Source organism: Pantoea piersonii, from assembly GCF_003612015.1.
Taxonomy (GTDB): Bacteria; Pseudomonadota; Gammaproteobacteria; order Enterobacterales; family Enterobacteriaceae; genus Pantoea; species Pantoea piersonii.
Map to the genome: position 1 here is coordinate 1 of NZ_RARB01000007.1, position 56,627 is coordinate 56,627.

Sequence of the window (56,627 nt, forward strand, 5' to 3'; positions counted from 1 at the left end):
TCCTGAAGGGACGTTGAAGACGACGACGTTGATAGGCCGGGTGTGTAAGCGCAGCGATGCGTTGAGCTAACCGGTACTAATGACCCGTGAGGCTTAACCTTACAACGCCAGAGGCGTTTTGTGAGACGCGAGATTTTCAGCTTGTGACGGATAAACTCTGCGCGGCCCGGTGAGGCGGCGCGGAGACAGAATTTGCCTGGCGGCCTTAGCGCGGCGGTCCCACCTGACCCCATGCCGAACTCAGAAGTGAAACGCCGTAGCGCCGATGGTAGTGTGGGGTCTCCCCATGCGAGAGTAGGGAACTGCCAGGCATCNCCACCTGACCCCATGCCGAACTCAGAAGTGAAACGCCGTAGCGCCGATGGTAGTGTGGGGTCTCCCCATGCGAGAGTAGGGAACTGCCAGGCATCCATATTGGTATCTGCCCGAAAGGGTGACACCGGTTATCAGCGAGACCCCGCTGGTAGCAGCAGTATTCGGTGGTGCGGTAGTTCAGTCGGTTAGAATACCGGCCTGTCACGCCGGGGGTCGCGGGTTCGAGTCCCGTCCGCACCGCCACCNTGGTAGCAGCAGTATTCGGTGGTGCGGTAGTTCAGTCGGTTAGAATACCGGCCTGTCACGCCGGGGGTCGCGGGTTCGAGTCCCGTCCGCACCGCCACCCTCTTTAGGGGCGTAGTTCAATTGGTAGAGCACCGGTCTCCAAAACCGGGTGTTGGGGGTTCGAGTCCCTCCGCCCCTGCCAGAAAAAAGAATCCTTTGCTTCGGCAAAGGATTTTTTTTGCTTTTTATTCAGCCGAAAGATCAAAAAGGCCGAAAATATCAGCCTCTTCTCCATTTTTTCCTGAAACCTTAGCGCGCCAGTACCGGAAACTTAAGCAGCTGTCGAATATGCGCCTGCTGGTCGCTGTTCTGCAGCCATACCGCGTACAAAGGACGCACCGCAACGGGCGTATCAGGGATCACCACCAGATCGCTATACAGGCTATGCCAGTAGTCAGGCAAAAATGCGCAGGCGCCAGTGGTGTAAAGCAGTTCTCGCGTAACGTGCGCAGAGGTCGTCGTTAACACCGGTACGTCGTCGCCACCTGACAGGTAGCTTTCATGCTGATGAAAGTCCGCGCCCCATTCCAGCTTGATGTAATCATACTTTTCTCGCTTCTCTGTTTTGCGCGCACGAAACAGCGCCAGCGAAATATGGCCGATCTGCTGGCTGGTAAGCTCATCCATTTTAGGCGCTTCTGTCGTGACCAGCAGATCCAGCTGTCGTTCGTGTAGCTGCTTGACCAGCAGGTGCCGCTGCGCCACGCGCGCCTCAAGGTGCAGGCTCTCACGGTTCTCATAAAGGGTCTGCAGCCACGGCGTCAGATAGGCCTCCCATAGCGACGCGCTGGCGCCTATCGACAGCTCATGATGCTGCTGCGTATGCGAGACCTCTTTCTTGGCCATCATCCATGTGCTCATCAGGCTTTCCGCATAGGGCAGCAGACGTTCTCCTGCCGACGTCAGCCGTATGTTATTGCGATGACGAGTAAAAAGGTTAACGCCCAGCTGATTTTCCAGCTGACGAATGCGAAAGCTGACGGCGGACTGTGTGAGATAAAGTGCTTCTGCAGCACGCCCGAAATGGCGAGTTCTGCTCACTTCCAGGAAAGTTTTAAGTAATTCCGTATCCACAGCTTTCTCCCAAAAAATGTTTGTCGTATAGATTTAAATGTTTTGTTTTACACTCTGTCAAGCCTATCTAATACTCCGCGCCATTAATAGCTCGGCCATAAGAGAATCAGGAGCGTGTAAGATGGCGGAAAGCTTCTCAACCACAAATCGTTTCTTTGATAACAAACATTATCCGCGCGGTTTCTCGCGGCATGGTGATTTCACCATTAAAGAAGCCCAACTGCTGGAACGTCATGGTTTTGCTTTTAATGAACTCGATTTAGCAAAGCGTGAGCCGATTACTGAAGAAGAGCGTCTTTTCTTAGAAGTATGTCGTGGTCTGCGTGAGCCGCAAACCGAAGCTGAGCGAGTATGGTCTAAATATACTGCCCGCATTAAGCGTCCTAAGCGTTTTCATACGCTCTCTGGCGGCAAGCCGCAGATGGATACGGTTGAAGATTACAGCGACAGCGATGACTAAGCGGAATGGGGCAATCAGCCCCATTTTTATTCCAGACTACGGTGCAAATGGATCAGTAACCGATCAATAGTGCGATAACCTAGCGCTTCCTGAAGATGAATACGTAAAATCCTCTCTTCACCCGCCAGATCGGCAATCGTACGCGACACCTTTAAAATACGCTGCCACGCCCGCACGGATAAGCCTAACTGATTAAGCACCTCCTCCAGCCACTCAGCATCTTCCCTGGCTATATCACACCACAACCTGATATCGACATTATTCATACGCGCATTGATCTTGCCTGCCCGCGCTATTTGCAATCTCCGCGCCTTTAACACGCGTTCGGCGACGCTTGCTGAGCTTTCACCAGCGTCAGGGCGTTTGCTCAGCATCCCATTCGGTAGCAGCGGTACCTCAATCGACAGATCGAAGCGATCGAGAAAAGGGCCGGAGAGCTTACTCAGGTAACGCAGCACCTGTTGCGGCGAGCAGCGGTTATGCTGCCCCTGATAATGTCCGGTCGGACTGGGGTTCATTGCAGCGATGAGCTGAAAGCGTGCCGGATAAGTCACTTTCGCACGGGCGCGGGAAATAGCGATTTCGCCCGACTCAAGGGGTTCCCGCAGCGCGTCCAGCACTCGCCGGTCAAACTCCGGCAGCTCGTCCAGAAACAGCACGCCGTTGTGCGCCAGCGAAATCTCGCCAGGGCGAGGTAACGACCCGCCACCAGTCAGCGCATAGATCGACGCGCTGTGGTGAGGCGAGCGGAAAGGCCGCTTACGCCACTCTCTCTGTAGCGTAACCTTATTCACCAGACTGGCGATAGCGGCGCACTCCAGCGCTTCTGTGTCGCTGAGTGGCGGCATGATGCCGGGCAGGCGTGTCGCCAGCATGGTTTTGCCGGTGCCGGGAGGACCAATCAACAGCAGGTTGTGTCCGCCAGCCGCCGTAATCTCCAGCGCGCGACGGCCTTGCTCCTGACCAATGATATCGCTCAGGTCTTCAGCCGGCTGTTGAGCGTCATCTTGTTGAGCCTGCGCGCATGCGAGTTCAGCCTGATTTTGCAGATACGCACAGATCTCCAGCAGATGAGCGGCAACCAGCGTATCGCCATGCTCTATCAGACCGACATCCTGCTGATTCTCTGTAGAGAGGATAAGGCGCCGTCCGGCGCGCATCGCTGCCAGCGCGGCCGGAATCGCGCCCTGAACGCCGCAGAGCGCGCCGTTGAGGGCAAGTTCGCCCACGAACTCATGTTGCGACAGTTTCGCTTCAGGAAGCTGTTCAGACGCCACGAGAATAGCGAGCGCCATTGGCAGATCGTAACGTCCGCCCTCTTTAGGCAGATCGGCAGGTGCCAGATTGATGGTGATACGCCTGGCGGGAAAACTGAATCCGCTGTTAATAATGGCGCTGCGTACCCGCTCGCGCGCCTCCTTCACCGTTGTTTCCGGCAACCCGACCAGCGTCAGCGCGGGTAATCCGTTGCTGATATGCGCTTCGATAGTAACCTGCGGCGCTTCTACACCTATCGCCGCTCGGGTAAGAATTCTGGACAATGTCATAACCGCTCCTTAACGCGGCGATTATGGCGCGGCAGAGACAAGGTCACGAGCCGGAATAGTTAACCTGTCGAAAGAGGCCGCAATAAAGCAGAGAGATTCTTGGCCCGCTGCATTTTTTCTGAAGCCGCTTAGCAAATATCACGCTTAACTGTTGCGACACGGTCGTGATGAATATTTATCAATGAAAAAATAACGATTTAATTACAGTGTGATACCTCATGCCCGTGTCGAGGGGCATAAAAAAAGCTGATGGAAAAAGTTGTCATCTCACCCGTAACTGTGATAACTCTGTAGGCATTACTTCGAACAAACGAAAAAACAGACAACAGATGAAAGCCCTTCTACAAGTGATTAGCCTAGTCGTGATTAGCGTGGTGGTGATTATTAACCCACCGTGCGGGGCTGCGCTTGCAGGAAGAAAGGCTTAGAAATCAAGGCCGGAATTCGAAAAACCCCCGCACCGAAAGGTCCGGGGGTTTTTTTTTGACCGGAGTAAATATCAGCTAATTACCGAGGAGCAAACAATGAGTAGTAGCATAAAATTCTGTTGTTCCCCTAAGGATACAGGAGAATAACCATGACAGGTGCACAGTGGGTAGTTCAGGCTTTACGCGCGCAGGGTGTCGACACAGTATTTGGCTATCCTGGCGGTGCCATCATGCCAGTGTACGATGCGCTCTACGATGGCGGCGTGGAACACCTACTGTGTCGTCATGAGCAAGGCGCGGTGATCGCGGCGATTGGCTATGCCCGCGCAACCGGCAAAACCGGCGTCTGCATTGCAACATCCGGCCCTGGTGCGACTAATTTAATCACTGGCCTGGCCGATGCGATGATGGATTCAGTGCCGGTAGTCGCGATCACCGGACAGGTCTCTTCGGCGTTTATCGGTACCGACGCCTTTCAGGAGATCGACGTATTAGGTTTGTCACTGGCCTGCACCAAACACAGCTTTCTGGTTGAGTCGCTGGATGATTTGCCTTCCGTCATGGCGGAAGCGTTCGCCATCGCCCAGTCAGGCCGCCCGGGTCCGGTGCTGGTTGATATTCCTAAAGATATTCAAATCGCCAGCGGCGAACTGACGCCGCATCTGCTGCAGGTTGAAGAGCCGGTCTCGCATTCACCGCAGCATATCGAAGAGGCGCGCGTGCTGATGGCGCAGTCGCGCAAGCCAATGCTCTATATCGGCGGCGGCGTTGGGATGGCGCAGGCCGTTCCCGCACTGCGCGCCATGGCGCAGGAGACCGGCATTCCCATGGTCGCCACGCTGAAAGGTCTCGGCAGCGCCGACAGCGAAAGCGAAGTCTACCTCGGCATGCTGGGTATGCACGGCACCAAGGCCGCGAACCTCGCGGTGCAGTCCTGCGATTTGCTGATTGCCGTCGGCGCGCGTTTTGACGATCGCGTAACCGGCAAGCTCGATACCTTCGCGCCGTACGCCAGCGTCATCCATATCGATATCGACCCGGCTGAGCTGAATAAACTGCGCCGTGCGCACGTCTCGCTGCAGGGCGATCTGAATCAGGTGCTGCCCGCGCTGAGCATGCCGTTGCAGATCGAGGCCTGGCGCGAAGAGGTGAAGGCGATGAAAGCGGCGTTCAGCTGGCCCTACGACCATCCCGGCGAGGCGATCTACGCACCGCTGCTGCTGAAGCAGCTCTCCGATCGCAAGCCGGAAAGTGCCGTTATCACCACTGACGTTGGCCAGCATCAGATGTGGACCGCGCAGCATATGAACTTCAGCGCGCCGGAGAATTTCATCACCTCGAGCGGCCTCGGCACTATGGGTTTCGGCCTGCCGGCTGCGGTAGGTGCCCAGGTCGCCCGCCCCGATGACACCGTGATCTGCGTAACCGGCGACGGCTCCATCATGATGAATATTCAGGAGCTGGGCACCATTAAGCGTAAAAAACTGCCGGTGAAAATCCTGCTGCTGGATAACCAGCGTCTCGGCATGGTGCGCCAGTGGCAACAGCTCTTTTTCGACGGTCGCTATAGCGAAACTATTCTCACCGACAACCCCGATTTTCTGACGCTGGCCAGCGCGTTTGATATCCCAGGCCGGCGTATCAGCCGTAAAGATGAGGTCGACGCCGCACTTGATGCTCTGCTGAACAGCGAAGGTTCTTACTTCCTGCATGTTGCGATTGATGAGCATGAAAACGTCTGGCCACTGGTGCCGCCTGGTGCCAGCAATGCAAACATGATGGAGAAAACCGTATGAACCAGCACCAATTGTCTATCGAAGCTCGCTTCCGCCCTGAAATATTGGAGCGCATTTTACGCGTCGTCCGCCATCGCGGTTTTCAGGTCTGCGCCATGAACATGGGCGCAGTGGCTAACAGCGAGAACATCAATATCGAAATGACCGTTGCCAGTCAGCGCTCCGTCGATTTACTGTCTTCGCAGTTAAGCAAACTGATGGATGTCGCTTGCGTCCAGATCCAACAACATGCAACACAACAAATCCACGCCTGTTCGTGAAAGGAAAATAAGAATGAGTACGAAGAAAGCAGACTTTATTTGGTTCAATGGGGAGATGGTTAAGTGGGAAGACGCTAAGGTCAGCGTTATGTCTCACGCGCTGCACTATGGTACCTCTGTGTTTGAAGGCGTGCGCTGCTACGACTCGCACAAAGGCCCGGTGGTGTTCCGTCACCGTGAACATATGCAGCGTCTGCACGACTCAGCCAAAATTTACCGTTTCCCGCTGAAGTACAGCGTAGAAGAGCTGATGGAAGCGACCCGTAAAGTCCTGCGCGACAATAATCTGAAAAGCGCCTATATCCGTCCGCTGGCCTTTGTCGGCGACGTCGGCCTGGGCGTGAACCCGCCAGACGGCTATACCACCGACGTGATCATCGCCGCCTTCCCGTGGGGCGCATATCTGGGTGCCGAAGCGCTGGAGAACGGCATCAACGCGATGGTCTCCTCGTGGAACCGCGTTGCGCCGAACACCCTGCCGACCGCAGCGAAAGCGGGCGGCAACTATCTCTCTTCTCTGCTGGTGGGCAGCGAAGCGCGTCGTCATGGTTATCAGGAAGGCATCGCGCTGGACACCAACGGCTACATCTCTGAAGGCGCGGGCGAAAACCTGTTTGAAGTGAAAGACGGCATTCTGTTTACCCCGCCGTTTACCTCATCCGCACTGCCGGGCATCACGCGCGACGCCATTATTAAGCTGGCGCAGGATCTGGGTATCGAAGTGCGCGAGCAGGTGCTGTCCCGCGAGTCGCTCTACCTGGCAGACGAGATCTTTATGTCCGGCACCGCCGCGGAGATCACGCCGGTGCGCAGCGTTGACGGTATCCAGGTGGGCGAGGGCAAACGCGGTCCGGTGACCACCCAAATCCAGAAAGCCTTCTTCGGCCTGTTTACTGGCGAAACCGAAGATAAATACGGCTGGCTGGATCAGGTTAACGCATAACAAGACAGTAACGCGGGCGCAGCAGTGCCCGCGTCATTTTTCAGACTGGAGTAAACAGAGCATGCCTAAGTACCGTTCCGCCACTACCACTCACGGCCGCAATATGGCGGGTGCCCGCGCCTTATGGCGCGCGACAGGAATGACCGACGCCGACTTCGGCAAACCGATTATCGCCGTGGTCAACTCATTCACCCAGTTCGTGCCGGGCCATGTCCATCTGCGCGATCTCGGCAAGCTGGTCGCCGAGCAGATCGAAGCGGCGGGCGGCGTGGCTAAAGAGTTCAACACCATTGCGGTGGATGACGGTATCGCCATGGGCCATGGCGGCATGCTCTATTCGCTGCCGTCGCGCGAGCTGATCGCCGACTCAGTGGAATACATGGTTAACGCGCACTGCGCCGACGCCATGGTCTGCATCTCAAACTGCGACAAGATCACGCCGGGAATGCTGATGGCGTCGCTGCGCCTCAATATTCCGGTCATCTTCGTTTCCGGCGGGCCAATGGAAGCGGGGAAAACCAAACTTTCCGATAAAATCATCAAGCTCGATCTGGTCGATGCGATGATTCAGGGCGCGAATCCGAACGTCAGCGATGCCGACAGCGAGCAGATTGAACGTTCCGCCTGCCCAACCTGCGGCTCCTGTTCCGGCATGTTCACCGCCAACTCCATGAACTGCCTGACCGAAGCGCTGGGCCTGTCGCAGCCGGGCAATGGCTCGCTGCTGGCGACCCACGCCGACCGCAAAGATCTCTTTATCAATGCTGGCAAGCGCATCGTTAACCTGACCAAACAGTATTACGAGCAGGACGATGCGCGCGTACTGCCGCGTAATATCGCTAACAAAGCCGCATTCGAAAACGCCATGACGCTTGATATCGCCATGGGGGGTTCTACCAATACCGTTCTGCACCTGCTGGCTGCCGCGCAGGAAGGCGACATCGACTTCAATATCTCCGACATCGATCGTCTGTCGCGCAAAGTGCCGCATCTGTGCAAAGTCGCACCGAGCACGCAGAAATACCATATGGAAGATGTGCACCGCGCCGGCGGCGTGATCGGCATTCTCGGTGAGCTGGATCGCGCCGGTCTGCTGCATACCGACGTGCGCAACGTGCTGGGCCTGAATCTGCGCGAAACGCTGGATCAGTACGACATCATGCTGACTCAGGACGAGGCGGTGAAAAAAATGTTCCGCGCCGGTCCGGCGGGCATTCGCACAACGCAGGCTTTCTCGCAGGATTGCCGCTGGGATACGCTGGATAACGATCGCCAGGAGGGCTGTATCCGCACGCGCGAACACGCTTTCTCGCAGGATGGTGGCCTGGCGGTGCTCTACGGCAATCTGGCTGAAGATGGCTGCATTGTAAAAACGGCTGGCGTGGACAAAGAGATCCTCACCTTTAAAGGCCCGGCTAAAGTCTACGAAAGCCAGGATGACGCGGTCGAGGCGATCCTCGGCGGCAAAGTGGTCGCGGGCGACGTCGTGGTGATCCGCTACGAGGGGCCGAAAGGCGGGCCGGGCATGCAGGAGATGCTCTATCCGACCACCTATCTGAAATCGATGGGCCTTGGCAAAAGCTGCGCGCTGATCACCGACGGACGCTTCTCCGGCGGCACCTCTGGCCTGTCGATCGGCCACGCCTCGCCGGAAGCAGCCAGCGGCGGCACGATCGCGCTGGTTAAAGATGGCGACATCATCGAAATCGATATCCCGAACCGCGGTATTAAGCTGGCGGTGCCGGATAACGAACTGCATGCGCGTCGCGAAGAGGAAGAAGCGCGTGGCGATGCGGCCTACACGCCGCACGGTCGCGAGCGTCAGGTTTCATTCGCGCTGCGCGCCTACGCATCCCTCGCCACCAGCGCCGACAAGGGCGCGGTGCGAGACAAGAGTAAGCTGGGAGGCTAACCGATGGCTGAGGCTCAACCGCTACCTGCGTCGCCCGGCGGCGCGGAATATTTGCGCGCAGTGCTGCGCTCGCCCGTGTATGAAGTCGCACAGGTGACGCCGCTGCAAAAAATGGAAAAAATTTCATCGCGTCTCGGCAACACCATTCTGGTGAAGCGCGAGGATCGTCAGCCGGTGCACAGCTTCAAGCTGCGCGGCGCCTACGCGATGATCGCCGGACTGAACGAAGAGCAGAAAGCGCGCGGCGTGGTGACGGCATCGGCCGGCAACCATGCGCAGGGCGTGGCGCTCTCCGCCAGCCGACTCGGCATTAAATCGCTGATTGTGATGCCGGTGACCACGGCGGACATCAAGGTTGATGCGGTGCGCGCATTTGGCGGTGAGGCTTATCTCTACGGCGCTAACTTCGACGAGGCGAAAGCCAAAGCGATCGAGCTGGCGGAGCAGCAGGGCTACACCTTCGTGCCGCCGTTTGACCATCCGGCGGTGATCGCCGGTCAGGGCACGCTGGCGATGGAGCTGCTGCAGCAGGATGCGCATCTCGATCGCGTTTTCGTGCCGGTGGGCGGCGGCGGACTGGCGGCGGGCGTGGCGGTGCTGATCAAACAGCTGATGCCGCAAATCAAGGTTATCGCGGTGGAATCGCAGGACTCCGCCTGCCTGAAAGCGGCGCTGGAGGCTGGCGAGCCGGTGGATCTGCCGCGCGTCGGGCTGTTTGCCGAAGGCGTGGCGGTTAAGCGCATCGGTGACGAAACCTTCCGCCTGTGTCAGGAGTATCTCGACGACATTATCACCGTCGACAGCGACGCTATCTGCGCGGCGATGAAAGATCTGTTTGAAGATGTGCGCGCGGTCGCGGAGCCTTCAGGCGCGCTGGCGCTGGCGGGCATGAAGAAATATATCCAGCAGCACGGCATCAAAGGTGAACGTCTGGCCCATATTCTTTCGGGCGCCAACGTTAACTTCCACGGCCTGCGCTACGTTTCCGAGCGCTGCGAGCTGGGCGAGCAGCGTGAAGCGCTGCTGGCGGTCACCATCCCCGAACAACAGGGCAGCTTCCTGAAGTTCTGCCAGACGCTGGGCGGTCGTGCGGTCACCGAGTTCAACTACCGCTACGCCGATGCCGATAACGCCTGCATCTTCGTTGGCGTGCGCTTAACGCGCGGGTTAGAGGAGCGCAGCGAGATTATCAGCCAGCTGACGCAGGGCGGTTATCAGGTAATGGATCTCTCTGACGACGAGATGGCGAAGCTGCATGTGCGTTATATGGTGGGCGGACGTCCGTCGAAGCCGCTGCGCGAACGCCTCTACAGCTTTGAATTCCCGGAAGCGCCCGGCGCGCTGCTGAAGTTCCTGCAAACGCTCGGCACGCACTGGAATATTTCGCTGTTCCACTATCGCAGCCACGGCACCGATTATGGCCGCGTGCTGGCGGCCTTTGAAATCGGCGACAATGAACCGCGCTTTGAATCGCATCTGACCGAGCTGGGTTACGAATGCCACGATGAGGCCAATAACCCGGCGTTCCGCTTCTTCCTCGCCGGTCAGTAATTACAGCAGGTGCCAGAAGGCATGAATCAGCGGCTCCCCGAGCCGCTTTTTTTGTACGCATACGCCCAGCTCCAGCGGCGCCACCGACTCCACATTCTCCAGCGTCAGCACGCGATTGCGCACCGGCTCCGGGCTGTTCTCCAGCACCACGTCCGGCAGCAGCGCGATGCCGCAGCCGAGCGCCACCATCGAGACAATCGCTTCATGCCCGGAGACCGTGGCGTAAATCTGGGGATTCGGGATGCGGCGGCGGCGAAACCAGAGATCGATGCCGCGCCGCGCAGGCCCTTGATCGGGCAGGATAAAAGGGATTTTCGCCCAGTCGGGCGATTCCTGCGTCGCCTGACTGCGCACCGGACAGGGCAGCGCCGGGGCGATTAAGACCAGCGGGATCAGGCCCAGCGGCGTAAAATCGATGCTGGCGGGCAGTGACTCAGGACGCCCGGCGATCGCCAGATCCGCCTCACCGGACTGCACCATTTCAATGGCGTCCGCGGCGTCGCCGGTTGTCAGCTTGATCTCCACCTGCGGATGCTCGGCGCGAAAGCGATCCAGAATCGGCGGCAGATGACTGTAGGCGGCCGTTACCGAACAGAACAGGCGGAGTTCGCCGCTCAGCGACGGACCGTTGAGATCCATCACGTGGCGCAGCTGCTGATACTGCAGCAGGGTCTGCTGCGCGAACTGGCGCAGACGATCGCCCGCTTCGGTCAGGGTAACGGTGCGGTTATCGCGCAGAAACAGCGCATGTCCTACATCCTCTTCGAGACGCTGGATCTGACGCGACAGCGTTGACGGACTGACATGCATAGCGCGCGCAGTACGGCCAAAGTGGCAGCTTTCGGCCAGATGAAGAAACAGCTTCAGATCGCGTAAATCCATACGGCTTAACCTCTCGCGTAGCGTTGCAAATCCTGCAATGTGGCCTTGCTAATATATCAATTTAAGCAACAGATTTCCTGTCATATGATGGGGTCATTCGCGGCGCTGCAGTCAGCAGCCGCTACCAGACAAAAACAAACACAACATCTGACCGGAGTGCCCATGGCTAACTACTTCAACACACTGAATCTGCGCAACCAGTTAGCGCAGTTAGGCAAATGTCGCTTTATGGCGCGCGATGAATTCGCCGACGGCGCCAGCTTCCTGAAAGGGAAAAAAGTGGTCATCGTGGGCTGTGGCGCACAGGGCCTTAACCAGGGCCTGAACATGCGCGATTCCGGTCTGGACGTCTCCTATGCGCTGCGTGCCGAAGCGATCGCCGAGAAGCGTGCTTCCTGGCGCAAGGCTACCGAGAACGGTTTTAAAGTGGGCACCTATGAAGAGCTGATCCCGCAGGCCGATCTGGTGGTTAACCTGACGCCAGACAAACAGCACTCAGCTGTAGTGCAGGCCGTACAGCCGCTGATGAAAGAGGGCGCGGCGCTGGGCTACTCGCACGGCTTTAATATCGTTGAAGTGGGCGAAACCATTCGTAAAGACATTACCGTCGTGATGGTCGCGCCGAAATGTCCGGGCACCGAAGTGCGTGAAGAGTACAAGCGCGGTTTCGGCGTACCGACCCTGATCGCCGTACATCCGGAAAACGATCCGAAAGGCGAAGGCATGGCGATTGCCAAAGCCTGGGCGGCAGCAACCGGCGGCGACCGCGCGGGCGTGCTGGAATCCTCTTTCGTCGCGGAAGTGAAGTCTGACCTGATGGGCGAACAGACTATTCTGTGTGGCATGCTGCAGGCCGGTTCGCTGCTCTGCTTCGACAAGCTGGTGGCGGAAGGAAACGACCCGGCTTACACCGAAAAACTGATTCAGTTCGGCTGGGAAACCATCACCGAATCGCTGAAGTTCGGCGGCATTACGCTGATGATGGATCGCCTTTCTAACCCGGCGAAACTGCGCGCTTACGCGCTGTCAGAGCAGCTGAAAGAGATTATGGCACCGCTGTTCCAGAAGCATATGGACGATATCATCTCCGGCGAGTTCTCATCCGGCATGATGGCTGACTGGGCCAACGACGACAAAAACCTGCTGACCTGGCGCGAAGAGACCGGCAAAACCGCGTTTGAAACCGCGCCGCAGTTCGAAGGCAAAATCGAAGAGCAGGAGTACTACGATAAAGGCGTTCTGATGGTGGCGATGGTCAAAGCGGGCGTTGAGCTGGCGTTTGAAACCATGGTCGACGCGGGCATTATCGAAGAGTCTGCTTACTATGAATCGCTGCATGAGCTGCCGCTGATCGCCAACACCATTGCGCGTAAGCGTCTGTATGAAATGAACGTGGTTATCTCCGATACCGCAGAGTACGGCAACTATCTCTTCTCTTTCGCTGCGGTGCCGCTGCTGAAAGAGTTTATGACTACGCTGCAGCCGGGCGATCTGGGCAAAGCGATCGAAGGCACGCAGGTTGATAACGCGCAGCTGCGTGACGTTAACGAAGCGATTCGTCAACATCCGATCGAAGCGGTGGGCCGTAAACTGCGTGGCTACATGACCGACATGAAGCGTATCGCGGTTGCGGGTTAATTCACGCCTCCCACACTTTTCAGCACAGAAAAACCCCGGCTTGCCGGGGTTTTTCACATCAGGCGTTTATGCCTTTCATGCCCTCTTCTGAATAGCGCTCGCCTTGCACCTGAATGTGCTGGCGGAGATCATTCAGCAGCCTGACGTCTGCCTCGTCCAGCACCACCTCCGCCGCCATGGCATTTTCGACCAGGTACTGGATGTGTTTAGTACCCGGGATCGGCACCAGTTTGTCGTACTGCGCCAGCAGCCAGGCGAGCGCAATCTGGCCTGGCGTGCAGCGGTACTTCTCCGCCAGCGGGCGCACGGCGTTCAGCAAGGCGGCATTGTGATCGAGACTGGCCTGCTGGAAGCGCGCACTGTTTTTGCGGAAGTCTCCCTCCGCGAAATCGCTGTTGCGGAGATATTTGCCGGTCAGGAAACCGCGGCCCAGCGGCGAATAGGCGACCAGCCCGATATCAAGCGCTTTAACCGCTGGCAGGATCTCCTCCTCAATATCGCGCGTCCACAGCGAATACTCCGTCTGCAGGGCGGTGACGGGATGAACGGCGTGCGCGCGGCGTAAGGTTGCGGCTGAGACTTCACACAGCCCGATATGCTCTATTTTTCCCTCTTTTACCAGGCGGCTCAGGCAGGCCATGCTCTCTTCGATGGGCGTATCCTGACTTATACGGTGAAGATAAAAGAGATCGATACGCTCAACGCCAAGCCGCTTAAGGGAGTCGTGGCAGCAGCGCGTGATATAATCGGGCCGATTGTTGATGGTGCGGCTATAAGCCTCATCGGGCGCGCGTTCAATGCCGCATTTGGTGGCGATCTTAAACCTGTTTCGCGTGGCGCTATCCAGCCCGGCCAGAAAACGCCCTGTGAGCTTTTCATTGTGTCCGCGACCATACTGGTCCGCCGTATCAATAAAGGTCTGATCCAGTTCAACGAGTTTATGCAAAAGCTGCAGCGACTGCGTGTCATCCGTAGTGCCATAGAATTCACTGAGCCCCATCGCGCCATAGCCGATAGCGCTGACCTCAAAATCTTTTGCTAAATAACGTCTTTTCATAATCCCTCCTGTTGTCCTGACCTGATTCTTTCACCAGGCGCAGCAGCAGGGAATTGCCCTTTTTGTGATGCGGAAAAGGTATCAGCAAGGCGGGGAGGGATCGCAGGCGCCCAGGATGTCCAGCGCCTGCAGAAGCGGTAAACGCTCGTCAGAACGGCGCGTCGCGGCATAGATATCGATATTCAACTGCTGCGCCTGATCCTCGGACAGCGTCCGGTAGCACAACCCTTCCTGGCTAAAAGCGCATTTTGACTGAGGCAGCAGGGCGAATCCCTTACCACGGGCGATATGCGCCAGCATCGTCAGCGAATCCTCCGGCTCTTTGACCTTTTTTAGCGGCGTTTTCAGCGTAGCGAAAACTTTTTCACACTTATCGTAGAAGGCGGGGTTAGCGCTTCTGGAAAACCAGAACAGCGGCAGGTCGCTGACGTCATTCAGCGAGACGTTTTCCAGCTGGCTGGCGGGATGCGTTGCTGGCAGGGCGATAGACAGCGGCTCGCGGCAGAGCCAGCGATAGCGCACGCTTTCCTGCTGATTTGCGCCTTTTTCTCCGGTCAGTACAATATCCAGCGTATTTTGCGTCAGGCACTGCAGCAGCTGGGCTGAGGAGAGATCGGGAGAGTCGATCTCATCGTCGATATCCAGCTGCGTCAGCCGCGCTCCGACAGGCTGTATGCGCGTAAAGTCCAGCGTTCGGGTGAGCCCGATACGCAGACGATCCTGATGGAAAAGGGGGTCGGCATTAAGAGCGTTAAGCGCCTCAAGAATCTTCTCCGCTCTGACAACCAGCGCGCGTCCAGCTTCAGTCAGGCTGACCGCATGGGTGCTGCGGCTGAACAGCTGCTGGTGGAGCAGAGACTCCAGGCTCTTAATCTGGCGCGTCAGTGGCGGCTGGGTCATGCTGAGGCGTTCGGCGGCCCGGCGAAAGTTAAGCTCATGCGCGACGGCCAAAAAACACTGAAGTTGTTTAACGCTGGGAAGGTTGTTGCTGATCAGGTGAGCTGTCGTCGCCATGGTTCGTGTCCTGCATACCGAAGTCACAGGCACTATAACATGACGATAAACCCGGCCTGAGCCGGGTTTATCTGTTTGTCTTACACCGCTTCGTAGAGCGTCTGATGGCGCGTCTCTTTACAGGCGATCAGCGCAATCAGCGTCAGCGCCGCCATCGCCGCCAGGTAATAGCCTACCGCCTGCAAACCGTAGCTGGCGTTCAGCCAGGTGGCGATATAGGGCGCAACGGAGGCGCCGAGAATCGACGACAGGTTATAGGAGAAAGAGGCGCCGGTATAACGCACCTCGGTCGGAAACAGCTCCGGCAGCAGCGCGCCCATCGGGCCAAAGGTCAGCCCCATCACGCTCAGGCCGAGCAGCAGGAAGGCCATCACCAGCGCCTGCGATCCGGAACCCAGCATCGACGGGAAAAGGAAGGCGAAGGCGATAATCATCAGCGTAATGGTGATCATGGTTTTACGGCGGCCAAAGCGATCCGCCAGCAGACCGGCGATAGGCACCATCACGCCGAAGCCGATAACCGCCACCATCAGCATCCACAGGAAGCTGTTGCGCGAGAAGCCGAGACCCGCAGGCGCAGGCGCAGTGCCGTAGCTCATCGAGTAGACCGTCATAATGTAGAACAGCGTATAGGTCGCCAGCATGATAAAGGTGCCGAGGATGGTCGCCTTCATATGCTGGCCAAGCAGCGTGCCGATTGGGATGCGCACCTGTTTTTTCTCTTTCTGCACCTTCGCAAATACCGGGCTTTCATGCAGCGAGACGCGCACATAGAGACCGATAATGACCAGCACCGCCGAGAGGATAAAGGGTACGCGCCAGCCCCACTGCATAAACTGCTCGTCGGTCAGCAGCCAGGAGAGCAGCAGAAAGGTGCCGTTGGCGAAGAAGAAGCCGATCGGCGCGCCAAGCTGCGGGAAGGAGCCATAGAGCGCGCGCTTTTTCGCCGGCGCGTTTTCCGTCGCCAGCAGCGCCGCGCCGCCCCATTCACCGCCAAGGCCGAGACCCTGACCAAAACGCGCCAGCGCCAGCAGCAGCGGCGCCGCGACGCCAATCGACTGGTAGCCCGGCAACAGGCCGATGATCACAGTGGAGACGCCCATGGTCAGCAGCGAAGCTACCAGCGTCGCCTTACGGCCTACGCGATCGCCGAAGTGGCCGAAAAGGGCGGAGCCGATCGGGCGCGCCACAAAGGCGATGGCAAAGGTCGCCAGCGACTGTAGCGTCGCCACGGTGTTATCACCCTGCGGGAAGAAAATATGTGGGAAAACAATTACCGCCGCCGTGGCGTAGATATAAAAATCGAAGAATTCAATGGCCGTACCGACCAGCGAGGCCACCACGACTTTGCCGCGCGAATTCACTGGCGTATCGTCTTGTGACTTTTTCAGAGGTTCTGTGATGGAGGCTTGCATAACTGTTTCTTAATTGTAAATAGAGACCAGGAATATTACGCACCTGTCATGCTGCATTCAACGATGATAAACCGCGCCAGAACGGGCTTTTTCGGCGAAAAAGTGAATAATTTGTGTCGAAATGGAATGCGTGGATTAAGGCAGGGAGAAGCTCGCCTTTTGCAGCGGGAATCTCTATAAAACGGGTAAATAAAAGTGACCCTTCAGCTATTCATCCTGCTGGTTGCATAATAAATAGCCGAAGGGGAAAATTTTCCGCTGATGTTAACGTTTTGTCACACCTGGCGATGCGAGCCGCGACCCGCTTCCGGCAGTTGCGGATCATCCTTATATTTAGCAGTGGCGATCCAGGCGGCGCAGAAGAGCGTCAAACGGGCAAAAAAGTAGAAAAACGCCATCAGACCGAGCACGGAACCAAAGGCCGCGCCGGAGGGCGACGAGGCCAGCTTCGGCAGCGTCATCGTCATAATAAACTTGATTAACTCAAAGCCGATCGCTGCCAGCAGCGTGCCGCGAAACAGCGCTTTTTTACGCGGCTTATGGCGGGGCAATATCCAGAAAATCCACAGGAACAGAAGATAGTTCGCCAGAATTGAAATCGTCAGCGCTATCGCTGTCATTGCCGGACGCAGCCACTCGATATCCGCCAGACCCAGCGCGTTAACGATCGCCGTCTGCGCCGCCCCGGCGATAGAGGTCAGTGACAGGGTGATCACCAGCGCCAGCATCAGGCCGATCAGCGAGATCAGGTCACGCAGATATTTTTTCCAGAACTTCTCCTGATCGTCCGGCTTACGCTCCCAGACATCGCGCGACTGAGCGCGCACCGCTTCGCGCAGGTTGCCCATCCAGTTAATGCCGGAGTAGAGCGCCAGCAGCAGCCCGGTGATGCCGACGGTCGCGCGCTGCTGGATCGCTGTATTCACCGTATTCTTCAGGGTGGTGGCGAGCGTAGGATCGCTGATGCTGCTAACGATCTTGTTGATCAGCTGCGACAGCAGATCCTGGTTTGACGCCAGCACGAAACCCACCGCGGCAAAAGAGACCATCAGGATCGGGATAAGCGACAAGAAAGAGAAGTAGGTAATGGCCGCGCCAAACTGGCTGCCCAGACGATCGTTAAAGCGCTCCAGCGCGCGAATAAAGTGCGCCACCGCCGGAATGGCCTGAAACCAGGCGGCAAAGCGCGATACGCGCCGAATCGACCCGTCAACGGTTTTATTGCCGGTCTGAATATCGATCAGCGGTTTAGGTTGTTCGGGGTTAGTCGGGTTTTCCTGTTTGTCCGTCATAGACAGTTATCATCCTGCTTAACTTGAAAAGGCAATTATAGCCGCTCAGGTGACATACTCCTGTAGTACCTGACTCAGCCATTCCATAAACACGCGCACGCGACGCGCCACATTGCGCCGGTGAGGGTAGAGCAGCGAAATCGGCATCGGCTTCGCCGGGAAAGCGTGCAGCACTTCCACCAGCTGGCCAGACTCCAGCAGCGGATAGATGCCCATCGCGGGCACCTGAATAATGCCCAGCCCGGCCAGGCAGGCGGCGCGATAGGTTTCGGTGCTGTTGACCGTCACGACGCCGCCGGTCTGCACGTAATGGCACTGTTTGCCGTCGAAATACTCAAAGCCGGGCGAAGGCTGGCCGAGCTGCTGCGTGTAGTGCACCATGGCGTGCGACGACAGCTCCTCCAGCCGCGTCGGCATGCCGAAGCGGGAAAGGTAGCCAGGGCTGGCGCAGTTGATCAAGGTATAGGTGCCAATTTTCCGCGCAATCAGGCCGGAATCCTTTAACTCGCCGACGCGTATAACGCAGTCAAAGCCTTCACGAATGACATCCACCATGCGGTCGCTGCTGCTGAGCTCAATTTCTACGCCGGGGTAGTGCTGTAAAAACTCCGGCAGGCGCGGCAGGATAAAGCCTGTCGCCATCGCGACAGACATATCGACGCGCAGCTTGCCGCTCAGCGTAGCGGGATCGTGCTGGAACAGGCTATCCATATCGTCGATCATCGACAGCAGATCGAGACAGCGGTCGTAGTAGACCAGCCCGTCCTGCGTAAGCTGTACGCGGCGCGTGGTGCGATGCAGCAGCCGCGTCCCCATCTGATTTTCCAGCGCCTGCAGCTGGCGCGACACGCTACCTTTGGGCAGGCCTAAACTCTCCGCCGCGCGGGTAAAACTGCCCATCTCCGCAACCCGCACAAAAACCTGCATTGCGTGAATTTTGTCCATGTTGTTCACCGATTGTTGTTGTAAGTGAAACAGTGCTGCGTATTCCCAAGCGTTTATAGATCAATTATTCGGGAATATCCTGATTTGGTGTTCAATTTTGCAACAGGATCGAAACATGACTCATAAAATTGCATTGATAACTGGCGCGAACCGCGGTTTAGGCAAGAATGCGGCGTTAAAACTGGCTTCAAAGGGCGTCGATATTCTTTTTACCTGGCGCAGCCATGGTGAAGAAGCTGAGGCGCTGGTGAAAGAGATCGAGGCGCTCGGCAGCCGCGCGGTCGCGCTAAAGCTGGATGTCGGCGACAGCCGCCAGTTCGACGGCTTTGTCGCGCAGGTCAAAGAGGCGCTGAAAAACAGCTGGCAGCGGGAGCGCTTTGATTACTTAGTCAACAATGCCGGACATGGTCACTATAAGCTATTTAGCGAGACCACAGAGGAGGAGTTCGACGCGCTGGTTAACGTCCATTTTAAAGGCCCCTATTTCCTGACGCAGAAGCTGCTGCCGCTGATCAACGACGGCGGACGGATACTGAATATCTCCAGCGGCCTGACGCGCATGACCTATCCCGGCTCCGGCACCTACGCCGCCATGAAGGGCGCGATGGAAGTGCTGACGCGTTATCAGGCGAAAGAGCTGGGCGAACGTCGCATTCGCGTCAATATTCTGGCGCCGGGTGCCATTGAGACTGATTTCGGTGGCGGCCGCGTGCGCGATAACAAGGAAATCAACGATACCATCGCGGCCTTTACCGCGCTGGGGCGTGTAGGCCAGCCGGATGATATCGGCGACGCTATCAGCGCCATCCTCAGCGACGAAACTGGCTGGATCACGGCGCAGCGCATTGAAGCGTCAGGCGGTCAGGCGCTATAGGTACTGCTTGCAGGCGCGCGCTTGCCCCGCGCGACTTGGCAATCGAGTGGCGGTACCGGACCTGCAGCGTTGAGGCTACAGCGCGATGGTGCCGTCAATTACCGTAACGGTCTTTCCGCCGATCCAGATCGTGTCGCCCTCGTAGCGCACCGCTACGCGGCCCGCGCGCTGAATCGCCGTCCCCTGACGCGCCCGGTAATCTCGCCTCTGCCCCTGGGCGGCAAAATAGCGCGCCAGGCAGGCGTTGGCGCTGCCGGTAATGGGATCTTCCGTCAGGCTGCCGTTCTCCACCAGCAGGCCGCGCACCTCGTACTGCTCGCTCTCGCCGTGCGGCAGCGGGCCGAACGGCATAACGCCGTTGGCGCCTGCATGAGTGATAAGACGCTGTAAATCACTGACGGCGGGCTGAATCGCCAGCACCGCGTCGGCGCTAATCATCGGGATCAGCAACCAGCGGATGCCCATATCGACAACGACGGGCGTTTGCGTGGTATCGAACAGTTCACAGTTCAGCGCATTGCCCATTAACGCGTCGGTGAAGGACGTAATGCTCGCCTCGGGCGCGGCAAACGCCAGCATACCGTCGGCGGCGATGCTGACCGTCACGTTGCCGACGCCGCACTCCTGCACAATTTCACCCGGTTTTTTCGTCGGCCAGCCCGCTTCGAGCAGCGCGTGCGCCGTACCCAGCGTAGGATGACCGGCAAACGGCAGCTCGCCTTCAACGGTAAAGATGCGTACGCGATAGTCAGCCTGCGGATGCTGCGGCGGCAGTACAAAGGTGGTCTCTGATAAATTGGTCCAGCGGGCAATAGCCAGCAGCTGGTCGTCGCTCAGTCCCTGCGCATCCATAATCACCGCCAGCGGGTTGCCGTTAAAGGCTGATGAGGTAAAGACATCTACTTGCTTAAACGCGACGTTCATTGCTGCTCCTTTCTCAACAGGGCATTTCCATGCCCGAGATTTGCGTTTATTGCCTGACAGGGTTATCAATATGTTAACAATTCCTGCAGGAGACCGTTATGCTGAAAATCCTTGGGCGCGACTCGTCAATCAACGTGCGTAAAGTGCTCTGGCTTTGTGACGAGTTGGATCTCGACTATGAGCGCGAGGAGTGGGGCGCCGACCCTGACTCGCTGCGTAAACCGGAATTTCTCGCCCTTAATCCCAATGGACTGATCCCTGTACTCATTGATGACGACTTCGTCATGTGGGAGTCGAACGCCATCCTGCGCTACCTGGCTAATGCCTATGAAGGCGACTGGCTCTATCCGCAAAATCCGCGCGCCCGCGCCCCGGTCGATCAGTGGATGGACTGGCAGTCCACCGAACTCAATACCTCTTGGCGCTACGCTTTTATGTCGCTGGTGCGCAATTCGCCTGCACATCAGGATCCGCGCCTGCTGGCGGCGGCCTGCAAAGGGTGGGCGCACACTATGGGCATTCTCAACCAGCAGCTGGAGAAAACCGGGCGCTATGTCGCAGGCCGCAACTTTACCCTGGCAGATATCGGCGTCGGGCTGGCGGTAAACCGCTGGTATGAAACCCCGCTTGATCATCCCAGCCTGCCTGCGGTGCGTAACTACTATGAACGCCTCACCGAACGCCACCCTTACACGGTCTGGGGACGCAACGGCAAACCCTGATCGAGCCCAGGCGCGACTCCCGCCAGCTCACAGGCGACAGCGCCGGTGCGCTTCAGCGCCCAGGTATAGCGATCGTCAAAGGGGTAACAGCAGGAGAGGCGCAGCGCATGATTATAGCGCTCGCTTAGCGAATAGAGCGCGCCGGGCGTAACGCAGATCTGCTCCTGCAGCAGGCGGTGAAACATCGCCACGGTATCAACCTTTTCCGGCAGTTCGACCCAAAAAACAAACCCGCCGCGCGGCAGCGTCGCGCGCGTTCCCTGCGGAAAATGGCGAGCGATCAGGCCGCGCGCCTCATCCATATTGGCGGCATAGCGGCGACGCAGCGTGCGCAGGTGATGATCATACCCGCCGTTGGCGAGAAATTCCGCCAGGGTCTCCGACAGCAGCCGGGATTCCGCCATGGAGGAGACCGCTTTCAGACGCGCAATCGCCTCATGGAAACGGCCTGCCGCGATCCAGCCGATACGAAAGTCGGGCGCGACGGTTTTGGTAAAGCTGGTGCAGTAGATCACCCAGCCTTCGCTATCGAATGACTTTACGGCAGGCGAGAGCGGCCAGTCGAACTGGAGTTCGTCATATAACCCGTCTTCCAGCAGAGGAACGTTGTAAGTATTAACTAACTTCGCCAGCCGCTGTTTGTTCTGTCGCGACATGCAGCAGCCCAGCGGATTTTGCGCGCTCGGCATAGCGATTAGCGCCTGAATGCGCTTCTCCTGCAGCAGCATCTCCAGCGCGTCGAGCGAAAGCCCGTGCTGCGGATCGGTAGGAATCTCCAGCGCCTTCAGCCCCAGCGACGCCAGCAGCGGAAAAAGGAAGAAGTAGGTCGGCGACTCCAGCCCAACGCAGTCGCCTGGCTGCGTTACCGCGCGCAGCGCCAGCTGTAGCGCCTCCATACAGCCGTGGGTCAGAGTGATCTCTTCGCTGGTCAGCGACACGCCCGCATGCAGCGCGCGGCGCGCTATCTCCTCCCGTAAGCGCTCACTACCAGGTGGAAGCGCATAGCGGCCGATCAAATCGGGGTTGCGCCGCAGCAGCGAAGCGGTAATGCGGCTCAGACGCGCCGAGGGATAAAGTTCGCCATCCTGCGGGCAGGCCAGCGAAATATTGACGTAATCGGGATGATTCTGCGCGGCGAACACCTGATCGATCAGGTCGAGCTTTTCGCTGCTCGGATCTTTAATGCGCGCGCGGTGTGCTACAGGTCGCGTCAGGGCGGGCAGTACGCTGCGCACATAGTAGCCGGACTGGGGACGCGCCTCGATCAGGCCGCGGTCTTCCAGCAGTTGCCAGGCGTTCAGTACGGTATTGATGCTGATTTGATGAGTCTGCGCCACCCGGCGAATAGCGGGCAGGCGTTTGCCAGGCTTCAGCGTGCCCTGATGGATCGCCTCGGCGAAACTGTCGGCAAGCTGATAGTAGAGTGGCTGATCGGCAGAGAAAGCAAGGGACACAAAAGCCTCCGCGAGTCATGGGTACAATAGGTAAAATTCTAAACTGTAACCATGACAATAGTGATTTTGTGTCTCTGTTACCAATTCTTTTCGCGCCCTAGCATAGAGGCCTGTTTCTTAAACGAGAATGCCGACATGCTCGATCCCTCCTTTTTCAGCTACGTCACCGTTATGTCTATTACGCCCGGCCCCAACAATCTGCTGCTGGCGACCTCCGGGGTTAATTTCGGTCTGCGGCGCACGCTGCCGATGATCTCCGGCGTCCTGCTTGGCTGCCTGCTGCAAACCGCACTGGCGGTGCTGGCGCTGGAGTGGCTGCTGAGCTGGATGGGTGCCGTCAGAGTGCCGCTGACGGTCGCAGGTTGCGCTTATTTACTCTGGCTGTCGTGGAAAATCTGGCGCGCGGACGCCCCGGCGCAGCGGGAAAAGGCGCATCCCATGACCATCGCAGGCGCCATCGGCTTTCAGGCGGTGAATCCCAAAGCCTGGCTGATGGCGACTAACGTGGCGCTGCTCTGGAGCGCGCAAAGCGGTCTGCTGCCGGTCATGCTCGGCTTCGGGCTGGTGAACCTGCCCTGCATCCTTATCTGGGCGGCGCTGGGGGATCGGCTGGGCCTGCATCTGCAAACGCCGTGGAAGCGTCGTCTCTTCAACAGCGTAATGGCGCTGTCGCTGGTCGCCACGACGTTATGGATGCTGGTAGACGCGCTGCGTTAATCCGGCGCGCCGGAGCCGGTCTGCGACGGCCATTTCCAGTTGCGCACTTCCGGCACGTCTTCGCCATACTCGCGTACGTAGCGATGGTGCTCGGCAATGCGCTCCTGCAAATCATCCAGCAACTCCGGATGCCGATCCGCCAGGCCCGGCACGCGCAGAATCGCCTCCTGCGCCAGATGATAGCGGTCCAGCTCATTAAGCACCGTCATATCAAACGGCGTGGTGGTGGTGCCTTCTTCATTGAAGCCGCGCACGTGGAAATTACGGTGGTTTTTACGCTGATAGGCGAGGCGATGCACCAGTGTCGGGTAGCCATGGAAGGCGAAAATCACCGGCTTATCGAGGGTGAACAGCGCGTCGAATTCCTCTTCGCTTTTGCCGTGAGGGTGCTGCTCCTGGGTCTGTAGCGCCATCAGGTCCACCACATTCACCACGCGAATACGCAGGTCGGGCAGGTACCCACGCAGCAGATCCACCGCCGCCAGCGTCTCCAGCGTAGGTACGTCGCCCGCGCAGGCCATAACCACATCAGGCTCCTCGCCCTGCGGCGTGGTGCCTGCCCAGCGCCACTCGCCCATTCCCGCTTCGCAGTGCGCAATGGCGCTCTCCATATCCAGCCACTGCGCCGAGGGCTGTTTGCCCGCCACAATCACATTGATGCGGTCCCAGGTGCGCAGGCAGTGATCGCCGACCCACAGCAGCGTATTGGCATCGGGCGGCAGATAGATGCGCACGATATCCGCCTTTTTATTGGCGACGTGATCGATAAAGCCGGGATCCTGATGGCTGTAGCCGTTGTGATCCTGCCGCCAGACATGCGAAGAGAGCAGATAGTTAAGCGAGGAGACTGGCTTGCGCCAGCCGAGCTTGCGCGTCACCTTCAGCCATTTGGCATGCTGGTTAAACATCGAATCGACAATATGGATAAAGGCTTCGTAGCAGTTAAACAGGCCGTGTCGGCCGGTCAGCAGATAGCCTTCGAGCCAGCCCTGACACTGATGTTCGCTAAGGATTTCCATCACGCGGCCATCGCGCGCCAGCTGCTCGTCGTAGGGTTTAACCGGCTCCAGCCAGGTGCGGCTGGTGACATCGAAGACCGGCGTCAGGCGGTTCGAGGCGGTTTCATCGGGGCCGAACAGGCGGAAGTTATGCTGATTGCGCGCAAAAATCTCCGCCAGATAGCGGCCAAACTGCTCGGTGGCCTGCGCCAGCTGTGAGCCAGGCTCTTTCACATCAAAGGCGAAATCGCGGATATCGGGCGTTTTAAGCTCGCGGCGCAGCACTCCACCGTTGGCGTAGGGGGAGGCCCCCATGCGTTTATCACCCTGCGGCGCCAGCGCGCGCAGCTCTGGTTTCAGGCGACCCTGCTCGTCGAACAGATCGTCCGGCTGATAGCTACGCAGCCACTGTTCCAGAATCTGGCGATGCCCCGCATCTTCGCGACAGGCCGCTACCGGCACCTGGTGCGCACGCCAGAAATCCTCCACTTTTTTCCCGTCGACTTCCTGCGGGCCAGTCCAGCCTTTGGGACTGCGCAGAATAATCATCGGCCAGCGCGGAATGCCGTCCTGCTCGCCGCCCGTACGCGCCGCCTGCTGGAAAGCGGCGATGTTATCAAAGGCGTTTTCCAGCGTGGCGGCCATCTGTTGATGCATCTTCTCTGGTTCGTGGCCGCTGACGAACAGCGGTTCATAGCCATACCCGCGGAATAGCTGTTGCAGATCGTCATCGCTGGCGCGACCCAAAATAGTCGGGTTAGCGATTTTATAACCGTTGAGATGCAGGATCGGCAGCACTGCGCCGTCGCGCTGGGGATTGAGAAACTTAATGCCATGCCAGCTCGACGCCAGCGGGCCGGTTTCTGCCTCGCCGTCGCCGATCACGCAGGGCACGATCAGATCCGGATGATCGAAAGCCGCGCCAAACGCGTGCGACAGCGAGTAACCCAGTTCGCCACCTTCGTTGATCGACCCCGGCGTTTCCGGCGCGGCGTGGCTCGGAATGCCGCCGGGAAAGGAGAACTGCTTAAACAGGCGCTGCATGCCTTCGGCATCGTCGCTGATATGCGGATAGATTTCGCTGTAGCTACCTTCCAGCCAGGTATTCGCCACCATGCCCGGCCCGCCGTGGCCCGGCCCGCAGATATAGATAAGATTCAGGTCGCGCTGGCGAATAATGCGGTTCAGGTGCGCGTAGATAAAATTGAGGCCTGGCGTGGTGCCCCAGTGTCCCAGCAGACGAGGCTTAATATGTTCCGGCTGCAGCGGCTCGCGCAGCAGCGGGTTCGCCATCAGGTAAATTTGCCCGACGGACAGGTAGTTGGCGGCGCGCCAGTAGCGATCCAGCAGTTGCAACTCACTGGCAGCGGTCGATTGTGACATCGGGCATTCTCCTGGTTAGCGAAACGGTGACAGGTAAAAGCGTTTCATTAACCCTAATAGAGAATCCGCAACTCGACCAGGCGACGGGCAAGGACGTCGGGTGCACAAAAGTTAACAGCGCGGGGAGTATAAACTGACGAGCAAAGCGTCCCGCGCCATAGTGAGCGCCGGAAAAGCAGGCTGGGACAGGGATGCTCTGTTAGCGTTTTAGCGATCGGTTAATACGCGTTGTTCAGGCGCCACGGCCGAAAAAAAAAGCCTCGCTAATGCGAGGCTTTTTTGTCAAAACGCTTTATTTGCCGACGACATGGGCGGTTTCGCGCCCTTCGTCGTTCGCCGCGCCAGGGGTAACCGGCGAGTAGGCGAGCTTCAGGAGGCGGCTGGTATCCGCCAGCACTTTCTCCGTCAGCGCCACGTCGCCGTTGAGCTTGCGGCCCCAGGAAGGCACAACGGCGCGAATGCGGTTCTGCCATTCAGTCGAGGCCATTTGCTCCGGCCAGGCTTTCGCCATCAGCTCCAGCATAATAGGCGCTGCGGTCGATGCGCCCGGCGAGGCGCCGAGCAGGGCGGAGATAGAGCCATCCTGCGAGGTGACGACTTCAGTGCCGAGACGCAGCACGCCGCCCTCTTTGGCATCTTTTTTAATGATCTGCACGCGCTGGCCAGCGGTAACCAGACGCCAGTCGTCCGGATGCGCATCCGGCACGTAGGTGCGCAGTGCCTCCATGCGATCGGCGTCGCTCTGCAGCACCTGATCGACCAGATATTTCACCAGATCGAAATTCTTCAGCCCGACGTTCATCATCGGCAGCAGGTTGCCGCTGTTCATTGAACCGAACATATCCAGCAGCGAACCCTGTTTCAGGAATTTAGTCGAGAAGGTGGCGAATGGGCCAAACAGCAGCACCCTTTTGCCGTCCAGCACGCGCGTATCGACGTGCGGCACCGACATCGGCGGCGCGCCGACCGAGGCTTTGCCATATACCTTCGCCATATGCTGGCGTACCACGTCTGGATTCTCGGTGACGAGGAAGGAGCCGCCTACCGGGAAACCGGCATAACCGCTGACTTCCGGAATGCCGCTTTTCTGCAGCAGCGGCAGCGCCGCGCCGCCCGCGCCGATAAAGACGTTTTTCGCCGTCAACACGCGTTTCTCGCCGGTGGCCAGCGCATGCAGCGTGACCTGCCAGCGGCCGTCACTCAGGCGTTTAAGATCGTGCACTTCCTGACGCAGACGCAGGCGGAAGCCAGGGTGCTTCTCCAGCGAAGCGATCAGCTGGCGCGTCACTTCGCCGAAGTTGACGTCAGTGCCCATTTCCGTCCAGGTCGCCGCCACTTTCTGTCGGCGATCGCGTCCTTTCATTACCAGCGGGATCCACTCGGCAATCTGCTGCGGATCTTCAGAGTAGGCCATGCCGCGGAACAGCGTGCTTTTCTGCAGCGCCTGATAACGCTTGCGCAGGAAAGCTACGTTCTCTTCGCCCCAGACAAAACTCATATGCGGCGTGCTGTTAATAAAACGTTCAGGCGAATGAAGACGCCCCTTCTGAACCTGATACGCCAGGAACTGACGGGAAATCTGGAAGGATTCATTGATCGCCAGCGCTTTGCTGATGTCGATGCTGCCATCCGCCTTTTGCGGCGTATAGTTTAGCTCCGCCAGCGCGGCATGGCCGGTACCGGCATTATTCCAGCCGTTAGAGGACTCTTCCGCCACGCTCTCGAGACGCTCGACCATTTCAATGGTCCAGTCCGGCTCCAGCTCCTGTAGCCAGGCGCCTAACGTCGCGCTCATCACGCCAGCGCCGATCAGCAGCACATCAACGTCTTTACGCTCGGACATCTGTGGTTTTTCCATGCCAGTGGCGCTCATTGCGAGCGTAAGGCTTAAAGCTGTCTTGCACATGAGGCGACATCTCCTCTCTCTGTTGACCTGATGCTCAACAGGTTCGCAGGCGAAATAGCCGCGCTTCTTGGGAACGCGTTGCGCTATTTCTCAAAGGTTAAGACTCAGGTTCGTTTAAGCGGGATGCAGGTTAACTGCACGTTATGCTTTGTCCATTGAATATAACATTCTCGCCTCTGAATTAAACATTTGTTTATTTTTTAAATGCAGAAATGATTCAGCATAAGAATTAATCATCTCAGGCTGGCGGCTATAAGGAATTTTTTACCGAAAACTCAGCAGGTTAACCGAATATGATGTTGCGTAAATGCACAATGACAGTGCAAGACAGGAAATGGAGAAGAATTCGCCTTATTTTATAAGTTTTTGATTTGAATGGTTTAAGCAAAAAGAGAACGATAAAGAATTTTTTATGAGGGGGGGTTTTTCAGTCGATTCTGTAAAAATAATGTTACATTTTTGTGATTCTTAACTGCCCGCTTCGGCGCAAAAACCGCCACGGGCAGGCCAGAGCATCAGGGACGAAACCAGCGGCGATAAATAAAGCGGATGACGTAAAACTCGATCGCGCCCAGCAGCAGGAACCACACGCAAAAAATCAGGGTGTAGAGCTGGTTGATATCCTGCAAGTGCAGCCGTTGCGTCAGGCTTTTAGCCATAGTCAGACCGAAATTCGGCGCGGGCAACAGCAAAGCAGAAAGAAAGCCAAGCAGCAAAATGCCGCCGGGAATAATCAGGGATTCAAAGGGGTTTTTCATCAGCAGGTTCCGCATTAATCAGCGCGGCTATTTTCCGGTAATCCGCGCCAGGGTTCAATCCCCGTGGTTGCTGTAGGGCCGCGTACCATTTTTATCCTGAGAAAAGGCTTAAGTACCATTAACTTAGCGGTAAAACATAGCGAACGATAAAAGTTATAGCCTTTGCTATACTTAAACCCATGATTTTCTTGTCTTTTTATCAGGCAGGATGCGTGTTAGACTGCGCGCTCTTTTACCAGACTGAACCTTTATTGCGGTAAAAAGCGGGTTTCTGAACGCTTTTTACCCTGACATTAGCCATTATGACTTTTATCGCAACCCTGATCCTTGCCTTCGGAATGTCGATGGACGCGTTTGCCGCTGCGTTAAGCAAAGGCGCGGCGTTGCATCGCCCCGGATTCAAAGAGGCGCTGCGCACCGGTCTGATTTTTGGTGCCATTGAAGCGCTGACGCCGTTAATTGGCTGGGCCGCAGGGCTGGCCGCCAGCCGCTATGTGATGGCCTGGGACCACTGGGTCGCCTTCTTTCTGCTGGCGTTCCTCGGCGGCCGCATGATGATGGAAGGTTTTCGACAGACAGCGACGGCTGAGCCGTGCGAAGCGCCGCAGCGCCATGGTTTTATGGTGCTTGCGACCACCGCGGTCGCCACCAGTCTCGATGCGCTGGCGGTCGGCGTCGGTCTGGCCTTCTTGCAGGTTAATATCATCGCGACGGCGCTAACCATCGGTATGGCGACGACGATCATGGCGACCACGGGCGTGCTGGTTGGCGGCTTAGTCGGTCCTGTACTGGGCAAGTGGGCGGAAGTGCTCGGCGGGCTGGTGTTGATTTCAATTGGCTGCACCATCCTTATCCAGCATCTCAATCTCTTCTCTTAACGCCTTGCGCAGAAAATTAATGCTGTTTTTGTGATCTGCTTCAAAATTTATTGCCTGTAAAATGCACAAAAGCTATACTTTCACTGCATTTATTCAACAAATTTTGAATCAGGTGATCTATGAAACGCTTAGTAAAATACGTCTTCCGCGCTTACGTTGAGACCTTCAAATACGTTCCCCCCGGCGCAATGTACTAATCTGCTGCCAGCAGCGCCTGGCACCGCGGGCAGCTCATAACCCGTGATTATCATCTCGCTTCAGACCGTGCTGAACTGTTGCTGTGTCATGCGGTCTGCGCTCCGTCGACAGATCGGATGAGCGAAAGTCTGTACGATTTTTATCTTATCTTTTGCTAACCTGCGCGCGAATTTTCCTATAACAACGAGGCAGTAATGCAGCTTTGCAGTTTTTATCTTCCTGACCAGGCAAGAAAAAGTTTTGGCATCGTGCGTGAGAACGGCGTGGTAGATGTCGGATTGCGCCTGGGCGCGCAGTGCCCGGATTTGAAAACCTTTCTTGAACGTTCTTCCATGGCTGACCTGGCCGCTTTTCGCGAGATGCCGGCTGACTACGCTTTTTCCGCACTGCAGTTCCTGCCGGTGATTGAAAATCCAGGCAAAGTCTTCTGCGTCGGCATGAACTACGCCGACAAGCGCAAAGAGTTCTCCGAGACCCTGGATGCCCCTACGCTGTTTATTCGCTTCGCCGACTCGCTGACCGGACACGACCGGCCGCTGCTGAAGCCAGCGACCACCAGCGAGTTTGATTATGAGGGAGAGCTGGCGGTTATCATCGGCAAACCTGCGCATCAGGTAAAAGCGGCGCAGGCGCTGGAATATGTCGCCGGCTACAGCTGTTTTATGGATGCGACGGTGCGCGATATGCAGTTTACCTGGTTCACCGCCGGGAAAAACTGGCCGCAGACCGGCGGCTTCGGGCCGTGGATGACCACTGCCGAAGCTGTCGGCGATCCGCAGGCGCTGGCGATTAAAACCTTCCTGAACGGTCGCGAAGTGCAGAACGACACCACCGGCAGCATGGTGCACAAGGTGGCGAATATCATCGAATATATTTCCGCTTTTAGTCCGCTCTCGCCGGGCGACGTCATTTTCACCGGCTCGCCGGGCGGCGTCGGTAAGAAACGCACGCCACCGCTGTTTATGTTCAGCGGCGACGTGGTGGAAGTGGAAATCGAAAAGATTGGCCGCTTGCGCAACGTGATCGCCTGATCCCGCTGCTGGCTGCGATTGTGCCCGATCGCAGCCTCTTCTTTTGTACCGCACCACAACTTTCCCCCGTCTCGCCTGCTGGTCACGCTTTCGCCGCCTACACTGAAGTAACACAACCATTTTCAGGAGTGGGTAATGAGGCGGAAGGAAAAACCGACGCGCTGGAAAAGCGGCGCGCTGCTGGCCGGGCTAGGGCTGGGCGCAGCGGCAACCTGGTGGGGCGTTCAGCAATGGCGACGTTTAAAGCAGACGCCGCCCGTTTCGCCGCGCAGTCACCATGCGGGACTGGCCGGCTATTTTCAACAGGTCGGCGAGTGGCGCATGTTTACCCGCGTCACGCCCAACGACGCGCCCGGTCTGCCGCTGGTGCTGGTGCACGGGCTGGTGATGTCGGGCCGCGCGATGGAGGAACTGGCGCTGGCGCTTGGCAATAATTACCGCGTTCTGGTGCCGGATCTGCCTGGATTCGGTGCCAGCGCGTTGCCGCCTTCCGCGCCGACGCTGTCGGTTGACGAGCAGGCCGACGCGCTCTGGGAGTGGCTGCAACACAATCAGCTGTCGCGCGCCATCTGGATAGGCAACTCCTTTGGCTGCCAGATCCTTGCTGCGCTGGCTGTCAGGCATCCTGACGCGGTGGCAGGGTTAGTGCTGCAAGGCCCAACGGTAGATCGTCACGCACGCAGTCTGGTGCGTCAGGCCTGGCGCGACTGGCGCAACGGCCGCCTTGAGCGGCACCGTTCTCCCGCATCGCTGGCGCGCATCGACTATGCCAAAGCCGGACTCTGGCGTGCGCTGCAAACCATGCGCGCGATGCTGCACGATCGTATTGAACAGCGCCTGGCTTACGTCAACGCGCCGACCTTGCTTCTGCGCGGCTCGCGCGATGCGGTTTCGCCTGCGCGCTGGGTAGAAGAGCTGGGCGCGCTGCTGGCGCGAGGCGAGATAATGACGCTGCGCGGCGGCACCCATACGCTGCACTACGTTTATCCCTGGAGTTTCTGCCACGCCATTCGTCCGTTCCTGGCACGCATTCAGCAGGAGAATCAGCATGAGTAAACCACCGAAGGGCATCGCCCGCTTCGACTCCGCCGCCGCCATGCTGATGGCGCTGGCCCACGCTCTGCATGACAAACCCTTCGACAGCCCAAGCCAGTCGCCGATGCTGGACCGTCTGCTCCCTTCGCTCAATCGTCTGCCGACCCGGCTGAAAGAGTGGGGCTACGCCATTGGCGGCATGGCGGAGGGGATCAGCGAAGCGCAGGCAGGGGATCTCGACGTCGAAGGCATTGCCGAGTGGATGGTGAGCGAATATCCGGAGCGTGACTATCCTGCCGCTTTTATCGGCTCATCGAACGGCGCGCTGACGCATCTTGCCGCCGCGATGGGCGCGCCCTGGCTGCCGCAAACTTTTCTCTGTCCGGTGCGTTCCCTTAATAACGATCCTGACGACGCGCAGGCGGGATTCGAGCAGGGCAAAGCAGTGGCGGCGGCGCTGCTGGCTGCCTGGCCGCGTCTGGCGGTGCACCATATGCAGGATCCGAACCAGGACAGGCTGATGCTCGATCAAATGAGCTATTTCCGCCTGAAGCTGCGCGCGCTGCCGCTGGCGTTTAATGAATTCCTGATGCGCAGTTTGCCGGATAAAAGCACCCTGTTCGTCAACCACTGCACGCGCCAGTGGCCGGTGACGCGCACCAGCGATCGCTCTTTCTTTCAGTTCGGCGCGCTGGGCGGCGCGACGGAGAAAGAGTATCTGCAGGGCGGCGGGCGCGTGGCGGAATTTCTGGCGCGCTACGGAAGCGATCGCAGCCGCTGGAATGCGCCCACGCCAACCGACAATGTGCCGGAAGCGGAGTGGGGGCTGGATGAATATATCAAAGCGCCGTTAAAAAGGATGGCGGCCGACCGGAACTGGCAACTGCTGGAGATACGCTATCAGGACCCCGAAGCGTTGAGTTTCGTGGTGGCAGAGATCTACCGTGACTGGTATCTGGCGGCGGGGATCCACGCCACGCGTCTGACGGTCGATAGTTTCCTGCTGATGGACCCCTGGTGCACCATGCGCCAGCATGCCATTCCCTTCTGGCTGGTGTTCGGCACCGAGCCCTCAGCGGCAACGCTGTCGCGTTTTCTGGATCGCCAGCCGCGCTATCGCGATATCGATATGATGCTCTTTTCGCACGGCACGGAGAGCATCGGCATCGCGCCTGTCGAACGTTGGCGGCAATTGCTTGACCGCGCCACGCACGCCGGGGATTTTGTCGGCGTGGATACCGAGCGTTTCCCGCACGATTTCGCCACTTTTGCCCGTTTTGACACCGCGCTGCGGGAACGCGCGCCGCTCTTTGCGCCGCCGCCGCCGCTCAGCGTAGAGAAGGTGATCGGCGGCATTGAGCGCTATGGTGCGCGTCACGGCGTGACGCTGCATAAGCTGAACTAGCCGGGCGAACGCCCGGCTCTGTGATTATGCGCCGTCGGTAATGGGCTTACGCACCAGGACCAGATAGGCGAGCGCGCCAGCCACGGCGATACCCGCGCAGATCATCAGCGCGAGGCTGAACGACTTAGTAGTATCCAGCACCCAGCCGGTGATGACCGGCGCAAAAGAGGCGAATACAAAGCTGGCGAAGTTCTGGATACTGCCCACCGACGCGGTCATGCGTGCCGTGACGTTAGCGTGGATCAGCCCCCAGCAGGAGGTGCCCGCGAAGTGGATACAGAACAGCGCCATACCGATCAGCGTTACGGCGCTGGTGGTGTCAGTGGCGCGCGTCACGAAGGCGGTAAAGGCTGCCGACAGCAGCATGCCGGAGATAATGCAGACCTTCCGGGTTTTTACGGCGTCGAAGCCGCGACGCACCAGCGCATCCACCGCATAGCCGTTGAGCAGCATGCCCGCTGCGCCAAACAGGAACGGAATCGCCGCCAGCAGGCCGGTGCTTTTCAGATCCAGATGGTAGGTCGACTGCAGATAACCTGGCAGCCAGGCGATGTAGAGCCAGGCGGTATAGTTGATGCCGCTAAAACCGATCATCATGCCCCACATGGTGCGCTGCTTAAACAGGCCGCGCCATTCAGCGAAGCTCAGCGGCTCCTTGCGCGACGCGACGCTTCCCGCCTGCAGATAATGGATCTCCTCTGCGCTGAGGGTATTGTTGTCGCGGTCGCGATAAAGCATGTACCAGCCAATCGCCAGGAACATGCCGAGCACGCCAATGGTAATAAACATGCCGCGCCAGCCGAACGCCAGCATCATCGCGGCCAGAACCGGCGGCGCCACCGACAGCCCAATCATCGAGGCGGCGTTAAAGAAGCCCATCGGCATGCCGCGATCTTTAATGTTGAACCAGTCGTTGATGACCTTTACGCCGCACGGGTTCATTGGCGCTTCGCCGATGCCGAGACCGATACGCACCAGAATAAACTGGGTAAAGTTATGCACCAGCCCGGCGGCCGCCTGAAACAGCGACCAGAAAAACATCCCGATGCCTAACATAATGCGCGGGCCTTTACGGTCCAGCAGCGCGCCGCAGGGCAGCTGCGCCAGACCATACGCCAGCGAAAAGGCGGAGAGCAGCATGCCGATCTCCGTGGCGTTCAATCCCAGCTCCTCGCGGATCGTCATGTTGGCGACCGAGAGCGAACTGCGGTCAAGATAGTTGATGATGGCTGCGCACAGCAGCAGCAGCATGGCGGTGATCTGAATCTTGCGAATGCGCGGCGAGCGCACGATGTCGCTGCGCGCGGGCACATACTCCTGCCCTGGTTGCCCATCGGCAGCCGGGTTTTTAGCATCGCGAGTTGAGGTATTTTCCATGGCTTACTCCCGTAGCGGGGTCGTTATCGTTATCTGAAGTCAAAGAACATAGCGGCCCAGCGGCCCGCCATGAGTTGCAGTCGAGACTAGAAGCAATGCAGCCATGATGTTGCGAAGTTGTTTCTGATTCGTGCGGAAGCTAATGCTTTGCGGTTTTTAATCGGTTTTTAATTGTACTGGCGAATAGAGCGCGCCATCGACGAGCGCGACGTGGCGAGGTGGTTATGCAATGCCAGCAGCGCATCGACATCCTGGCGGCTGATAAGCGCGGAGAGCAAAGCCATATGTTCCTCCAGCGCCACGATATTGCGCTGCTTGAGATCGCGCTCATCCCACTGATAGTGCGAATGAAAAATAACGGAGATGATCTCCAGCGAGTGGTTGAAAAAGGGGTTGTTGGCAGCGGAGAGGATCAGCGAATGCAGCTCTTTATCCAGCGCGGCGAACTGGCGGTAATCGCTGGCGATGGTATCGCGTAGCGCACGGTGGCGATCCAGCAGGTCGCGGGCCTGAATCCAGCGCTCATCCTGCGACGGCAGGTTCAGAAAGCGCGTCAGCGCATGGGTTTCCAGCATTTCACGCAGTTCAAACAGCTTGTCGGCGTAGTCGAGCGTAAACTTCTTCATGCGCCAGCGGCCGCGCTTCACTGGCTCCAGCAGATCGTAACGCATAAAGCGCAGCAGAAACTCGCGCACCACCACCGGACTGACCTTAACCCGCTGCGCCAGCTGTAGTTCGCTAAAGGCGTCGCCGGGCGCGAGCTGACGCAGGTTAATCATCTCGAAAAACGCCTGTTCAAACTGGCTAGCCTGTTGCTCAATCGGCGAGGACAACTCGCTGAAGCCATCCTCGTCCTGCGGCTGACGCACAATCACGTAAGTGCCCGCAACCTTCTCCAGCACGCCGCGCTGCTCCAGATAGTGCAGCGTATGGCGCACCGTGGTGCGGCTGATATTGAACATCTCCGCCAGCGCCGCCTGCGCCGGTAGCGGCGAACGGATATGGTGCTGGGCGATCCCTTCCAGCATCTGGTTGATGACGTTCTGGCGCAGATTCAGGTTTCGGCTCACGGATGCTCCCCGGGTTTTTATTCATTAAAAACCATTCAAATCCCAAAAAAAACGTCACGCCTCACAGATCGCGCGGGCAAAACGGCCAGTCTGTGATCAATTCGTCATAAAGGCGGCAGGACAACAGGAGAATTCCCATGACGACAATGAAAAGCCTGGTCATCGCTGAACCGAAGAAAATGGTCTGGACCACGCGTGAGCAACCTGCGCCTGCGGCGGGCGAAGCGCTGATTAAAATCATCACCGCCGGTATTTGCGGCACCGATATCCACGCCTGGGCGGGCAATCAGCCTTTCTTCAGCTATCCGCGCGTGCTGGGACATGAGCTGTGCGGCGAAGTGGTCGCGCTGGGCGAAGGGGCGCAGGGCGTTGAGCCTGGCCAGCGCGTGGCGCTGATCCCCTATATCTCCTGTTTGCGCTGCGACGCCTGCCAGAGTGGGAAAACCAACTGCTGCGAAAAAATTTCAGTGATCGGCGTGCATCAGGATGGCGGCTTTTGCGAATTCCTCGCCGTGCCCGCCAGCAATCTCCTGCAGGCAGAAGAGGTCGCGCCGGAAACCGCTGCGCTGATTGAGCCGTTCGCGATCAGCGCACACGCGGTGCGCCGGGCGCAAATCACGGCGGGCGAACATGTGCTGGTGGTGGGCGCAGGGCCGATCGGTCTGGGCGTGGCGGCGATTGCGGCGGCGGCAGGTGCCAGCGTCGCGGTAGCGGACACCAGCGACTTCCGCCGCGCGCATGTCGCGAAAGAGCTGGGTCTGGCGGCGCTCGATCCCGCGCGCGAAGATTTTTACGACGCGCTGCGCGCGCAGTTCAACGGCAGGCTGGCGCTGAAGGTGATCGACGCGACCGGCAGCCCGGCAGCGATGAACAACGCGGTCAATCTGATGCGCCACGGCGGCACCGTAGTCTATGTTGGCCTGCACAAAGGCGATCTGGTTATTCCAGACAGCGAGTTCCATAAAAAAGAAGCGACCCTGATGGGCAGCCGCAATGCGACGCGCGAAGATTTTGACCGCGTGCGCGATTTGATGGCGAGCGGCAAGCTGCGCGCCGAGATGATGCTCAACGCGCATTTCGCCTTCTCGACGCTGGCGGAAAGCTTCGAGCCGCAGGTGATCAACAACCGTGAGCTGATTAAAGGCGTTATTCACTTCGATCGTTAAGCGTGCGCAGGAAATGGTCGCGCACCTGCGCGGCATCGACTCCCAGCGCCACGCGCTGGGCGGGCACATCGCGAAACGGATCTTCCCGCGACGCCAGCGCGCTCAGCTTGCGTACCGTCTGGCCGCGCGCGATGCCTTCGGTAATGACGCGCAGCGGGCCTTCCGCCAGCTGAAACGCCTCCGGCTGACAGAGCCAGGCGATCGCCAGCGTGTCGTGCAGCGCCATGCCGTCGAAGCCCTCTTTTTGCAGGCTATAGGCAAGATAGGGCCGCACAATGGCGTTGAGTACCGGCTGGTTAAGCTGCCGCACCTCCTGGCCGCTGATCAACACCTTATGCGTTACGTCGAGCGGCATGACCACCACCTTCAGCGCCGAGCTGAGTACCTGGTCGGCAGCGTGCGGATCTTTCCAGATATTAAATTCGGCGAAGGGCGTAACGTTGCCGCTATGGCCGTCGGTACCGAACGCGCCGCCCATAATCACCAGCTCTTTTACCAGCGGAATAATGTCGGGTGCCTGATTGATGGCGCTGGCGATATTGGTCAGCGGGCCGATGGCTACCAGCGTAATTTCATGCGGCTGTGCGCGCACGCTGTCGATAATAAACTGCACCGCGCCTGGCGCCATGTCGCTGTACGCGTTATCAAACGCATCGCCTAAGCCATCCTCACCATGCAGTTTCGCCGGTTCGCTGGGCGCCAGCGCCAGCGGGCGCGCGCAGCCGCGATAGATCGGCGCGTCAATCTGCATCTTTTCACAAAACAGGCGGGCGTTCTTCACCGCCTGACCCACCGCCACGTTGCCGAACACCGTAGTGATGCCCAGCAGTCGCTGCGTCCGCGCTGCGTAAGCCAGCGCAAAGGCGTCGTCTACGCCGATGTCGGTATCGAAAATCAGAGTACGCATGAATTCTCCTGCGGAGCGGGATATTGCCTGAAAAAGCAACAAAACAGTCGCTCATGGTTTTTTTAAAGTCTAAATTTGGTCCATCAGCAGTGTAGGTAATGAACCGACGGCCCTGATTCGACGCGCGCTGGATGAGTTCGAACAGCGCGTAGCGCTCTGTCCGGAAGGCTGTCCGATCTGTAGCGAACTGCTGGCCTTGGGCATCAGCCGCTATCGCGAATGTTATACCAGCGGAGGCTATCGTATCTTCTACTCGCTGGCGCTGCTGAATGTCTTCGTTCATCTGCTGCTCTCGTCGCGGCAAAGCATTCAGAAACTGCTTTTTCGTCGTCTGCTGCTCACCTGACCCGCTTGTCTCTCCAGGTGCATCGTCGTATTATCAACGCCTTAAGGTGATGGCGTTCCACCTTTCCCAACCGCCTGCTGGCGACCCCAGCGGCTGATGACGCCTGACATTAACCCTAATCCTCTCGCAGGCGTTACTGGTGTGTCAGGCTGCTATTCTCTCCGCCACGACCCTGCGCGATTGCCGACTACAGGAGCAAATCATGTTGAAGTCGCTGTTCGCCGTTATGCTGGGCGGCGCTGCAGGCTGTACGCTGCGCTGGCTAATCTCGCTGCGTTTTAATGCGCTGTTTCCCAGCCTGCCGCCGGGCACGCTGCTGGTTAATCTGGCTGGCGGATTTATTATCGGCGCAGCGCTGGCCTGGTTTATCAAATATCCCCACCTCGATCCCGCCTGGAAGCTGCTTATCGTCACCGGCTTATGCGGCGGCCTGACGACTTTCTCTACTTTTTCGGCAGAAATTCTCATGTTGCTACAATCAGGAAAGTATGTGTGGGCGATGGCGAGCGTGCTGGTGCACGTCACCGGATCGCTGCTGATGACCTTCGCCGGCTTTGCGCTGGTGAATGCGCTCGGCTAAGCAACGCAAATACCGGCCACAGAGGCATTCCGCGTCTGTCGCAACCGATTATTCCGGACGATTAAGGAGGACGTTCATGACTCAACCTGCATTCCTTAACCTGGTGCTGTTAAGCGGTGAACCTGAACAGAAGCTGCAGGCCGCGCGCGACGCGGGATTCGATCAGGTCGAAATCTGGCGTGAAGATGTCGAGGCCTGTCAGGGCGGCGCTGCGCGTCTGGCGCAGCAGGGCCTGGGTTTTACCAACCTGCAGGTGCTGCGTGACTTCACCGGCGCGCCCGGCGAGCTACGCCGGCAAAAACGGGACGAGCTGCGCCAGTTTATCGACATGGCGAAAGCGCTGGGCTGCAATACCATTCAGGCGCCCGCCACCACCCGCGATGACTGTATTGCCGAACAAATCGACGAAGATCTGCGCTGGATGGCCTCGGAAGCGGCGCGCTTCGGTATGCGCATTATGTATGAGCCGATGGCGTGGTGCAGCGTGGATAATACGCTGCCGAAGGCGTGGGAGCGTCTGCGTCGACTGGATCAGCCTAATATCGGGCTGGTGGTGGATCTCTTCCATATCTGCGCGCTGGGCGGTGACGCTTCGCATCTCGATGGCATTCCTGCCGAACGGATTTATGAGGTGCAGCTGTGCGATATGGCGGCTCAGCCGCCGCAGGATAAGCAGGCGATCATGACCATCGCTAAACATCAGCGCCAGCTGCCTGGCGCTGGCATCATTGATATCGGCAGCTTCATCGATAAGCTGAAAAGCGCAGGCTATCAGGGACCAGTGGGGATTGAGGTGTTCAATGACGATCTGAAACGCCTGCCACCGCACGAGGCGGCGCAGCAGGCGTATGCGGCGTTAAGGCGTTTCTGGCCTTAATCCTGCAGGCACTGAGCAATAAAGGCGGCGGCGCGCCTCGCGCCCTGTGGAGAAATGGTGTGCTCCGTTCTGGGTTCAAGCTGAAGCTCAAGGGGCACGCCAGCGACTTTCAGACGCTGCGCGGCCGATTCGCTCTCGCGCCACGGGACTACCGCATCGGCGTGACCGTGGATCAGCAGCGCGGGCGTCTGTTCTGAAGGCGACAGCGGCTCATCAAACGCCAGTCGACCGGAGAAAGCGACCACGCCTGCCAGCGGGAAGCGGCCTGATGCCAGCGCGTCGAGCGCCATAATCGATCCCTGCGAAAATCCGACCAGCACCACCTTCTCCCAGGCGTCGCGCAGCGCATGCCGGGCGAGAATCGCCTCCAGCGTGTCGTCAAAGGCGACGCGGGCGGCGCGAACGCGCGCCGGACGATTCTCTGGCGTCACCCCATCAAGGCTGAACCACTCAAAGCCCGCGCCATGCGCGAAGGGAAAGGGCGCATCAGGCGCTGCGAAGAGGACGTCCGGCAACAGCGGCGCCCAGTGATGCCCCAGCGACGCTAAATCCTCGCCGTTGCTGCCGACGCCATGCAGAAAAATCACTAACGCTTTCGCCATCCGCTTCTCCTTAAAAACCGTACTCGCTCATGTCGGACCCTGTCGGCACGATGCCGTTGGGATTGAGCGCCTTAATGGAATAGTAGCCCTGTTTGATGGGGGCGATATTCACCCTTTCATGCGCGCCGGAAACCGACAGCATGCCCTTGAGATAGCAGTTGAGCAATGCATAGTCACGCACCCGACGCTGATTACCTGTAAACAGGCCGTAGCCAGCGGCAGCAAAGCTGCCCAGCTCCAGTATGGCGATAAGCATTCGGCTGCAATCGAGCCGATCCATAAGGCGCCTCTACAACAGACAACGCCAACGTACAGGCTCTTAGCCGTCGGTTGAACGCGTCACGCTTTCCCATTCGGCGATACTGTGTTCAAGACTGCGCAGTTTGTCGCGCACCAGCTGCAGCGCGTCGCTGCCCAGCAGCAGGTGCGACGGCGGCGCGGGATGCTCCAGTAAGCTGAGGATCGCCAGCGCTGCTTTATGAGGATCGCCGTTCTGTCGGCCGCTTTTGGCAATGCGCGCTTCACGTACCGGATTGAAGAGCGCATCGTAATCGCGAATAACGCGTGCGCTGCGCACCATGGAGCGGCCTGCCCAGTCAGTGCGAAACGAACCGGGCGCCACGGCGGTTACGGCAATATTAAATCCGGCCAGCTCCTGGCTCAGGGTTTCCGAAAAGGCTTCCAGCGCGAATTTACTGGCGCAGTAGTCGCTGATGCCGGGCAGCGTAATAAAGCCGCCCATTGAAGTGATATTGATAATCCGCCCGCGTCGCCGCGCGCGGAAAAGCGGCACCAGCGCCTTCATCATCGCCACCGCGCCCCAGACGTTAACATCAAACTGATGGCGCATTTCCGCCAGCGTTGCCTCTTCGAAAATGCCTTCATGGCCATAGCCTGCATTGTTGATGAGCGCATCGATCGGGCCGTGTGCCTTTTCCAGCGCCTGCACCAGCGGGGCGATACGCTCCACATCGGTGAGGTCGAGGATCGCGCCGTGGGCGCGCGCCGGATCCAGCGCTGTAAAGGCATCCAGCGCCTGCTGGCTGCGTACGGTGCCGAAAACGCTGTGGCCCGCCGCCAGTGCAGCCTGCGCCAGCGCCTGACCGAAGCCGCTGCTGACGCCGGTGATTAGGATCTTTTTCATTCGCTTTCCTCTTTAAGGGGGTGCTTCAGATTGCGCCCGTCGCGACAAAAAGAGGATGCCTGTTTATCTGTTATCCTTGCCTGAAACGCTGATTTTCACACTCGGCAGAGGGAAATTGCGCCAGAACCGTGCATAATCCTCGCATGAACGCTGAATCCCTACGCCTGCTCGCCGCGCTTGCGCCGCAGGAAGGCTATAACCTGACACCGCTGTCCGACGTGCGGCTGCTGCGATCCAACCGTCCGCTGAGCCGCACGCCGGTGCTCTACGATCCGGGCATCGTTATCGTGCTGCAGGGCAGCAAACGCGGCTATTTCGGCAATCGCGTCTACTGTTACGACGCGCAGCACTACCTGGCGGTATCGGTGCCGGTGCCCTTTACCATGGAGACCGACGCCAGCGCGGAGGCGCCGCTGCTTGCGATCTATATGCACCTCGATCTGCCGGTGGCGGCGGAGCTGCTGCTGCAGATGGAGCAGGCGGGCGCGACGGTGTCGCACCAGCCAGCCGGGATGCTGTCCACGCCGCTCAGCGACGCGCTGCAGCGCTCGGTGACGAGGCTGCTCCACGCCCTGAGCGATCCGCTGGAAGCGGCGCTGCTCGGTCCGGCGCTGGTGCGTGAAATCTACTTCCACGTGCTGAGCGGCGAGCAGGGAGGCGAACTGCGCGCCGCGCTGGCGCAGCAGGGCGCCTTCGGTAAAATCGCCCAGGCGCTGCGTCATATTCATCAAAACTATGCGCAGGCGCTGGATGTCGCGCAGCTCGCCAGCCGTGCGGGGATGAGCCACGCTACTTTTCACGCTCATTTTCGCGCCATTACCCAGACGTCGCCGATGCAGTACGTTAAGTCGATTCGTCTACACCAGGCGCGATTGCTGATGGTGCGCCAGCAGATGACCGCCGCCGCGGCCAGCCTTGCCGTGGGTTACGAAAGTCCCTCGCAGTTCAGTCGCGAATTCCGACGGCTGTTCGGCCTGTCGCCAGGCGAAGAGGCCAGGCGACTGCGTAACAGCTTCGCGCTGCCGCCCGCCCAGCCGAACGCGCTTTTCGTCGCTTCACATTAGGTGCCGTCGCCCTTTCGCTGTGCGGAAAAACCTGCTTGACTAGCCTTTCGCCCGTTTTGGTCTGGAGTTCTGCATGTCTCTGCTTCACCTTGCTTCGCTGGCGGATGTCGATGCCGCTGAATGGGACGCGCTGCTGCCCGACGATCAGCCCTTTTTGCGTCATGCCTTTTTGTTGGCGCTGGAGGAGAGCGGCAGCGTGCGCGCTGAGAGCGGCTGGCAGCCGGATCACCTGCTGTGGCGGGAAGCGGGCACGCTGCGCGCCGCCGTGCCCGGCTACCGCAAACGCAACTCATGGGGCGAATATGTTTTCGATCACGCCTGGGCGGACGCCTGTCAGCGCGCGGGCATTCGCTACTATCCGAAATGGCTGGGCGCGATCCCCTTCAGCCCGGTGACCGGCGCGCGCGTGCTGGGCGAAGCGCAGGCAGCCGCGCAGCTGCTCGCCGCGCTGCCGGAGAGGCTGCACAGTCAGGGGCTGAGCAGCGCCCATATCAATTTCACCGACGCGCGCGCCGATGCGCTGCTGCACCAGCAGCCCGACTGGCTGATGCGGCTCGGCTGCCAGTATCACTGGCATAATCGCGGCTATCGTGATTTTCAGGACTTTCTCGATACCCTGATGTCGCGCAAGCGCAAACAGCTGCGCAAAGAGCGCGAGCTGGTGGCGCAGAGCGGCTTTGAATTTATCTGGTATCGCGGCGACGAGCTGCGCGAGGATCAGTGGGACTTTGTTTACACCTGCTACGCCAATACCTATGCGGTGCGCGGCCAGCGACCCTATCTGACGCGCGACTTTTTCAGCCTGCTGGCGGCGCGGATGCCGCACAGCATTCGCGTGGCGATAGCGCATCTGCAAAATCAACCTGCGGCGATGGCCTTCTGTCTGGTGGATGGCGAGACGCTATACGGGCGCTACTGGGGCTGCCTGGCGGAGTTCGATCGTCTGCATTTTGAAACCTGCTTCTATCAGGGCATGGACTACGCCATCGCGGCTGGCCTGAAGCGTTTCGATGCCGGAGCGCAGGGTGAGCATAAGCTGGTGCGCGGTTTTGAACCGCAGATCACCACCTCATGGCACTATCTGACGCATCCAGGCCTGCGCGATGCGGTGGCGGATTTTCTTCAGGAAGAGCGGGAAGGCGTGCGCGCCTGGGCTGATGAAGCGCGCGACGCCTTGCCGTATCGACGCGGCGATTAATGGTCGCCGACAAAGCCGCTGGTCTGGTGCCGCCACAGTCGCGCATAGAGACCATTATGCGCCAGCAGTTCGCTGTGGTTGCCCATTTCGACGATATGTCCCTTATCCAGCACGATTAGCCGATCCATTTTGGCGATGGTCGACAGGCGGTGCGCGATGGCGATAACCGTTTTACCCTCCATCAGCGCGCCCAGACTCTCCTGAATCGCCGCTTCCACCTCGGAGTCGAGCGCGGAGGTCGCCTCATCCATAATTAAAATCGGCGCATTCTTCAGCAGCACACGCGCGATGGCGATACGCTGGCGCTGTCCGCCAGAAAGCTTCACGCCGCGTTCGCCAACGTGCGCATCCAGTCCGGTGCGCCCTTCGGCGTCGGAGAGGCGCGGAATAAACTCGTCGGCGCGCGCGCGATGAATCGCCGCCTGCAGCTCCTCTTCGGTGGCGTCAGGGCGACCGTAGAGCAGATTGTCACGAATCGATCGGTGCAGCAGCGACGTGTCCTGAGTAATCATGCCGATCTGGCCGCGCAGGCTCTCCTGCGTCACCTCGGCGATATTCTGATCGTCGATGGTGATACGGCCGCCGTTCAGGTCATAGAGGCGCAGCAGCAGATTAACCAGCGTCGACTTGCCGGCGCCGGAAGGGCCGATCAGGGCGATCTTCTCGCCGGGCTTGATATGCAGGTTAAGACGGTTAATCACCTGATGGCCGCCGCCGTAGTCAAAGCGAATATCCTCATAGCGGATCTGACCCTGCGTCACCTCCAGCTTTTTCGCCTGCGGCGCGTCCTGCACGCTGAGCGGCTGGGCAATGGTATTGATACCGTCCTGCACCGTACCGATATTTTCAAAAATACCGTTCACCACCCACATGATCCAGCCGGACATATTGACCAGACGAACCACCAGACCGGTCGCCAGCGCGATGGCGCCGACGCTGATCAGCGACTGGCTCCACAGCCACAGTGCCAGGCCGGAGGTAGAGACGATCAGCAGGCCATTCAGCGAAGAGAGCGTAACGTCCATGCTGGTCACCATGCGGCTCAGACGATAATTTTTGTCGGTCTGTTCCTGCAACGCTTCACGCGCGTAGCGCTTTTCCAGATCGTGATGCGCAAACAGCTTGATGGTGGCGATATTGGTGTAGCCGTCAACGATGGTGCCCATCAGCTTCGAACGCGCCTGCGACGCCACCACGGAGCGCGCCTTCACGCGCGGCACAAAGTAGCTCAGCGAGGCGATATAGGCGGCTATCCAGAGCACCAGCGGGATCATCAGCCGCCAGTCCGCTTCCGCAAACAGCACCAGCGACGTTATCGCATAGATCAGCACATGCCAGATGGCATCCACCAGCTGCACTGCGGAGTCGCGCAGCGCGTTGCCGGTCTGGGTGATGCGCTGCGCGATGCGTCCGGCGAAGTCGTTGTGGAAGAAATTAAGGCTCTGGCGCAGCACGTAGTTATGCTGCTGCCACTGGATCATGCTGGTCATGCCTGGATTGATGCTCTGATGCACCAGCATATCGTGCAACGCGATAAAGACCGGACGCAGGATCAGCGCGACAAACGCCATCCACAGCAGAACAGGCCAGTGCTCGGCGAACAGCGTGGCGGGCGTCGCGCTGTTGACCAGGTCGATAATGCGACTGAGGTAGCTAAACAGCGCCACTTCAATCAGCGCCGATACCAGCCCGACAACCAGCAGCGCCGCAAAGCTTGGCCACACCTGGCGCAGATAGTACAAATAGAAAGAGCCGATGCGGCCTGGCGGCGAATCGGATGGAGCATCCTGGAAAATATTGATAAAACGTTCGAAACGGCGATACAACATAACGACTCTCTTTGCGCCTGGGGAGAGTAAACAGCTTAGTGCAACTTAAAAGGGATTACCGATATGGAATTGATCATTCGCGGTCGTGAACCCAGTGATGCCGCTGGGTTTCAGCGTCTTTACAGCCACCCTGACGTCTATCGCTGGACCACGCAGCTGCCGTTCCCCAGCGTGGCGACATGGCAGAAAAAGTTCGAACGTATGGATAGCGAAGGCTATATCGGTTTCGTCGCTGAGCTTGACGGAAAGATGGTCGGCGAACTGACCCTGTTTGTCGAAAACCGGCCTCGTACCCGGCACGGTCTGAGTTTCGGCATCGGCGTCGATCCCGCTTTTAGCGGGCGCGGAATCGGCGAACGTTTAATACGCAGCGGCCTTGATTACGCCTTTAACTGGCTGGGCGCGACGCGCGTAGAGCTGGAGGTCTTTCACGATAATGAGCGCGCACGACGGCTGTATCAGCGCATCGGCTTCGAACAGGAGGGCGTACGGCGGAAGGCCTGCCTGCGCGACGGCGAATATCACGACATTATTCTGATGGCGCTGCTGCGGGGGGAGTAAAGTGTTAAAAGCAGAGGGCGGGAGAAATTGTTCGCCTCTTTGCGTTTTTCACCGCGAACCGCTGCGTTTCATAGCGTAGCCCGCCATGATTTCCTGGAGCTGGCGCACATTCCCCATGCGCCAGCCAGCGTTTGTCCCGCTTATGTGCGGTGCCGCAAGCTGCTTTGTGAAGGCCGCCAAAATCAGTACCAGATAGCGCGCATGATTTCACCATTCGCCCAATGACCAACCCTTCGCCTGCTACCTATATTTCCTCAACAGGGCGTTCAACGCAGCATTCCTGATCATTTTTCCGGAGCAGCACGCTCCTTTTTGAGGAATAGACCTGATGAAAAGAGAGCACTCTGCCGGCGCGCGGCCCACCCGCGTGCGTATCTGGATCCTCTGTCTGATCCTGTTTCTTTCGGTTGTGGCCTACGCTGACCGGTCGATCCTGTCGATCTCAGGATCGGCGATCAAAGATGAGTTTGGTCTGTCAGCGATCCAGCTCGGCTTGATCCTCGCCGCGTTTAGCTGGGCCTATGTGATCGGTCAGATCCCCGGCGGGCTGCTGCTCGATCGCTTCGGCGCAAAGAAAGTTTATGGCGTCACGCTGGCGCTCTGGTCGGTTTCGACCATTGCGATGGGCTTCGTCGGCGAGTTCGCAGGCGGGATGACCGCCGCGCTGGTATTGATGTTTACGCTGCGCTTCGCGCTGGGACTGATTGAAGCGCCGAGCTTTCCCGCCAACGCGCGGGTGGTGATTATGTGGTTCCCCAGCGCCGAACGCGGACGCGCCTCGTCGCTGTTCAGCACGGCGCAGTACTTCGCCGTCGCGATCTTTTCACCGCTCTCCGGCTGGCTGGTATCGCGCTTCGGCTGGGAGTGGCCCTTCTTCGTGCTGGGCGGCATCGGCGTGCTGGCGGTGTTTGTCTGGGCCGCCTATATGCGCGAGCCGCGTAACCACCCCGGCGTATCAGAGAGCGAGCTGCGCCATATCGTTGACGGCGGCGGCCTGGTCGATATCGACGCATCGCATACGCTGCAGGCGCGTCCGCCGATAAACCGGGCGATGTTCAAAACGTTGCTCTCCAGCCGTATGCTCTGGTGCGCCTATCTCGGCCAGTATTGCACCATCGCGCTCAGCTACTTCTTTATTACCTGGTTCCCTATCTATCTGGTGCAGGCGCGCGGCATGAACATTCTTGACGCCGGTTTCGCCACTATCGCGCCTGCGCTGTTCGGCTTTCTTGGCGGCATCAGCGGCGGCTACATCTCTGACATGCTGATCAAACGCGGCTGGAGCATCTCCTGGGCGCGTAAAACGCCCTATATCGTTGGCATGCTGATGGCGGCGTCGCTGATTATGGCGGCGGCGATCCCGAGCAACGTCGGCATTATCGCCATTATGTCCTTCGCCTTCTTCGGCAAGGGCGTGGCGGCGGGCGCAGGCACCTGGACGGTGATCAGCGATACCGCGCCGAAAGAGGCGGTGGGGCTGGCGGGCGCCATCTTTAACGGCATCGGCAATATTGCTGGTTTCGTGACGCCGCTGCTGTTTGGCGTAATCGTCGGACTGACCGGCAGCTACAGCATCGGGCTGGTGTTTGTCGGCGCGCACTGCGTGGTCGCCGCGCTGCTGTTCCTGTTCGTGATGGGGCCGATTAATCGCGTCGGCGAGGCGCAGACCTCAGAAGCGACGCGCGAGGCGCAAAAAGAGGCGCGTGGTATTAAGGCAGTATAAATTTCCCGCCAGGTCGGCGCGCGCTGCGCCGACCACTTAAATCCCCACTGAAGAAAATTTGCTCATTTGCCGATAATTCTCTACCAGGAGTGATCCTAAGGAGAGATATCTTGCTCAAGCAAATCACTGTCGACGAGCTGCGACCCGGGATGTTTATCCATAAGCTCGAGGTCTGGTGGATCAAAGATACGCGCATCCATAATCAGATGCTGGTGACCGATCCGCGCCAGATCGAAATGTTGCGTAACGAAGGGATCCAGCAGCTCTGGATCGATCTGAATAAATCGTTGCAGGCGCCTGCCGCGCCGCCGCCTGCCAAAAAGCCCATCGACCGCACGCCCTTTTTTCAGGAGCTGGACCAGGCGCAGAAGATTTTCCAGCAGGGCAAACCGCAGGTTATGGCGATGTTCAACGAGGCGCGTCTCGGTCATGGTCTCAATCTGGCGGGAATGCTGGAGCTGGTGGATGAAATCGCTGGCTCTATCCGGCGCGAGCCGACCGCCCTGCTGAGCGTGGCGCGCCTTAAAAACCATGACGATTACACCTGGCTGCACTCCATGGCGGTCTGCGGCCTGATGATTAACCTGGCGCAGCAGCTTGGACTGGATAACAGGCAGGTGCTGCGCGTCGGTATGGGCGGGTTGCTTCATGACGTCGGCAAGGCGGCGGTGCCGCTGGAGATCCTCAATAAACCCGGCAAGCTTACCGAGGAGGAGTTTGAAGTCATGCGCCAGCATCCGGTTACCGGCGCGCAGATGCTGATGGAGGCGAATGCGGAAGCCGATCTGCTGGATATCGCGCTGCATCATCATGAGAAATATGACGGCAGCGGCTATCCGCACCGGCTGAAAGGAGAAGAGATTTCGTTCTACTCGCGTATGGCCGCCGTGTGCGACGTCTATGATGCACTTACCTCGACGCGCGTCTACCGTAAGGGCTGGTCTCCCGCCGAAGCGATGCACAATATGCTGAGCTGGCGCGGCCACTTCGATAATCAGATCCTGTACACCTTTGTGCGCGCTATCGGCATCTATCCGGTGGGTTCGCTGGTGCGGCTGGCGTCAGGGCGCGTGGCGCTGGTGGTAAAAGCGGGCGAACGCTCGCTGCTTAAGCCAGTGGTGCACGCCTTCTGGTCGCTGCACGCCCAGCGCGAAGTGAGGCCGGAACGTATCGATCTCGGCGACAGCTTCTGCACCGACAGCATCATCGGCGCAGAAGAGGGGCTGTTATGGGAAAATGCCGATCTTAACCGCGTCTGGGCGCTGGCGAGTTAAAAATCGACGCTGGCGCGCAGCACGATCTCGCGCGGATCGCCTACAGCGACGCGCAGATTATTGCCGCTCGACGGGTACCAGGTTTTATCAAACAGATTGTTGACGTTGACCTGCCATTTCACGCGGTAGCCGTTAAGCGGCATCTGCCAGGCGATAAAAGCGTCCGCCACCGTGTAATCATCCAGATAAAAACTGTTGGCTGCATCGCCGGGACGACGACCGACGTAGCGCGCGCCGACGCCTGCGCGCAGATCGTCCGCCGCCAGCAGGCCGGTAGTGCCAAAATCGTTGGTCAGGAACAGCGCGGCGGTATGGCGCGCCGTATTAGGCATGGCGTTGCCGTTATTCTGCGGATCGGCGGTGACGCGCGCGTCGGTCCAGGCGTAGCTGCCCACCAGGCTGAGCGAGTTGGTCAGCTTGCCCGCCAGATCCAGCTCGACCCCCTGCGAACGCACTTTGCCAGCGGTGCGCGTTACGGTCTCGCCGCCCACCAGTTCATCCACCATCACGTTGCGCTTCTGAATATCAAACAGCGCCAGCGTGCCGGTAACGCCGTTGGGCAGATCGATCTTGCCGCCCACTTCCCAGGCCTTGCCCAGCTCCGGTGGCAGCGAGCCGATCTCGGTGGCGACAGAGGAGTTTGGCTTAAAGGATTCGGTGTAGCTGGCGTAGAGGCTTGACCAGCTGTTGAGGGTGTAAACCACGCCCGCGCGCGGCACCAGTCGGCTGTCGGAGCTGCGGGTGCGGGTGACGAACGGGCGGCCTTTGCCCGCCATTACGTCAAAGCTGTCGTAGCGCAGGCCGCCCAGCAGCAGCCAGTCGGGCGTCAGGCGGATCGCATCCTGTAAAAAGAGGCCGCGGCTGTCGATATTCTCGCGCTGGTCGCTGTCGGCAGCGCTCACCGTCGAGGTCGACGACATCTCGTCGTAAACCGGATGCCAGATATTGAAGCGGGTATTTTTCTTGCCGCGCAGCATGTCACCGCGGAAGGTGCGGTCAGCTTCGTAGTCGAATCCCGCCATCAGCTGATGGTTTACGCGGCCCCAGTCGACATCGCCGTTCAGCGTCAGCTGCACCATCTGCGAACGGCTCTGCGCGTCGCCGGTGGCGTCAGCCTGACGCGTCAGCACACCGGTATCGGCATTAAAGGCGGTGGCGCGCGCCTGGTGATCGCTGTAGGTATTGCGCGTAAAGCTGTAGTTGAGACGCGCTGTCCAGCTGTCGTTCAGCGTTTGATCGGCGGCCAGCGTCAGGGTGTCCTGATCGCCGCGCGTGGCGTTGAAACGCTCGTCGAAACGCTCTTCCCGCGGCGTATTCACCGGCTTGCCGGTTTTCGGGTTAATGACCGTGCCGCGATCGAAAGGCACCAGATACTCCATATGTTCCCAGGCGACGCGCAGAGTGGTGCTCTCGCCAAACCACATCAGCGACGGCGCGATGGTGGTCTGGCGGGTGCGGCCGAAGTTACGCCAGTAATCCGTCTCGTCGTGATCGACGATAAACCGGCCCGCGAAGCCGCTGGTGCCGAGCGGGCCGGTGACGTCGAGCTGGCCGCCGCCGCCGCCAAAGCTGCTGTTGCGTCCCTCCAGATGCACCTGCGGCGTCAGCAACGGCTTCTTGCTGATGACGTTGACCAGGCCGCCCGGTTCATTCATGCCGTAAAGCATGGAGGAGGGGCCTTTCAGCACCTCGACGCGCTCGCTGGTGGGCGTAAAGTTGCGCGCCTGAATGGAACGCACGCCGTCGCGCAGAATGGAGCCGTCGCGGTTATCGCCGAAGCCGCGCTTAATCAGCGCATCCTGGGTGCCGCCCAGCGTATTGGCCTGAGTAATGCCGCTGACGAATTTGACCGCGTCGTCGAGATCCTGCGCGTCGCTGTCCTGCAGCACCTGCTGCTGCACCACGGTCACGTTCTGCGGCGTGTCGAGAATTTTTGCCGGCGCGCGTGTGGCGGTCACGCTGCTGTGCGGCTGATAGCCGCTCTCCTGCGACTCTGCGTCTTGCGTCACCAGCAGCGTGGTTTCCTGCGCGTGCAGGCTGCCGGAAAGCAGCGCGCCGCCCAGCAGGAGGGAAGAAACGTTTTTCATTGAGGTAACTGGCTCCAGAAGGTCCCTGATAAATTCAGCGGCAGGAAGCGCTGATAAAGTTGTTCAAGCGTGCGTTGCGGATCGAGGTCGGTAAAAAGCTGCGGATAGAGCGCTTTGGCGAACACCTCCACCGCCACGACGTGCCACGGGCTGAGGTAGAAGTTGTGCCACAGGCCCCAGGCGCGATGGTTTTTCACCGCCTCAAGCTGGCTGAGCACCGGCTGCGCGGCCAGCAGCTTTTGCAGGCTGGCCGCCGCCTGATCTGCGCTTACCTGCGGGCCGAGCTGCAATGTTTTGTCGTTGTTCACATCCGCCATGCCGGTCGCGATATAGACCTGCGGCGGCTGCGCCAGCACCTGTTCGGGATTGATCTCGCCGAACACGCCTTTTACCGCGCCCGCTGCAATATTATCGCCGCCCGCAAAAGCGAGCAGCTGGCCGAGGTTGCCGTTGACCGCCGTAGTGCAGCAGGTGTCGCGGCGGCCCAGATGCAGATGCAGCATGACGCGGGTTTTCGGCCCGTGATAGCTCGCCAGCCGGGCGCGGACGGCCTCCATATGCTGCTGATAGAAATCGATAAACGCCTGCGCGCGCTGCGGCTGGTTGAACACCTCGCCAAGGATTTTCAGGCTCGGCACCGTGTTGTTGAGCAGATCGACGCGCAGGTCGACATAGATCACCGGAACATTCACCTGCTGCATCAGCTGGCGGAAATGCGCCTCTTCCGCGCCGCTTTTCGCCAGGCGCGGCAGAATAATCAGATCGGGTTTGAGCTTTAGCACCTGCTCAGGATTGAGATCGCGCAGCGCGCCGGTGCCGAGCTGCGGCACCGCCTTTATCGCTGGAAAAACGGTGGTGAACTGCTGCCAGCTTTGCGCGTCATACTTCGCCATATCCGCAGGCCAGCCTGCGATCTGCGCCGCCGGGTTGCCGGGCACGATCAGCGCCAGGGTATAGAGCATGCGGCTTTCGCCCAGAATCACCCGCTGCGGATGGTCGGGGAGGGTGACGCGCTGACCGGTAATATCGACGATCGATTTGGCGAAAGTGGCGCAGCTGCACAGCAGCAACATCAGGGGAAAAAGAAAACGCATCACAATTATTTCACAAGGAAATCGAAATGATAATGAAAATCAATCGTCTTCACAACGTTAAGGTGGCCGATGCGATGCGCCGCCGGGTTTTATAACTAAAAACAGCAGCGATACGCGGTCATCCGCCTGTTTTATCGCCATTTTTATAACTTTTTTACGCCCGCCCTACGCAATTTAACCGCTTCTTTATACCGATGCGCGCAGGCTAACGCGAAACCCTGATCCCTCTGGAGGTCGCTGTGAGCGTGGGCGTGATAACCGGCATCGTGCTGGTGTTTTTATTACTGGGCTACCTGATCTATGCCCTGCTGAATGCGGAGGCGTTTTGATGGCCGCCAATGCGTTTTTACTGATTGCCGCTTTTTTACTGGCGCTGATGGCGCTGGCGCAGCCGCTTGGGCGCGGGCTGGCCGCGCTGATCGCCGATAAGCCTTTACTGGCCGGATTCGAGCGCCCGCTCTGGCGTCTGCTGGGCGCAGACGCGCCTGCAATGCGCTGGCCGCAATACCTGCTGGCGATTCTGCTGTTTAACCTGCTCGGTCTGCTGCTGCTGACGGCGATCCTGCTGTTGCAGGATCGGCTACCGCTCAATCCGCAGCATTTGCCCGCGCTGAGCTGGCATCTGGCGATGAATACCGCAGTGAGTTTCGTCACCAATACCAACTGGCAGTCTTATGGCGGCGAAAGCACGCTGAGCTATTTCAGCCAGATGGTCGGCCTGACGGTGCAGAACTTCGTGTCGGCGGCGACCGGCATCGCGGTGGCGTTCGCCTTGATCCGCGGCTTCGCCAGCCGCGCGACCGATACGCTCGGCAACGCCTGGCGCGATCTGACGCGCATTACGCTCTGTCTGCTGCTGCCGATCAGCCTGCTGATGGCGCTGCTGTTCGTCAGCCAGGGCAGCATTCAAAACTTCCTGCCGTACCACGAGATCACCACGCTGGAAGGGGCGAAGCAGACGCTGGCGATGGGGCCGGTGGCGTCGCAGGAGGCAATCAAGATGCTGGGCACCAACGGCGGCGGTTTCTTTAACGTCAACTCGGCGCATCCGTTCGAGAACCCCAACGCGCTGACCAACTTTGTACAGATGCTGGCGATATTTCTTATCCCGACGGCGCTCTGTTTTGCCTTTGGCTATGCGGTGCGCGATCGCCGCCAGGGCCATATGCTGCTCTGGGCGATGTCGTTGATGTTCGTGGTGGCGGTGGCGACGGTGATGTGGGCGGAAACGCGCGGCAACCCGCACCTGCTGGCGCTCGGCGCGGACAGCGCCCTTAACATGGAGGGCAAAGAGACGCGCTTCGGCATTCTAAACTCCAGCCTGTTTGCGGTGATCACTACCGCCGCGTCGTGCGGCGCGGTTAACGCGATGCATGACTCCTTCACCGCGCTGGGCGGCATGGTGCCGATGTGGCTGATGCAGCTGGGCGAAGTGGTGTTCGGCGGCGTTGGCGCGGGTCTTTACGGCATGCTGCTCTTTGTGGTGCTGGCAGTGTTTATCGCCGGGCTGATGATTGGCCGCACGCCGGAATACCTCGGCAAAAAGGTCGACGTGCGCGAAATGAAGATGACCGCGCTGGCGATTCTGGTGACGCCGACGCTGGTGTTGCTTGGCACCGCGCTGGCGATGATGACCGATGCGGGCCGCGCCGGAATGGCGAATCCGGGCATTCACGGCTTCAGCGAAGTGCTCTACGCGGTCTCGTCCGCTGCTAACAACAACGGCAGCGCCTTTGCCGGCCTGAGCGCCAACACGCCATTCTGGAACCTGCTGCTGGCGTTCTGCATGCTGGTCGGCCGCTTCGGCATCATTATTCCGGTGATGGCGCTGGCGGGAAGCATGGCGGTGAAAAAGGCGCAGCCGGTAGGCAACGGCACGCTGCCGACCCACGGCCCGCTGTTTATCGCGCTGCTGATCGGCGCGGTGCTGCTGGTGGGCGCGCTGACCTTTATTCCCGCTCTGGCGCTGGGCCCAGTCGCCGAGCATCTGCAACTTCTTCAGGGTACGCACTCATGAGTCGTCAACAACAGGCGCTGAACGGCGCACTGATGCGCGTCGCGCTGCTCGACGCGCTGAAAAAGCTGGATCCGCGCGTACAGTTTCGCAATCCGGTGATGTTCGTGGTCTGGCTCGGCAGCCTGCTCACTACGCTGCTGGCGCTCGGCATGGCGGGCGGCTGGCTCGATGGCCGCGCCAGCTTTACCGGCGCCATTGCGCTCTGGCTCTGGTTTACCTTACTGTTCGCCAACTTCGCCGAGGCGCTGGCGGAAGGGCGCAGCAAGGCGCAGGCGAGCAGCCTGAAAGGCGTCAAGAAAACCAGCTTTGCGAAAAAACTGGCTGAGCCGCGCCACGGCGGGCAGTGGCAGCAGGTCTCCGCCGACAGCCTGCGCAAAGGCGATATCGTGCTGGTGGAGGCGGGCGACATTATTCCGTGCGACGGTGAAGTGCTGGAGGGCGGCGCCTCGGTGGACGAAAGCGCGATCACCGGTGAATCTGCGCCGGTGATCCGCGAGTCGGGCGGTGACTTTGCCTCGGTCACCGGCGGCACGCGCATCCTCTCCGACTGGCTGGTGATCCAGTGCAGCGTCAATCCGGGGGAAACCTTTCTCGATCGCATGATCGCCATGGTAGAGGGCGCGAAGCGGCGGAAAACCCCCAACGAGATCGCGCTGACCATTCTGCTGGTATCGCTGACTATTGTGTTTCTGCTGGCCACCGTCACGCTGTGGCCTTTCTCGGCATGGGGCGGCTCGCCGGTGAGCGTCACGGTGCTGGTGGCGCTGCTGGTCTGTCTGATCCCAACGACGATTGGCGGCCTGCTCTCCGCCATCGGCGTAGCGGGCATGAGCCGCATGCTGGGCGCCAACGTCATCGCCACCAGTGGCCGCGCGGTAGAGGCGGCGGGCGACGTCGACGTGCTGATGCTGGACAAGACCGGCACCATTACGCTCGGCAACCGCCAGGCGACGCAGTTTCTGCCCGCGCCAGGCGTAAGCGAAGAGCAGCTGGCCGACGCGGCGCAGCTCGCCTCGCTGGCGGATGAAACGCCAGAGGGCCGCAGCATTGTGGTGCTGGCGAAACAGCGATTCAACCTGCGCGAGCGCGACCTTAACAGCCTGGGCGCGAGCTTTATTCCCTTCTCGGCGCAGACGCGTATGAGCGGCGTCAACGTGCAGAACCGCCTGATCCGCAAAGGCGCCGTGGACGCCGTAAAACGCCATATCGAAGCCAACAGCGGCCGTTTCCCCACGGAGGTCAACGCGCTGGTGGAAGAGGTGGCGCGCGCAGGCGGCACGCCGCTGGTGGTAGCAGAAGGGGCGAAGGTGCTGGGGGTGGTGGCGCTAAAAGATATCGTCAAAGGCGGCATCAAAGAGCGCTTCGCCGAGCTGCGCAAGATGGGTATCAAAACCGTGATGATTACCGGTGACAACCCGCTCACCGCGGCGGCGATTGCAGCGGAAGCGGGCGTGGATGACTTTCTGTCGGAAGCGACGCCGGAAGCCAAACTGGCGCTGATCCGCCAGTACCAGGCGGAAGGCCGACTGGTGGCGATGACCGGCGACGGCACCAATGACGCCCCGGCGCTGGCGCAGGCTGACGTGGCGGTGGCGATGAACTCCGGCACCCAGGCGGCAAAAGAGGCGGGCAATATGGTGGATCTCGACTCGAACCCCACCAAGCTGCTGGAAGTGGTGCACATCGGCAAACAGATGCTGATGACGCGCGGCTCGCTCACCACCTTCAGCATCGCCAACGACGTCGCTAAATATTTCGCCATTATTCCGGCAGCTTTCGCGGCGACCTATCCGCAGCTTAATTTGCTGAACGTGATGCATCTGCATTCGCCGTCGTCGGCCATTCTCTCTGCGGTGATCTTTAACGCGCTGGTGATCGTCTTCCTGATCCCGCTGGCGCTAAAAGGGGTGAGCTATCGGCCGCTGAGCGCGGCGGCGCTGCTGCGACGCAACCTGCTGATCTATGGCGTGGGCGGGCTGCTGGTGCCTTTTATCGGCATTAAAGCCATCGACCTGCTGTTAGTGCTGCTGGGTCTGGCATAAGGAGAAAAATATGAGTCAGTTACGTCCGGCAATGTTAGTTTTACTGCTGCTCACGCTGGTGACCGGCGTGGGATATCCTTTGCTCACTACCGGCCTGGCGCAGTGGCTGTTTCCGACGCAGGCCAGCGGATCGCTGACTGAAGAGGGCGGTTCGGCGCTGATCGGGCAGAACTTTACCCGGCCTGGCTATTTCTGGGGACGTCCGTCAGCGACCAGTGACGCGCCTTATAATCCGCTGGCGTCGAGCGGCAGCAATCTGGCGGCAAGCAATCCGGCGCTGGATAAGGCGGTGGCGGAACGCGTCGCCGCGCTGCGCGCCGCCAACCCGCTCTCGCCGCAGGCGGTGCCGGTGGATTTGGTGACCGCTTCTGCCAGCGGGCTCGATCCGGCGATTTCGCCCGCCGCCGCGCGCTGGCAGGCGCCACGCGTCGCCACCGCGCGTCAGCTGCCGCTGAAAAGGGTAGAGGAGCTGATCGACGCGAATACGGAGCGGCCGCTGCTCGCCTTTAGCGGCGATCCTACCGTCAACGTGCTGCGGCTTAACCTGGCGCTGGATGCGCTGACTCAACCCT

The 56,627-nt window shown here is 59.2% G+C and carries 50 protein-coding genes, 3 tRNA genes, 2 rRNA genes, 1 pseudogene and 1 riboswitch (1 of these 57 running past the window's edge); of the genes and pseudogenes, 34 read left to right on the forward strand and 22 right to left on the reverse strand.

Annotation, left to right across the window (positions count from 1 at the left end; all coding sequences use genetic code 11):
• From D7S44_RS17480 to D7S44_RS17500, 5 genes are all read left to right on the forward strand, one after another.
• Positions 1 to 101: ribosomal RNA gene (locus tag D7S44_RS17480) — 23S ribosomal RNA — on the forward strand; the annotation flags it as partial.
• Positions 102 to 195: 94 nt separating this feature from the next.
• Positions 196 to 311, forward strand: a 5S ribosomal RNA gene (gene rrf / locus D7S44_RS17485).
• Positions 312 to 481: 170 nt separating this feature from the next.
• Positions 482 to 558, forward strand: a tRNA-Asp gene (locus D7S44_RS17490).
• Positions 559 to 581: 23 nt separating this feature from the next.
• Positions 582 to 658, forward strand: a tRNA-Asp gene (locus D7S44_RS17495).
• 8 nt (positions 659 to 666) lie between these two features.
• Positions 667 to 742: transfer RNA gene (locus tag D7S44_RS17500), tRNA-Trp, on the forward strand.
• Positions 743 to 849: 107 nt separating this feature from the next.
• Here D7S44_RS17500 and hdfR read toward each other — a convergent pair.
• Entirely contained in the window at positions 850 to 1,674 is an 825-nt protein-coding gene (gene hdfR / locus D7S44_RS17505) for an HTH-type transcriptional regulator HdfR (protein ID WP_120457013.1), read from the reverse strand.
• Positions 1,675 to 1,795: 121 nt separating this feature from the next.
• On the opposite strand from hdfR, the gene D7S44_RS17510 reads away from it, so the two are divergent.
• A complete protein-coding gene (locus D7S44_RS17510; RefSeq protein WP_120457015.1) occupies positions 1,796 to 2,134 on the forward strand; it encodes a MaoP family protein in 339 nt (112 codons plus the stop codon).
• A 26-nt stretch (positions 2,135 to 2,160) separates the two neighbouring features.
• On the opposite strand, the gene D7S44_RS17515 is transcribed toward D7S44_RS17510, so the two are convergent.
• Positions 2,161 to 3,681 (reverse strand): YifB family Mg chelatase-like AAA ATPase, encoded by a 1,521-nt coding sequence (locus D7S44_RS17515; RefSeq protein WP_120457017.1) that lies wholly within the window; start codon positions 3,679 to 3,681, stop codon positions 2,161 to 2,163.
• 329 nt (positions 3,682 to 4,010) lie between these two features.
• Between D7S44_RS17515 and ilvL the strand changes: the two genes are divergently transcribed.
• The 6 genes from ilvL to ilvA all read left to right on the forward strand — a co-directional run bounded on the left by ilvL (position 4,011) and on the right by ilvA (position 10,571).
• Entirely contained in the window at positions 4,011 to 4,109 is a 99-nt protein-coding gene (gene ilvL / locus D7S44_RS17520; protein ID WP_120457371.1) for an ilv operon leader peptide, read from the forward strand.
• Positions 4,110 to 4,258: 149 nt separating this feature from the next.
• Positions 4,259 to 5,905, forward strand: a complete 1,647-nt coding sequence (gene ilvG, locus D7S44_RS17525; protein WP_120457019.1) for an acetolactate synthase 2 catalytic subunit — start codon at positions 4,259 to 4,261, stop codon at positions 5,903 to 5,905.
• Positions 5,902 to 6,165: an acetolactate synthase 2 small subunit gene (gene ilvM / locus D7S44_RS17530; RefSeq protein WP_120457021.1), complete on the forward strand. Its 264-nt coding sequence runs from the start codon at positions 5,902 to 5,904 to the stop codon at positions 6,163 to 6,165. Before ilvG ends, ilvM begins: the two co-directional genes overlap by 4 nt.
• 13 nt (positions 6,166 to 6,178) lie before the next feature.
• Complete coding sequence (locus D7S44_RS17535) at positions 6,179 to 7,108, forward strand: branched-chain amino acid transaminase (RefSeq protein WP_120457023.1); 930 nt, start codon at positions 6,179 to 6,181, stop codon at positions 7,106 to 7,108.
• A 61-nt stretch (positions 7,109 to 7,169) separates the two neighbouring features.
• Positions 7,170 to 9,020 (forward strand): dihydroxy-acid dehydratase, encoded by a 1,851-nt coding sequence (gene ilvD / locus D7S44_RS17540; protein WP_120457025.1) that lies wholly within the window; start codon positions 7,170 to 7,172, stop codon positions 9,018 to 9,020.
• Positions 9,021 to 9,023: 3 nt separating this feature from the next.
• On the forward strand, positions 9,024 to 10,571 hold the full coding sequence (gene ilvA / locus D7S44_RS17545) for a threonine ammonia-lyase, biosynthetic (RefSeq protein WP_120457026.1): 1,548 nt from the start codon (positions 9,024 to 9,026) through the stop codon (positions 10,569 to 10,571).
• On the opposite strand, the gene ilvY is transcribed toward ilvA, so the two are convergent.
• Positions 10,572 to 11,453, reverse strand: coding sequence for an HTH-type transcriptional activator IlvY (ilvY, locus tag D7S44_RS17550; RefSeq protein ID WP_120457028.1), 882 nt, complete (start codon positions 11,451 to 11,453; stop codon positions 10,572 to 10,574).
• 162 nt (positions 11,454 to 11,615) lie between these two features.
• Between ilvY and ilvC the strand changes: the two genes are divergently transcribed.
• The gene (gene ilvC, locus D7S44_RS17555) at positions 11,616 to 13,091 is read left to right on the forward strand and encodes a ketol-acid reductoisomerase (protein ID WP_120457030.1); all 1,476 of its coding nucleotides are present in this window, start codon (positions 11,616 to 11,618) and stop codon (positions 13,089 to 13,091) included.
• Between the two features lie 58 nt (positions 13,092 to 13,149).
• Here the strand turns inward: ilvC and D7S44_RS17560 are convergent, their stop codons facing one another.
• The 5 genes from D7S44_RS17560 to D7S44_RS17580 form a co-directional block, all read right to left on the reverse strand.
• Complete coding sequence (locus D7S44_RS17560) at positions 13,150 to 14,148, reverse strand: aldo/keto reductase (protein ID WP_120457032.1); 999 nt, start codon at positions 14,146 to 14,148, stop codon at positions 13,150 to 13,152.
• An 81-nt stretch (positions 14,149 to 14,229) separates the two neighbouring features.
• Positions 14,230 to 15,162, reverse strand: coding sequence for a LysR family transcriptional regulator (locus D7S44_RS17565; RefSeq protein ID WP_120457034.1), 933 nt, complete (start codon positions 15,160 to 15,162; stop codon positions 14,230 to 14,232).
• 80 nt (positions 15,163 to 15,242) lie between these two features.
• Entirely contained in the window at positions 15,243 to 16,577 is a 1,335-nt protein-coding gene (locus D7S44_RS17570) for an MFS transporter (RefSeq protein ID WP_120457036.1), read from the reverse strand.
• 275 nt (positions 16,578 to 16,852) lie between these two features.
• Positions 16,853 to 17,869, reverse strand: a complete 1,017-nt coding sequence (gene yhjD / locus D7S44_RS17575; protein ID WP_120457038.1) for an inner membrane protein YhjD — start codon at positions 17,867 to 17,869, stop codon at positions 16,853 to 16,855.
• Between the two features lie 45 nt (positions 17,870 to 17,914).
• Positions 17,915 to 18,814, reverse strand: a complete 900-nt coding sequence (locus tag D7S44_RS17580; RefSeq protein ID WP_033753486.1) for a LysR family transcriptional regulator — start codon at positions 18,812 to 18,814, stop codon at positions 17,915 to 17,917.
• 115 nt (positions 18,815 to 18,929) lie between these two features.
• Between D7S44_RS17580 and D7S44_RS17585 the strand changes: the two genes are divergently transcribed.
• Complete coding sequence (locus D7S44_RS17585) at positions 18,930 to 19,688, forward strand: SDR family NAD(P)-dependent oxidoreductase (RefSeq protein ID WP_120457040.1); 759 nt, start codon at positions 18,930 to 18,932, stop codon at positions 19,686 to 19,688.
• Positions 19,689 to 19,763: 75 nt separating this feature from the next.
• On the opposite strand, the gene D7S44_RS17590 is transcribed toward D7S44_RS17585, so the two are convergent.
• Positions 19,764 to 20,612, reverse strand: coding sequence for a PhzF family phenazine biosynthesis protein (locus D7S44_RS17590; RefSeq protein WP_120457042.1), 849 nt, complete (start codon positions 20,610 to 20,612; stop codon positions 19,764 to 19,766).
• A 98-nt stretch (positions 20,613 to 20,710) separates the two neighbouring features.
• Here D7S44_RS17590 and D7S44_RS17595 point away from each other — a divergent pair, with 98 nt between their 5' ends.
• Positions 20,711 to 21,334, forward strand: a complete 624-nt coding sequence (locus tag D7S44_RS17595; RefSeq protein WP_120457044.1) for a glutathione S-transferase family protein — start codon at positions 20,711 to 20,713, stop codon at positions 21,332 to 21,334.
• Here D7S44_RS17595 and D7S44_RS17600 read toward each other — a convergent pair.
• Positions 21,301 to 22,788, reverse strand: a complete 1,488-nt coding sequence (locus D7S44_RS17600) for an aminotransferase-like domain-containing protein (protein ID WP_120457046.1) — start codon at positions 22,786 to 22,788, stop codon at positions 21,301 to 21,303. The two genes, D7S44_RS17595 and D7S44_RS17600, sit on opposite strands and share 34 nt — an antisense overlap.
• A gap of 135 nt (positions 22,789 to 22,923) precedes the next feature.
• On the opposite strand from D7S44_RS17600, the gene D7S44_RS17605 reads away from it, so the two are divergent.
• Positions 22,924 to 23,505, forward strand: a complete 582-nt coding sequence (locus tag D7S44_RS17605) for a LysE family translocator (RefSeq protein ID WP_120457048.1) — start codon at positions 22,924 to 22,926, stop codon at positions 23,503 to 23,505.
• Here D7S44_RS17605 and D7S44_RS17610 read toward each other — a convergent pair.
• The 3 genes from D7S44_RS17610 to D7S44_RS17620 all read right to left on the reverse strand — a co-directional run bounded on the left by D7S44_RS17610 (position 23,502) and on the right by D7S44_RS17620 (position 28,550).
• Positions 23,502 to 25,886, reverse strand: a complete 2,385-nt coding sequence (locus tag D7S44_RS17610) for a phosphoketolase family protein (protein WP_120457050.1) — start codon at positions 25,884 to 25,886, stop codon at positions 23,502 to 23,504. The genes D7S44_RS17605 and D7S44_RS17610 overlap by 4 nt on opposite strands.
• A 292-nt stretch (positions 25,887 to 26,178) precedes the next feature.
• The gene (gene mqo / locus D7S44_RS17615) at positions 26,179 to 27,792 is read right to left on the reverse strand and encodes a malate dehydrogenase (quinone) (RefSeq protein WP_120457052.1); all 1,614 of its coding nucleotides are present in this window, start codon (positions 27,790 to 27,792) and stop codon (positions 26,179 to 26,181) included.
• Positions 27,793 to 28,307: 515 nt separating this feature from the next.
• A complete protein-coding gene (locus tag D7S44_RS17620) occupies positions 28,308 to 28,550 on the reverse strand; it encodes a DUF1158 domain-containing protein (RefSeq protein ID WP_120457373.1) in 243 nt (80 codons plus the stop codon).
• Positions 28,551 to 28,852: 302 nt separating this feature from the next.
• Between D7S44_RS17620 and mntP the strand changes: the two genes are divergently transcribed.
• From mntP to D7S44_RS17645, 5 genes are all read left to right on the forward strand, one after another.
• Complete coding sequence (gene mntP, locus D7S44_RS17625) at positions 28,853 to 29,428, forward strand: manganese efflux pump MntP (protein WP_120457054.1); 576 nt, start codon at positions 28,853 to 28,855, stop codon at positions 29,426 to 29,428.
• Positions 29,429 to 29,547: 119 nt separating this feature from the next.
• The gene (gene azuC / locus D7S44_RS24135) at positions 29,548 to 29,625 is read left to right on the forward strand and encodes a stress response protein AzuC (protein ID WP_120457375.1); all 78 of its coding nucleotides are present in this window, start codon (positions 29,548 to 29,550) and stop codon (positions 29,623 to 29,625) included.
• 195 nt (positions 29,626 to 29,820) lie between these two features.
• Positions 29,821 to 30,657, forward strand: coding sequence for a fumarylacetoacetate hydrolase family protein (locus D7S44_RS17635; protein ID WP_120457056.1), 837 nt, complete (start codon positions 29,821 to 29,823; stop codon positions 30,655 to 30,657).
• 135 nt (positions 30,658 to 30,792) lie between these two features.
• Positions 30,793 to 31,713, forward strand: coding sequence for an alpha/beta fold hydrolase (locus tag D7S44_RS17640; protein WP_120457058.1), 921 nt, complete (start codon positions 30,793 to 30,795; stop codon positions 31,711 to 31,713).
• Positions 31,706 to 33,097 carry a hypothetical protein gene (locus tag D7S44_RS17645; protein WP_120457060.1) on the forward strand — a complete coding sequence of 464 codons (1,392 nt, stop codon included), beginning with the start codon at positions 31,706 to 31,708 and terminating at the stop codon, positions 33,095 to 33,097. Before D7S44_RS17640 ends, D7S44_RS17645 begins: the two co-directional genes overlap by 8 nt.
• Before the next feature lie 24 nt (positions 33,098 to 33,121).
• On the opposite strand, the gene D7S44_RS17650 is transcribed toward D7S44_RS17645, so the two are convergent.
• Together D7S44_RS17650 and D7S44_RS17655 are read right to left on the reverse strand one after the other, a co-directional pair.
• Positions 33,122 to 34,474 carry an MFS transporter gene (locus tag D7S44_RS17650; protein WP_120457062.1) on the reverse strand — a complete coding sequence of 451 codons (1,353 nt, stop codon included), beginning with the start codon at positions 34,472 to 34,474 and terminating at the stop codon, positions 33,122 to 33,124.
• Between the two features lie 167 nt (positions 34,475 to 34,641).
• Entirely contained in the window at positions 34,642 to 35,544 is a 903-nt protein-coding gene (locus tag D7S44_RS17655; RefSeq protein WP_120457064.1) for a GntR family transcriptional regulator, read from the reverse strand.
• A gap of 137 nt (positions 35,545 to 35,681) precedes the next feature.
• On the opposite strand from D7S44_RS17655, the gene D7S44_RS17660 reads away from it, so the two are divergent.
• A complete protein-coding gene (locus D7S44_RS17660; RefSeq protein WP_120457066.1) occupies positions 35,682 to 36,710 on the forward strand; it encodes a zinc-binding alcohol dehydrogenase family protein in 1,029 nt (342 codons plus the stop codon).
• Here the strand turns inward: D7S44_RS17660 and D7S44_RS17665 are convergent.
• Entirely contained in the window at positions 36,691 to 37,617 is a 927-nt protein-coding gene (locus D7S44_RS17665) for a nucleoside hydrolase (protein WP_120457068.1), read from the reverse strand. The genes D7S44_RS17660 and D7S44_RS17665 overlap by 20 nt on opposite strands.
• Before the next feature lie 196 nt (positions 37,618 to 37,813).
• Here D7S44_RS17665 and D7S44_RS23545 point away from each other — a divergent pair, with 196 nt between their 5' ends.
• The 3 genes from D7S44_RS23545 to D7S44_RS17675 all read left to right on the forward strand — a co-directional run bounded on the left by D7S44_RS23545 (position 37,814) and on the right by D7S44_RS17675 (position 39,420).
• Positions 37,814 to 37,963 (forward strand): hypothetical protein, encoded by a 150-nt coding sequence (locus D7S44_RS23545; protein ID WP_158591277.1) that lies wholly within the window; start codon positions 37,814 to 37,816, stop codon positions 37,961 to 37,963.
• Between the two features lie 36 nt (positions 37,964 to 37,999).
• Positions 38,000 to 38,076, forward strand: a riboswitch (Fluoride riboswitch).
• Positions 38,077 to 38,165: 89 nt separating this feature from the next.
• Positions 38,166 to 38,543, forward strand: a complete 378-nt coding sequence (gene crcB, locus D7S44_RS17670) for a fluoride efflux transporter CrcB (protein WP_120457070.1) — start codon at positions 38,166 to 38,168, stop codon at positions 38,541 to 38,543.
• A 76-nt stretch (positions 38,544 to 38,619) separates the two neighbouring features.
• Positions 38,620 to 39,420, forward strand: coding sequence for a sugar phosphate isomerase/epimerase family protein (locus tag D7S44_RS17675; RefSeq protein WP_120457072.1), 801 nt, complete (start codon positions 38,620 to 38,622; stop codon positions 39,418 to 39,420).
• On the opposite strand, the gene D7S44_RS17680 is transcribed toward D7S44_RS17675, so the two are convergent.
• From D7S44_RS17680 to D7S44_RS17690, 3 genes and pseudogenes are all read right to left on the reverse strand, one after another.
• The gene (locus D7S44_RS17680) at positions 39,417 to 40,022 is read right to left on the reverse strand and encodes an alpha/beta hydrolase (RefSeq protein WP_120457074.1); all 606 of its coding nucleotides are present in this window, start codon (positions 40,020 to 40,022) and stop codon (positions 39,417 to 39,419) included. The genes D7S44_RS17675 and D7S44_RS17680 overlap by 4 nt on opposite strands.
• Positions 40,023 to 40,032: 10 nt before the next feature.
• Positions 40,033 to 40,248, reverse strand: a pseudogene (locus D7S44_RS17685) (glutathione S-transferase family protein); the annotation flags it as partial.
• A gap of 93 nt (positions 40,249 to 40,341) precedes the next feature.
• Entirely contained in the window at positions 40,342 to 41,166 is an 825-nt protein-coding gene (locus D7S44_RS17690) for an oxidoreductase (RefSeq protein ID WP_120457076.1), read from the reverse strand.
• A 143-nt stretch (positions 41,167 to 41,309) separates the two neighbouring features.
• On the opposite strand from D7S44_RS17690, the gene D7S44_RS17695 reads away from it, so the two are divergent.
• Both D7S44_RS17695 and D7S44_RS17700 read left to right on the forward strand, forming a co-directional pair.
• Positions 41,310 to 42,230 (forward strand): AraC family transcriptional regulator, encoded by a 921-nt coding sequence (locus D7S44_RS17695; RefSeq protein WP_120457078.1) that lies wholly within the window; start codon positions 41,310 to 41,312, stop codon positions 42,228 to 42,230.
• 73 nt (positions 42,231 to 42,303) lie between these two features.
• Positions 42,304 to 43,428, forward strand: a complete 1,125-nt coding sequence (locus D7S44_RS17700; RefSeq protein WP_120457080.1) for a GNAT family N-acetyltransferase — start codon at positions 42,304 to 42,306, stop codon at positions 43,426 to 43,428.
• On the opposite strand, the gene D7S44_RS17705 is transcribed toward D7S44_RS17700, so the two are convergent.
• Complete coding sequence (locus D7S44_RS17705; protein WP_120457082.1) at positions 43,425 to 45,257, reverse strand: ABC transporter ATP-binding protein; 1,833 nt, start codon at positions 45,255 to 45,257, stop codon at positions 43,425 to 43,427. The two genes, D7S44_RS17700 and D7S44_RS17705, sit on opposite strands and share 4 nt — an antisense overlap.
• Before the next feature lie 63 nt (positions 45,258 to 45,320).
• On the opposite strand from D7S44_RS17705, the gene D7S44_RS17710 reads away from it, so the two are divergent.
• From D7S44_RS17710 to D7S44_RS17720, 3 genes are all read left to right on the forward strand, one after another.
• Positions 45,321 to 45,818, forward strand: a complete 498-nt coding sequence (locus D7S44_RS17710) for a GNAT family N-acetyltransferase (protein WP_120457084.1) — start codon at positions 45,321 to 45,323, stop codon at positions 45,816 to 45,818.
• 328 nt (positions 45,819 to 46,146) lie between these two features.
• A complete protein-coding gene (locus tag D7S44_RS17715; protein ID WP_120457085.1) occupies positions 46,147 to 47,541 on the forward strand; it encodes an MFS transporter in 1,395 nt (464 codons plus the stop codon).
• Between the two features lie 110 nt (positions 47,542 to 47,651).
• Positions 47,652 to 48,815 (forward strand): HD-GYP domain-containing protein, encoded by a 1,164-nt coding sequence (locus D7S44_RS17720; protein WP_120457087.1) that lies wholly within the window; start codon positions 47,652 to 47,654, stop codon positions 48,813 to 48,815.
• Here the strand turns inward: D7S44_RS17720 and D7S44_RS17725 are convergent.
• Positions 48,812 to 50,902 carry a TonB-dependent siderophore receptor gene (locus D7S44_RS17725; RefSeq protein ID WP_120457089.1) on the reverse strand — a complete coding sequence of 697 codons (2,091 nt, stop codon included), beginning with the start codon at positions 50,900 to 50,902 and terminating at the stop codon, positions 48,812 to 48,814. The genes D7S44_RS17720 and D7S44_RS17725 overlap by 4 nt on opposite strands.
• Complete coding sequence (locus tag D7S44_RS17730) at positions 50,899 to 51,996, reverse strand: ABC transporter substrate-binding protein (RefSeq protein WP_120457091.1); 1,098 nt, start codon at positions 51,994 to 51,996, stop codon at positions 50,899 to 50,901. Before D7S44_RS17730 ends, D7S44_RS17725 begins: the two co-directional genes overlap by 4 nt.
• 239 nt (positions 51,997 to 52,235) lie before the next feature.
• On the opposite strand from D7S44_RS17730, the gene kdpF reads away from it, so the two are divergent.
• The 4 genes in view from kdpF to kdpC are tightly spaced (at most 10 nt apart) and all read left to right on the forward strand, a layout consistent with a single transcriptional unit that may run on beyond the window.
• The gene (gene kdpF, locus D7S44_RS17735) at positions 52,236 to 52,325 is read left to right on the forward strand and encodes a K(+)-transporting ATPase subunit F (protein WP_033753373.1); all 90 of its coding nucleotides are present in this window, start codon (positions 52,236 to 52,238) and stop codon (positions 52,323 to 52,325) included.
• Positions 52,325 to 54,013, forward strand: a complete 1,689-nt coding sequence (kdpA, locus tag D7S44_RS17740) for a potassium-transporting ATPase subunit KdpA (RefSeq protein WP_120457093.1) — start codon at positions 52,325 to 52,327, stop codon at positions 54,011 to 54,013. The genes kdpF and kdpA overlap by 1 nt, the downstream gene beginning before the upstream one ends.
• Entirely contained in the window at positions 54,010 to 56,055 is a 2,046-nt protein-coding gene (kdpB, locus tag D7S44_RS17745; RefSeq protein WP_120457095.1) for a potassium-transporting ATPase subunit KdpB, read from the forward strand. Before kdpA ends, kdpB begins: the two co-directional genes overlap by 4 nt.
• Positions 56,056 to 56,065: 10 nt before the next feature.
• Positions 56,066 to 56,627, forward strand: partial view of a potassium-transporting ATPase subunit KdpC gene (gene kdpC, locus D7S44_RS17750; protein ID WP_120457097.1) — the 5' portion only. Its footprint extends 2 nt past the window's final position; 562 of the gene's 564 nt are visible here — the first part of the coding sequence; the start codon lies at positions 56,066 to 56,068; only part of the stop codon is in view: it crosses the right edge, with 1 base visible at position 56,627.

Bases quoted from the DNA above. Each gene is read 5' to 3' on its own strand.
- D7S44_RS17560 (WP_120457032.1), bottom strand. From the start codon at position 14,148: ATGAAAAGACGTTATTTAGCAAAAGATTTTGAGGTCAGCGCTATCGGC.
- kdpA (WP_120457093.1), top strand. From the start codon at position 52,325: ATGGCCGCCAATGCGTTTTTACTGATTGCCGCTTTTTTACTGGCGCTG.
- ilvM (WP_120457021.1), top strand. From the start codon at position 5,902: ATGAACCAGCACCAATTGTCTATCGAAGCTCGCTTCCGCCCTGAAATA.
- mqo (WP_120457052.1), bottom strand. From the start codon at position 27,792: ATGTGCAAGACAGCTTTAAGCCTTACGCTCGCAATGAGCGCCACTGGC.
- D7S44_RS17510 (WP_120457015.1), top strand. From the start codon at position 1,796: ATGGCGGAAAGCTTCTCAACCACAAATCGTTTCTTTGATAACAAACAT.
- D7S44_RS17640 (WP_120457058.1), top strand. From the start codon at position 30,793: ATGAGGCGGAAGGAAAAACCGACGCGCTGGAAAAGCGGCGCGCTGCTG.
- ilvG (WP_120457019.1), top strand. From the start codon at position 4,259: ATGACAGGTGCACAGTGGGTAGTTCAGGCTTTACGCGCGCAGGGTGTC.
- D7S44_RS17645 (WP_120457060.1), top strand. From the start codon at position 31,706: ATGAGTAAACCACCGAAGGGCATCGCCCGCTTCGACTCCGCCGCCGCC.
- D7S44_RS17710 (WP_120457084.1), top strand. From the start codon at position 45,321: ATGGAATTGATCATTCGCGGTCGTGAACCCAGTGATGCCGCTGGGTTT.
- mntP (WP_120457054.1), top strand. From the start codon at position 28,853: ATGACTTTTATCGCAACCCTGATCCTTGCCTTCGGAATGTCGATGGAC.
- D7S44_RS17605 (WP_120457048.1), top strand. From the start codon at position 22,924: ATGCTCGATCCCTCCTTTTTCAGCTACGTCACCGTTATGTCTATTACG.
- D7S44_RS17590 (WP_120457042.1), bottom strand. From the start codon at position 20,612: ATGAACGTCGCGTTTAAGCAAGTAGATGTCTTTACCTCATCAGCCTTT.
- ilvA (WP_120457026.1), top strand. From the start codon at position 9,024: ATGGCTGAGGCTCAACCGCTACCTGCGTCGCCCGGCGGCGCGGAATAT.
- ilvD (WP_120457025.1), top strand. From the start codon at position 7,170: ATGCCTAAGTACCGTTCCGCCACTACCACTCACGGCCGCAATATGGCG.
- D7S44_RS17620 (WP_120457373.1), bottom strand. From the start codon at position 28,550: ATGAAAAACCCCTTTGAATCCCTGATTATTCCCGGCGGCATTTTGCTG.
- D7S44_RS17665 (WP_120457068.1), bottom strand. From the start codon at position 37,617: ATGCGTACTCTGATTTTCGATACCGACATCGGCGTAGACGACGCCTTT.
- ilvC (WP_120457030.1), top strand. From the start codon at position 11,616: ATGGCTAACTACTTCAACACACTGAATCTGCGCAACCAGTTAGCGCAG.
- D7S44_RS17635 (WP_120457056.1), top strand. From the start codon at position 29,821: ATGCAGCTTTGCAGTTTTTATCTTCCTGACCAGGCAAGAAAAAGTTTT.
- ilvL (WP_120457371.1), top strand. From the start codon at position 4,011: ATGAAAGCCCTTCTACAAGTGATTAGCCTAGTCGTGATTAGCGTGGTG.
- D7S44_RS17650 (WP_120457062.1), bottom strand. From the start codon at position 34,474: ATGGAAAATACCTCAACTCGCGATGCTAAAAACCCGGCTGCCGATGGG.
- D7S44_RS17535 (WP_120457023.1), top strand. From the start codon at position 6,179: ATGAGTACGAAGAAAGCAGACTTTATTTGGTTCAATGGGGAGATGGTT.
- yhjD (WP_120457038.1), bottom strand. From the start codon at position 17,869: ATGACGGACAAACAGGAAAACCCGACTAACCCCGAACAACCTAAACCG.
- D7S44_RS17690 (WP_120457076.1), bottom strand. From the start codon at position 41,166: ATGAAAAAGATCCTAATCACCGGCGTCAGCAGCGGCTTCGGTCAGGCG.
- D7S44_RS17570 (WP_120457036.1), bottom strand. From the start codon at position 16,577: ATGCAAGCCTCCATCACAGAACCTCTGAAAAAGTCACAAGACGATACG.
- D7S44_RS17675 (WP_120457072.1), top strand. From the start codon at position 38,620: ATGACTCAACCTGCATTCCTTAACCTGGTGCTGTTAAGCGGTGAACCT.
- D7S44_RS17585 (WP_120457040.1), top strand. From the start codon at position 18,930: ATGACTCATAAAATTGCATTGATAACTGGCGCGAACCGCGGTTTAGGC.
- D7S44_RS17715 (WP_120457085.1), top strand. From the start codon at position 46,147: ATGAAAAGAGAGCACTCTGCCGGCGCGCGGCCCACCCGCGTGCGTATC.
- D7S44_RS17515 (WP_120457017.1), bottom strand. From the start codon at position 3,681: ATGACATTGTCCAGAATTCTTACCCGAGCGGCGATAGGTGTAGAAGCG.
- D7S44_RS17705 (WP_120457082.1), bottom strand. From the start codon at position 45,257: ATGTTGTATCGCCGTTTCGAACGTTTTATCAATATTTTCCAGGATGCT.
- D7S44_RS17610 (WP_120457050.1), bottom strand. From the start codon at position 25,886: ATGTCACAATCGACCGCTGCCAGTGAGTTGCAACTGCTGGATCGCTAC.
- D7S44_RS17595 (WP_120457044.1), top strand. From the start codon at position 20,711: ATGCTGAAAATCCTTGGGCGCGACTCGTCAATCAACGTGCGTAAAGTG.
- crcB (WP_120457070.1), top strand. From the start codon at position 38,166: ATGTTGAAGTCGCTGTTCGCCGTTATGCTGGGCGGCGCTGCAGGCTGT.
- D7S44_RS17730 (WP_120457091.1), bottom strand. From the start codon at position 51,996: ATGCGTTTTCTTTTTCCCCTGATGTTGCTGCTGTGCAGCTGCGCCACT.
- D7S44_RS17725 (WP_120457089.1), bottom strand. From the start codon at position 50,902: ATGAAAAACGTTTCTTCCCTCCTGCTGGGCGGCGCGCTGCTTTCCGGC.
- D7S44_RS17700 (WP_120457080.1), top strand. From the start codon at position 42,304: ATGTCTCTGCTTCACCTTGCTTCGCTGGCGGATGTCGATGCCGCTGAA.
- D7S44_RS17680 (WP_120457074.1), bottom strand. From the start codon at position 40,022: ATGGCGAAAGCGTTAGTGATTTTTCTGCATGGCGTCGGCAGCAACGGC.
- D7S44_RS17695 (WP_120457078.1), top strand. From the start codon at position 41,310: ATGAACGCTGAATCCCTACGCCTGCTCGCCGCGCTTGCGCCGCAGGAA.
- azuC (WP_120457375.1), top strand. From the start codon at position 29,548: ATGAAACGCTTAGTAAAATACGTCTTCCGCGCTTACGTTGAGACCTTC.
- ilvY (WP_120457028.1), bottom strand. From the start codon at position 11,453: ATGGATTTACGCGATCTGAAGCTGTTTCTTCATCTGGCCGAAAGCTGC.
- D7S44_RS17565 (WP_120457034.1), bottom strand. From the start codon at position 15,162: ATGGCGACGACAGCTCACCTGATCAGCAACAACCTTCCCAGCGTTAAA.
- kdpB (WP_120457095.1), top strand. From the start codon at position 54,010: ATGAGTCGTCAACAACAGGCGCTGAACGGCGCACTGATGCGCGTCGCG.
- D7S44_RS17580 (WP_033753486.1), bottom strand. From the start codon at position 18,814: ATGGACAAAATTCACGCAATGCAGGTTTTTGTGCGGGTTGCGGAGATG.
- D7S44_RS17660 (WP_120457066.1), top strand. From the start codon at position 35,682: ATGACGACAATGAAAAGCCTGGTCATCGCTGAACCGAAGAAAATGGTC.